The organism is Rhizobium sp. AQ_MP, assembly GCF_014237835.1.
Taxonomy (GTDB): Bacteria; Pseudomonadota; Alphaproteobacteria; order Rhizobiales; family Rhizobiaceae; genus Allorhizobium.
The window spans coordinates 1-55,211 of the sequence record NZ_JACJVI010000011.1 but is presented as its reverse complement, the minus strand read 5'-3'; the positions used below and the strand labels follow the sequence as shown (position 1 = coordinate 55,211).

56 protein-coding genes are annotated in these 55,211 nt (G+C 63.8%); 24 read left to right on the top strand and 32 right to left on the bottom strand.

From position 1 onward, the window contains the following. The first annotated feature begins 210 nt into the window (after positions 1-210). On the top strand, positions 211-1,233 hold the full coding sequence (locus tag H6M51_RS16420) for a zinc-binding alcohol dehydrogenase family protein (RefSeq protein WP_185810899.1): 1,023 nt from the start codon (positions 211-213) through the stop codon (positions 1,231-1,233). A 48-nt stretch (positions 1,234-1,281) separates the two neighbouring features. Here the strand turns inward: H6M51_RS16420 and H6M51_RS16415 are convergent, their stop codons facing one another. Together H6M51_RS16415 and H6M51_RS16410 are read right to left on the bottom strand one after the other, a co-directional pair. After that, the gene (locus tag H6M51_RS16415) at positions 1,282-1,689 is read right to left on the bottom strand and encodes a helix-turn-helix domain-containing protein (protein ID WP_185810898.1); all 408 of its coding nucleotides are present in this window, start codon (positions 1,687-1,689) and stop codon (positions 1,282-1,284) included. A gap of 311 nt (positions 1,690-2,000) precedes the next feature. After that, positions 2,001-2,615, bottom strand: a complete 615-nt coding sequence (locus H6M51_RS16410; protein ID WP_185810897.1) for a L,D-transpeptidase — start codon at positions 2,613-2,615, stop codon at positions 2,001-2,003. A 174-nt stretch (positions 2,616-2,789) separates the two neighbouring features. On the opposite strand from H6M51_RS16410, the gene H6M51_RS16405 reads away from it, so the two are divergent. Both H6M51_RS16405 and H6M51_RS16400 read left to right on the top strand, forming a co-directional pair. Then, complete coding sequence (locus tag H6M51_RS16405; RefSeq protein ID WP_185810896.1) at positions 2,790-2,996, top strand: type II toxin-antitoxin system VapB family antitoxin; 207 nt, start codon at positions 2,790-2,792, stop codon at positions 2,994-2,996. Continuing rightward, the gene (locus H6M51_RS16400; RefSeq protein WP_185810895.1) at positions 2,993-3,367 is read left to right on the top strand and encodes a type II toxin-antitoxin system VapC family toxin; all 375 of its coding nucleotides are present in this window, start codon (positions 2,993-2,995) and stop codon (positions 3,365-3,367) included. The genes H6M51_RS16405 and H6M51_RS16400 overlap by 4 nt, the downstream gene beginning before the upstream one ends. Positions 3,368-3,453: 86 nt before the next feature. Here H6M51_RS16400 and H6M51_RS16395 read toward each other — a convergent pair whose 3' ends face one another. Next, a complete protein-coding gene (locus H6M51_RS16395) occupies positions 3,454-5,118 on the bottom strand; it encodes an electron transfer flavoprotein-ubiquinone oxidoreductase (protein WP_185810894.1) in 1,665 nt (554 codons plus the stop codon). Positions 5,119-5,444: 326 nt separating this feature from the next. On the opposite strand from H6M51_RS16395, the gene H6M51_RS16390 reads away from it, so the two are divergent. From H6M51_RS16390 to H6M51_RS16350, 9 genes are all read left to right on the top strand, one after another. Then, the gene (locus tag H6M51_RS16390) at positions 5,445-6,356 is read left to right on the top strand and encodes an NAD(P)-dependent oxidoreductase (RefSeq protein WP_185810893.1); all 912 of its coding nucleotides are present in this window, start codon (positions 5,445-5,447) and stop codon (positions 6,354-6,356) included. Between the two features lie 90 nt (positions 6,357-6,446). After that, positions 6,447-7,850, top strand: coding sequence for an FAD-binding oxidoreductase (locus H6M51_RS16385; protein WP_185810892.1), 1,404 nt, complete (start codon positions 6,447-6,449; stop codon positions 7,848-7,850). Positions 7,851-7,942: 92 nt separating this feature from the next. Beyond that, a complete protein-coding gene (locus H6M51_RS16380; protein ID WP_185810891.1) occupies positions 7,943-8,728 on the top strand; it encodes an SDR family oxidoreductase in 786 nt (261 codons plus the stop codon). Positions 8,729-8,863: 135 nt separating this feature from the next. Further along, the gene (locus H6M51_RS16375; protein WP_185810890.1) at positions 8,864-9,094 is read left to right on the top strand and encodes a hypothetical protein; all 231 of its coding nucleotides are present in this window, start codon (positions 8,864-8,866) and stop codon (positions 9,092-9,094) included. Between the two features lie 109 nt (positions 9,095-9,203). Then, entirely contained in the window at positions 9,204-9,401 is a 198-nt protein-coding gene (locus H6M51_RS16370) for a hypothetical protein (RefSeq protein ID WP_185810889.1), read from the top strand. A 140-nt stretch (positions 9,402-9,541) separates the two neighbouring features. Beyond that, a complete protein-coding gene (locus H6M51_RS16365) occupies positions 9,542-10,834 on the top strand; it encodes an Hsp70 family protein (RefSeq protein ID WP_185810888.1) in 1,293 nt (430 codons plus the stop codon). A gap of 318 nt (positions 10,835-11,152) precedes the next feature. Then, the gene (locus H6M51_RS16360; protein WP_185810887.1) at positions 11,153-12,040 is read left to right on the top strand and encodes a uracil-DNA glycosylase family protein; all 888 of its coding nucleotides are present in this window, start codon (positions 11,153-11,155) and stop codon (positions 12,038-12,040) included. A 143-nt stretch (positions 12,041-12,183) separates the two neighbouring features. Continuing rightward, entirely contained in the window at positions 12,184-12,375 is a 192-nt protein-coding gene (locus H6M51_RS16355) for a hypothetical protein (protein ID WP_185810886.1), read from the top strand. Between the two features lie 145 nt (positions 12,376-12,520). Beyond that, complete coding sequence (locus tag H6M51_RS16350) at positions 12,521-12,679, top strand: hypothetical protein (protein ID WP_185810885.1); 159 nt, start codon at positions 12,521-12,523, stop codon at positions 12,677-12,679. Positions 12,680-12,733: 54 nt separating this feature from the next. Here H6M51_RS16350 and H6M51_RS16345 read toward each other — a convergent pair whose 3' ends face one another. Further along, the gene (locus H6M51_RS16345) at positions 12,734-13,630 is read right to left on the bottom strand and encodes a hypothetical protein (protein ID WP_185810884.1); all 897 of its coding nucleotides are present in this window, start codon (positions 13,628-13,630) and stop codon (positions 12,734-12,736) included. 327 nt (positions 13,631-13,957) lie between these two features. On the opposite strand from H6M51_RS16345, the gene H6M51_RS16340 reads away from it, so the two are divergent. Further along, entirely contained in the window at positions 13,958-15,193 is a 1,236-nt protein-coding gene (locus tag H6M51_RS16340; protein WP_185810883.1) for an MFS transporter, read from the top strand. Here the strand turns inward: H6M51_RS16340 and H6M51_RS16335 are convergent, their stop codons facing one another. Next, positions 15,194-16,132, bottom strand: a complete 939-nt coding sequence (locus tag H6M51_RS16335) for a DMT family transporter (RefSeq protein ID WP_185810882.1) — start codon at positions 16,130-16,132, stop codon at positions 15,194-15,196. It abuts the gene before it with no gap. A gap of 290 nt (positions 16,133-16,422) precedes the next feature. On the opposite strand from H6M51_RS16335, the gene H6M51_RS24870 reads away from it, so the two are divergent. The 3 genes from H6M51_RS24870 to H6M51_RS16320 all read left to right on the top strand — a co-directional run bounded on the left by H6M51_RS24870 (position 16,423) and on the right by H6M51_RS16320 (position 23,058). Then, positions 16,423-17,532, top strand: a complete 1,110-nt coding sequence (locus tag H6M51_RS24870; RefSeq protein WP_185810881.1) for a methyl-accepting chemotaxis protein — start codon at positions 16,423-16,425, stop codon at positions 17,530-17,532. Positions 17,533-17,778: 246 nt separating this feature from the next. Beyond that, positions 17,779-20,427 (top strand): aminopeptidase N, encoded by a 2,649-nt coding sequence (gene pepN / locus H6M51_RS16325; protein WP_185810880.1) that lies wholly within the window; start codon positions 17,779-17,781, stop codon positions 20,425-20,427. A gap of 264 nt (positions 20,428-20,691) precedes the next feature. Then, complete coding sequence (locus tag H6M51_RS16320; RefSeq protein WP_185810879.1) at positions 20,692-23,058, top strand: PAS domain-containing sensor histidine kinase; 2,367 nt, start codon at positions 20,692-20,694, stop codon at positions 23,056-23,058. A 76-nt stretch (positions 23,059-23,134) separates the two neighbouring features. On the opposite strand, the gene H6M51_RS16315 is transcribed toward H6M51_RS16320, so the two are convergent. The 5 genes from H6M51_RS16315 to H6M51_RS16295 form a co-directional block, all read right to left on the bottom strand. After that, positions 23,135-25,066, bottom strand: coding sequence for a methyl-accepting chemotaxis protein (locus tag H6M51_RS16315; RefSeq protein ID WP_185810878.1), 1,932 nt, complete (start codon positions 25,064-25,066; stop codon positions 23,135-23,137). A 120-nt stretch (positions 25,067-25,186) separates the two neighbouring features. Further along, positions 25,187-28,138 carry a bifunctional [glutamine synthetase] adenylyltransferase/[glutamine synthetase]-adenylyl-L-tyrosine phosphorylase gene (locus H6M51_RS16310; protein WP_185810877.1) on the bottom strand — a complete coding sequence of 984 codons (2,952 nt, stop codon included), beginning with the start codon at positions 28,136-28,138 and terminating at the stop codon, positions 25,187-25,189. A gap of 52 nt (positions 28,139-28,190) precedes the next feature. Further along, positions 28,191-29,606 carry a HAMP domain-containing sensor histidine kinase gene (locus tag H6M51_RS16305; protein ID WP_185810876.1) on the bottom strand — a complete coding sequence of 472 codons (1,416 nt, stop codon included), beginning with the start codon at positions 29,604-29,606 and terminating at the stop codon, positions 28,191-28,193. Position 29,607: 1 nt separating this feature from the next. Continuing rightward, a complete protein-coding gene (locus H6M51_RS16300) occupies positions 29,608-30,366 on the bottom strand; it encodes a response regulator transcription factor (protein ID WP_348644508.1) in 759 nt (252 codons plus the stop codon). Positions 30,367-30,463: 97 nt separating this feature from the next. Beyond that, positions 30,464-32,008: a Do family serine endopeptidase gene (locus tag H6M51_RS16295; protein ID WP_185810875.1), complete on the bottom strand. Its 1,545-nt coding sequence runs from the start codon at positions 32,006-32,008 to the stop codon at positions 30,464-30,466. A gap of 283 nt (positions 32,009-32,291) precedes the next feature. On the opposite strand from H6M51_RS16295, the gene H6M51_RS16290 reads away from it, so the two are divergent. From H6M51_RS16290 to H6M51_RS16280, 3 genes are read left to right on the top strand one after another with little or no spacing between them, the layout of a single operon-like run. Next, positions 32,292-32,462: a hypothetical protein gene (locus H6M51_RS16290; RefSeq protein ID WP_185810874.1), complete on the top strand. Its 171-nt coding sequence runs from the start codon at positions 32,292-32,294 to the stop codon at positions 32,460-32,462. Beyond that, positions 32,459-32,620 (top strand): hypothetical protein, encoded by a 162-nt coding sequence (locus H6M51_RS16285; protein WP_185810873.1) that lies wholly within the window; start codon positions 32,459-32,461, stop codon positions 32,618-32,620. Before H6M51_RS16290 ends, H6M51_RS16285 begins: the two co-directional genes overlap by 4 nt. A 28-nt stretch (positions 32,621-32,648) precedes the next feature. Further along, positions 32,649-32,864, top strand: coding sequence for a hypothetical protein (locus tag H6M51_RS16280; RefSeq protein WP_348644507.1), 216 nt, complete (start codon positions 32,649-32,651; stop codon positions 32,862-32,864). Positions 32,865-32,882: 18 nt separating this feature from the next. Here the strand turns inward: H6M51_RS16280 and H6M51_RS16275 are convergent, their stop codons facing one another. The 14 genes from H6M51_RS16275 to H6M51_RS16210 form a co-directional block, all read right to left on the bottom strand. Continuing rightward, positions 32,883-33,341 carry a cytochrome c-type biogenesis protein gene (locus H6M51_RS16275; protein WP_185810992.1) on the bottom strand — a complete coding sequence of 153 codons (459 nt, stop codon included), beginning with the start codon at positions 33,339-33,341 and terminating at the stop codon, positions 32,883-32,885. 140 nt (positions 33,342-33,481) lie between these two features. Next, positions 33,482-35,470, bottom strand: coding sequence for a heme lyase CcmF/NrfE family subunit (locus tag H6M51_RS16270; protein WP_185810872.1), 1,989 nt, complete (start codon positions 35,468-35,470; stop codon positions 33,482-33,484). Then, positions 35,467-35,919: a cytochrome c maturation protein CcmE gene (gene ccmE / locus H6M51_RS16265; protein WP_185810871.1), complete on the bottom strand. Its 453-nt coding sequence runs from the start codon at positions 35,917-35,919 to the stop codon at positions 35,467-35,469. The genes H6M51_RS16270 and ccmE overlap by 4 nt, the downstream gene beginning before the upstream one ends. After that, positions 35,916-37,136: a c-type cytochrome biogenesis protein CcmI gene (gene ccmI / locus H6M51_RS16260; RefSeq protein WP_185810870.1), complete on the bottom strand. Its 1,221-nt coding sequence runs from the start codon at positions 37,134-37,136 to the stop codon at positions 35,916-35,918. Before ccmI ends, ccmE begins: the two co-directional genes overlap by 4 nt. 177 nt (positions 37,137-37,313) lie before the next feature. Further along, a complete protein-coding gene (locus tag H6M51_RS16255; RefSeq protein WP_185810869.1) occupies positions 37,314-37,721 on the bottom strand; it encodes a hypothetical protein in 408 nt (135 codons plus the stop codon). A 122-nt stretch (positions 37,722-37,843) separates the two neighbouring features. Beyond that, on the bottom strand, positions 37,844-39,238 hold the full coding sequence (locus tag H6M51_RS16250) for an ATP-binding protein (RefSeq protein WP_185810868.1): 1,395 nt from the start codon (positions 39,236-39,238) through the stop codon (positions 37,844-37,846). Continuing rightward, complete coding sequence (locus H6M51_RS16245) at positions 39,235-39,900, bottom strand: response regulator transcription factor (RefSeq protein ID WP_102021540.1); 666 nt, start codon at positions 39,898-39,900, stop codon at positions 39,235-39,237. The genes H6M51_RS16250 and H6M51_RS16245 overlap by 4 nt, the downstream gene beginning before the upstream one ends. Positions 39,901-39,947: 47 nt before the next feature. Then, entirely contained in the window at positions 39,948-40,187 is a 240-nt protein-coding gene (locus tag H6M51_RS16240; protein WP_185810867.1) for a hypothetical protein, read from the bottom strand. Between the two features lie 235 nt (positions 40,188-40,422). Next, complete coding sequence (locus tag H6M51_RS16235) at positions 40,423-40,632, bottom strand: hypothetical protein (protein ID WP_185810866.1); 210 nt, start codon at positions 40,630-40,632, stop codon at positions 40,423-40,425. Positions 40,633-40,655: 23 nt separating this feature from the next. Continuing rightward, positions 40,656-44,432, bottom strand: a complete 3,777-nt coding sequence (locus tag H6M51_RS16230; protein WP_185810865.1) for a glycoside hydrolase/phage tail family protein — start codon at positions 44,430-44,432, stop codon at positions 40,656-40,658. 2 nt (positions 44,433-44,434) lie between these two features. Beyond that, positions 44,435-45,004: an NlpC/P60 family protein gene (locus H6M51_RS16225; RefSeq protein ID WP_185810864.1), complete on the bottom strand. Its 570-nt coding sequence runs from the start codon at positions 45,002-45,004 to the stop codon at positions 44,435-44,437. Positions 45,005-45,400: 396 nt separating this feature from the next. Next, the gene (locus H6M51_RS16220) at positions 45,401-46,297 is read right to left on the bottom strand and encodes a DUF2163 domain-containing protein (protein WP_185810863.1); all 897 of its coding nucleotides are present in this window, start codon (positions 46,295-46,297) and stop codon (positions 45,401-45,403) included. Continuing rightward, entirely contained in the window at positions 46,294-46,926 is a 633-nt protein-coding gene (locus tag H6M51_RS16215) for a DUF2460 domain-containing protein (RefSeq protein WP_185810862.1), read from the bottom strand. Before H6M51_RS16215 ends, H6M51_RS16220 begins: the two co-directional genes overlap by 4 nt. Before the next feature lie 302 nt (positions 46,927-47,228). Next, positions 47,229-47,813, bottom strand: coding sequence for an NUDIX hydrolase (locus tag H6M51_RS16210; RefSeq protein ID WP_185810861.1), 585 nt, complete (start codon positions 47,811-47,813; stop codon positions 47,229-47,231). 231 nt (positions 47,814-48,044) lie between these two features. Here H6M51_RS16210 and H6M51_RS16205 point away from each other — a divergent pair, with 231 nt between their 5' ends. Further along, positions 48,045-48,290: a type II toxin-antitoxin system VapB family antitoxin gene (locus tag H6M51_RS16205; RefSeq protein WP_185810860.1), complete on the top strand. Its 246-nt coding sequence runs from the start codon at positions 48,045-48,047 to the stop codon at positions 48,288-48,290. Next, on the top strand, positions 48,290-48,694 hold the full coding sequence (locus tag H6M51_RS16200; RefSeq protein WP_185810859.1) for a type II toxin-antitoxin system VapC family toxin: 405 nt from the start codon (positions 48,290-48,292) through the stop codon (positions 48,692-48,694). Before H6M51_RS16205 ends, H6M51_RS16200 begins: the two co-directional genes overlap by 1 nt. A gap of 196 nt (positions 48,695-48,890) precedes the next feature. On the opposite strand, the gene H6M51_RS16195 is transcribed toward H6M51_RS16200, so the two are convergent. Then, positions 48,891-49,511 carry a phage tail tape measure protein gene (locus H6M51_RS16195; RefSeq protein ID WP_185810858.1) on the bottom strand — a complete coding sequence of 207 codons (621 nt, stop codon included), beginning with the start codon at positions 49,509-49,511 and terminating at the stop codon, positions 48,891-48,893. Between the two features lie 123 nt (positions 49,512-49,634). Here H6M51_RS16195 and H6M51_RS16190 point away from each other — a divergent pair, with 123 nt between their 5' ends. Together H6M51_RS16190 and H6M51_RS16185 are read left to right on the top strand one after the other, a co-directional pair. Next, positions 49,635-49,964 carry a nucleotidyltransferase domain-containing protein gene (locus H6M51_RS16190; protein WP_185810857.1) on the top strand — a complete coding sequence of 110 codons (330 nt, stop codon included), beginning with the start codon at positions 49,635-49,637 and terminating at the stop codon, positions 49,962-49,964. Positions 49,965-50,063: 99 nt separating this feature from the next. Then, positions 50,064-50,432: a hypothetical protein gene (locus H6M51_RS16185; protein ID WP_348644513.1), complete on the top strand. Its 369-nt coding sequence runs from the start codon at positions 50,064-50,066 to the stop codon at positions 50,430-50,432. Positions 50,433-50,483: 51 nt separating this feature from the next. On the opposite strand, the gene H6M51_RS16180 is transcribed toward H6M51_RS16185, so the two are convergent. From H6M51_RS16180 to H6M51_RS16170, 3 genes are read right to left on the bottom strand one after another with little or no spacing between them, the layout of a single operon-like run. Beyond that, positions 50,484-50,687 (bottom strand): rcc01693 family protein, encoded by a 204-nt coding sequence (locus tag H6M51_RS16180; RefSeq protein ID WP_281418968.1) that lies wholly within the window; start codon positions 50,685-50,687, stop codon positions 50,484-50,486. Further along, complete coding sequence (locus tag H6M51_RS16175; protein ID WP_185810991.1) at positions 50,684-51,088, bottom strand: gene transfer agent family protein; 405 nt, start codon at positions 51,086-51,088, stop codon at positions 50,684-50,686. The genes H6M51_RS16180 and H6M51_RS16175 overlap by 4 nt, the downstream gene beginning before the upstream one ends. Before the next feature lie 28 nt (positions 51,089-51,116). After that, complete coding sequence (locus H6M51_RS16170) at positions 51,117-51,524, bottom strand: phage major tail protein, TP901-1 family (protein ID WP_185810854.1); 408 nt, start codon at positions 51,522-51,524, stop codon at positions 51,117-51,119. A gap of 462 nt (positions 51,525-51,986) precedes the next feature. On the opposite strand from H6M51_RS16170, the gene H6M51_RS16165 reads away from it, so the two are divergent. Further along, positions 51,987-53,213: an MFS transporter gene (locus tag H6M51_RS16165; protein WP_185810853.1), complete on the top strand. Its 1,227-nt coding sequence runs from the start codon at positions 51,987-51,989 to the stop codon at positions 53,211-53,213. Between the two features lie 118 nt (positions 53,214-53,331). Here the strand turns inward: H6M51_RS16165 and H6M51_RS16160 are convergent, their stop codons facing one another. The 4 genes from H6M51_RS16160 to H6M51_RS16145 are packed head-to-tail and all read right to left on the bottom strand — an operon-like array spanning position 53,332 to position 54,930. Next, positions 53,332-53,730 (bottom strand): DUF3168 domain-containing protein, encoded by a 399-nt coding sequence (locus tag H6M51_RS16160; protein ID WP_185810852.1) that lies wholly within the window; start codon positions 53,728-53,730, stop codon positions 53,332-53,334. Then, on the bottom strand, positions 53,727-54,026 hold the full coding sequence (locus H6M51_RS16155; RefSeq protein ID WP_185810851.1) for a hypothetical protein: 300 nt from the start codon (positions 54,024-54,026) through the stop codon (positions 53,727-53,729). The genes H6M51_RS16160 and H6M51_RS16155 overlap by 4 nt, the downstream gene beginning before the upstream one ends. Further along, a complete protein-coding gene (locus H6M51_RS16150; RefSeq protein WP_185810850.1) occupies positions 54,023-54,358 on the bottom strand; it encodes a phage head closure protein in 336 nt (111 codons plus the stop codon). The genes H6M51_RS16155 and H6M51_RS16150 overlap by 4 nt, the downstream gene beginning before the upstream one ends. Before the next feature lie 2 nt (positions 54,359-54,360). Beyond that, positions 54,361-54,930, bottom strand: a complete 570-nt coding sequence (locus H6M51_RS16145; protein ID WP_185810849.1) for a phage head-tail connector protein — start codon at positions 54,928-54,930, stop codon at positions 54,361-54,363. Positions 54,931-55,211 lie beyond the last annotated feature (281 nt).

Genomic DNA, 55,211 nt, shown 5'->3' with positions numbered 1-55,211 from the left:
TCCTTAAGGGGTCGGACAGCGCCACAGCGGAGCAACGCCGCATCCGGTGATTTGTTGCATCGCCCAAAGATCGAGAAGCAAAAGGCAAATTCAAGGCAGGGTCCCGTCATCGCATGCCAGACGATCCCGTACCGAAACCCGGAAATGCATTCTTGCGGAACACGGATCTATATCCTTAATGAATGGTGAAGAGGACAGACAGGAGTTTCGATGCGCGCGATCGGATTTTACAGCAATCAGCCCGCCACCTCTCAGGAGGCTCTCGTCGATATCGATCTTCCGATGCCGGTGGCCATGGGCCGGGACCTGCTGGTGGAGATCAAGGCGGTATCGGTCAATCCGGTCGATACCAAGGTCCGCCGCAACCAGGCCCCTCCTGCCGGTGAAGCGCGTGTTCCCGGTTACGATGCTGCTGGCGTGGTCAAAGCCGTCGGCTCAGACGTGACACTCTTCAAGCCCGGCGACGAGGTCTTTTATGCCGGTGCGGTCAACAGACCGGGGACCAATGCGGAGTACCACCTCGTCGACGAGCGCATCGTCGGACTGAAGCCGAAACGCCTCTCCTTCGCCGAAGCCGCGGCCCTGCCGCTGACTGCGATCACGGCTTACGAAGCGCTCTTCCACCGGATCAAGGTGCAGGAGCCGGTCCCCGGTGCCAAACACGCGATCCTGATCACCGGCGGCGCCGGCGGCGTCGGCTCGATTGCCATCCAGCTCGCCAAGGCGTTGACGGACCTGACCGTGATTGCCACCGCCTCGCGGCCGGAAACCGTCGACTGGGCAAAATCGCTCGGGGCCGACCACGTCATCGATCACAGCAAGCCGCTCGGCAGCGAGTATGCGGCGCTCGGCATCGGCGCGCCCGGCTTCATCTTCTCCGTCACCCATTCGAGCCAGCACCGTCTGGCGATGGCCGAGATCATCGCGCCTGCAGGGCGCATCTGCCTGATCGATGATTTTCCGGAAGGCTTCGACATTCTCGCCTTCAAGCCGAAGTCGGTTTCCCTGCATTGGGAAATGATGTTTTGCCGGCCAGTGTTTCAGACCCCCGACATGATCGAGCAGCACAGGCTGCTGACGCATGTCGCCGACCTCATCGATGCGGGGAGGATCCGCACAACTCTCGACACCGTGCTTGGTCCGATCACGGCTGAAAACCTGCGCAAGGCGCATCAGATCATCGAAAGCAATCGCGCGCGCGGGAAGATCGTGCTGGAAGGTTTTCCGGCCTGAGGCGCACCTTCCCATGAGCCGCCGTTGCGGCGGCTCTTTGCTCAGGGGTCAGGCTGCAGATCGCATGATCGCGGCAGCGCCGACGGGCCGCTCTGACGAACTGGCGGAGGCCTCTGCCACGGCGACAAGATGTTCCTGGCCCCAGCGGCCGATCGCCTGGAGAACGGGCTCGAGGCTGCGCCCGAGCGGTGTCAGGGAGTAGTCAACCCGCGGGGGCACGACCGGATAGACGGTGCGGGCCACCAGACCGGCGACCTCCATGTCGCGCAGCTGCTTCGAGAGCATGCGGTGGGTGATGGACGGCAGTCGCTTTACCAGCTCGTTGAATCGCAGCACGTCATCCTTGAGGAGATGATGGAGGATCACGCCCTTCCACTTGCCGTCGAGCAGCTGCAGGGTCGATTCGATCTGGCAGCCACCAAGGTCAGATACGCCGGCATTCATATCGCGAGCCATTCAAAATCCCTTCTCACATCTTCGACGGCGCCGGCGACCGGCGCATCCATTGCCACTTAGTCTCGTTTCGCCGGAGCGAAAAGGCTCCGGCCGGTCACGCTTGGTCGACACAGCGTCAACAGGGCATATGACGCATGACTGTGCCGGAAGGTTTCATTGCAGGGAGATTGAGGCAAAGTGTTGAAGCGGCAAGGGCTTTGCCTAAGTCGTGACCATCCGTGAAAAGAACGGGATCGTGGCCGCGATCAAACGGCAATGGCGCCCGTCTGGGCACGGGCGCCATATCAGGCAAACCAGAGTGGTGGCGGCCATCAGGCCTGGATCACGACCACCTTGGAGCCGACATCCACACGGGCGTAGAGGTCGATCACGTCGTGGTTCATCATGCGCACGCAGCCTGACGACATGGCCTGACCAATCGACCAGGGCTGGTTTGTTCCGTGAATGCGGAACATGGTGTCGTTGCCGCCGCGGTAAAGATACATGGCGCGGGCGCCGAGCGGGTTGTTCGGACCGCCGGGCAGACCACCTGCGTATTTCCGGTTCTTTTCCGGATCGCGGCGGATCATGTTGGGCGTCGGGGTCCAGGTCGGCCATTCGGCCTTGCGACCGACATAGGCGTTGCCGGAAAGAGCAAGGCCCGCCCGCCCGACACCGATGCCGTAGCGCATGGCACGGCCGCTGCCCATGACGTAGTAGAGACGGCGCGCCGGTGTATCGACAACGATGGTGCCTGCAGCATGCGTCGTCTCGTAGGCCACTTCCTGACGGCGAAGCTCGGGCTTGATCTTCTCGAGCGGCACCTTTTTCAGCGGATGCGGCTCGTCCGGCATGTCGCCATACATGGCCTGCTGATTGGGAACCGACTGGCAACCGGCGATAAAGAGCGGCAGGCCGAACAGGAGACCGCGGCGGGAAATGGTCATGATTCAGGCGTCCTCGGGATGCGATTCGATGCCGAGGAGCCTAGGAATTTATGGTTAATGACGGGTTAAATCCTGGGGCGGGCGTTAAGATCCGTGGCGAGGATGAGGCGGAAGCAGAGCCAGATTGATGCCCAGATATAGCAATGTTATGTTTCGCCCGCAGGAGACTTGAAAATGCGAGTTGAAATCGAAATCGACGACGCGCTGCTTGCCGATGCTAGGGAATACACCGGCATTGATGAAATTCCCACGCTCTTGCGCGTCGCGCTACAATCCCTCGTACAACGCGAAGCCGCGCGACGACTGGCGCGCCTTGGTGGCAGTGCTCCCGATCTGGTTGCTCCGCCGCGCCGGCGTTTTGATCCGGTCGAGCCCGAATGATCCTGGCCGACAGCTCCATCTGGATCGATCACTTCCGGTCGAACGACCCAAGGCTTCAGGAGTTATTGGAAAACGAAAAGATCGTGATTCACCCCTTTGTCATCGGCGAACTGTCGCTCGGGCATATCCCGCGCTACGACGACATCATGAAGATGCTCTCTGATCTCCCCGTCATTGCGCGCGCAGACGATGGTGAGGTTCGCCATCTCATCAGAAGCCGAAAGCTTTTTGGGACTGGCATTGGTTATGTCGACGCTCATCTACTGGCGTCCGTTATGATTTCTGGCTCTGATCGGCTTTGGACTCGCGACAGGAGGCTTTATCGCATTGCCGAGACCTTCGGGGTCACTGCGCCCGTGTTGCTGCACTAGCGCTCAGACGAGCACGCCCCACAATGCTGTCAGCTCCCTAGGTCCTTGAGATGCAAAAAGGGCGGCCTCTCGACCGCCCTTGACCCTCACATGTTCGGATAGACCGGTCCTTCGCCGCCTTGTGGCGGGACCCAGTTGATGTTCTGGTTCGGGTCCTTGATGTCGCAGGTCTTGCAGTGGACGCAGTTCTGGGCGTTGATCACGAAAGTCTGTTCGCCCTCCTTCTCCACCCATTCATAGACGCCTGCAGGACAGTAGCGGGTCGATGGCCCGGCATAGACGCCGAGTTCGGAACGCTTCTGCAGGTCCATGTCCTTGACCTTGAGGTGGACCGGCTGGTCTTCCTCGTGGTTGGTGTTGGAGAGGAAGACCGAGGACAGACGGTCGAAGGTCAGCACGCCATCGGGCTTCGGATAGGCGATCGGCTTGTGCTGGGCGGCAGGTTCCAGGGATTCCGCATCCGTCTTGCCATGCTTCAGGGTGCCGAAGAAGGAGAAGCCAAAGATCTGGTTGATCCACATGTCGATGCCGCCGAGCGCCACACCGAGCGCCGTGCCGAGCTTCGACCACAGCGGCTTGACGTTGCGCACCCGCTTCAGGTCCTTGCCGATATCGGTCGAACGCCATTCGTTCTCGATCTCGATCGGCTCGTCATTGGCGCGGCCGGCGGCGATCGCATCGGCGATCTTCTCGGCTGCCAGCATGCCCGAGAGCACGGCGTTGTGGCTGCCCTTGATGCGGGGAACGTTGACGAGACCGGCGGAACAGCCGATCAGCGCGCCGCCCGGGAAAGAGAGCTTCGGCACGGACTGGTAGCCGCCTTCGGTGATGGCACGGGCACCATAGGAGAGGCGCTTGCCGCCCTCGAAGGTCTTGGCGATCGCCGGATGGGTCTTGAAACGCTGGAATTCCTCGAAGGGGAAGAGATAGGGGTTCTTGTAGTTGAGGTGCACGACGAAGCCGACGGCGACCATGTTGTCTTCAAGGTGATAGAGGAAGGAGCCGCCGCCGGTCTTCATGCCGAGAGGCCAGCCGAAGGAGTGCTGCACGAGGCCCGGCTTGTGGTGCTCGGGCTTGACCTGCCAGAGCTCCTTGAGGCCGATGCCGTATTTCTGCACATCGCTCTCGCGGGCGAGATCGAACTTGGCGATCAGCTGCTTGGCGAGCGACCCGCGAACACCTTCCGAGATCAGCACATATTTGCCAAGCAGCGCCATGCCGCGGGTGTAGTTCGGCCCCGGCTCGCCGTTCTTCTCGATGCCCATGTCGCCTGTGGCAACACCGATCACCGCGCCTTCGTCGTTGTAGAGCACTTCGGAAGCGGCAAAGCCCGGATAGATCTCGACGCCCAGCGCTTCTGCATGGCTGCCCAGCCAGCGACAGACATTGCCGAGAGACACGATATAGTTGCCGTGGTTGTTCATCAGCGGCGGCATCAGGGCATTCGGCAGACGAACTGAACCGGCAGGGCCGAGGAAGAGGAACTGGTCGTCGGTGACCGGCGTCTTGAAGGGGTGATCGGCCTCTTCGCGCCAGCCCGGGATCAACCGGTCGATGCCGATCGGATCGACCACGGCACCGGAGAGGATATGCGCGCCGACTTCAGCACCCTTTTCCAGCACGACGACGGTCAGATCCGGATTGACCTGTTTCAGCCGGATCGCTGCCGAGAGACCGGCCGGGCCTGCGCCCACGATCACGACGTCGAATTCCATGCTTTCGCGTTCAGGCAGTTCCATATCCGTGCTCATCGTCATTTCCTCATCAGGCGGTCCCATCCGCCCTCCTCCTTGACAAAACCCAACCGGATTGTCGAGCCGAAGCGCGACGCGCCAAGGCGCAAATTCCGGCGGGGCGGTGTGAAGTGCAAGAATATCTTACGTGTACGTAAGGGTCAATGCGACGATTACGCCGCGGTCATCGCATTCTCCGCTGGCCGAACATCGCCTCCCTCCAACGAAAAGTGCCGCCCCCTGTTCCGCCTGCGCCAAATCCTGTCGCAGGCCAAAATCTGTCTTTGAACCCTTCTGCGCTTTGTCGCAGTCTCTGCCAAAACGAAAGCAGGGGACAAGACGACATGGTACTCACTTATGGTTTCATCGGGCTTGGCCATCTCGGCCGCCATCTTGCCGGCAGTCTGGTGAGGGCCGGCTTCACCGTCGTGGTCCATGACCTCGATCCCGACAATGCTAGGGAACTGGTGGCCGGCGGCGCCCGGTTTGCCGCCGATCCCCAGGCCGTGGCCGAGGCCGCCGATGCCGTCATCACCTGTCTGCCCTCTCCGAAGGTCAGCGAACGGGTGCTGACCGGCGAGCGCGGCATTCTGAAAGGCCTCAAACCCGGTGCCACCTGGATCGAGATGAGCACGCTCGACGAGCAGGAAGTCCTGCGTCTCGGCAAGATCGCGGCAGATGCCGGCGTGCGCATGCTCGAAGCGCCCGTCACCGGCGGGGTGCATCTTGCCGCCTCCGGCGAGATCACCGTCATCATTGGCGGGGACCAAGACCTCTACGACCTGCATCTCCCGGCGTTCCAGGCCATGGGCAAGCAGATTTTTCGCGCCGGACCGCTCGGCAAGGCGGCCGTGATCAAGGTGATCACCAACATGCTTGCCTTCATCCACCTGATCGCGACAGGCGAGGCATTGATGCTGGCGAAGAAGGGCGGCATCGACCTCACCGATGCCTTCCACATCATCAAGGCCTCCTCGGGCAACAGTTTCGTGCACGAGACGGAAGGCCAGGTCATCCTCAACGGCAGCTACAACATCAACTTCACCATGGACCTCGCGGTGAAGGACCTCGGCTTTGCGCTGGGCTTCGGTCGCGAATTCGGCGTGCCGCTCGACCTTGCGTCCCATGCGCTGCAGACCTTCATCCGCGCCCGGTCAGCCTATGGCGGCGACGCCTGGTCGTCGCAGGTGGTGAAGCTCCTGGAAGACGCTGTGGGCACTGATTTGCGCGCGCCCGGGTTTCCCGCAGAGCTCTAAGAGCCTGGAGAAGTCGGGAATAGCCCCGGGGCGGCTTGCGGCGACCGGATTTTCCGGCAAAAAAGCCGCAAACAGATCAGGTTTGCCCCGATGTCTTCGCTCCCGACCTTCTCGCCCCTCGACCTCGCCCAAGCGCTTGACGGGCTGCATCCGGATCTTCGCATCCTTGGCCCGGGGGCGCTTGCCGGCCGCCATCCCGGCGAAGATGCCGGCAACCTCGATGCCGGCGTGATGGCGCAGCCGGCCTCGACCGAGGCGGCCGCAGCCCTGGTGTCCTGGTGCCAGGACAATCGGGTGGCCATCGTGCCGCATGGCGGGATGAGCGGGCTTGTCGGCGGCGGCGTCAGCCATGCCGGCCAGGTGATCCTGTCCAGCGCCCGGCTCAACCGCGTGCTCGCCATCCATGCGGACGAGGAGACCGTCGAGATCGAAGCCGGCGTGACGCTCGAGGCCCTGCAGGCAGCACTCCAGCCCCATGGCCTCACCACCAGCATCGATCTCGGCTCGCGTGGCTCGGCCACGATTGGCGGCATGGTGTCGACCAATGCCGGCGGCATCCTTGCCTTTCGCAACGGCGTGATGCGCCACCAGATCCTCGGCCTCGAAGCCGTCCTGCCCTCCGGCGAGATCTTCTCCGACATGACGCGGGTGGTGAAGGTCTCCGCCGGGCCGGATCTCAAGCAGCTGCTGATCGGCGGCGAAGGCGCTTTCGGATTCGTCACCCGTGTCGTGATGAAGGTCGAGCCAATCAGGCCGCATCGCGCCGTGGCGCTTCTCGGCGTGCCGAATGCCGCCCGTGCGCTGCAGGTGGCCGCCCGGCTGCGCGGGCATCCGGTACTTCTGCTGGAAGCCGCCGAAATGATGTGGCCGCGCTACGTAAGGGATCACGCAGCCCTGAAAGGTTTCGACCTTTCGTGGCTTGAGCCGGACGCAGCGATCCTGCTTATGGAAGTTTCCGGCGAAAGCGGCGAAGCCGCAATGACGTTGCTGGAAGAGGCGCTTGGCGATCTCTGGGAGGCGACCGAGCTCAAAGGCGGGATCGTTGCCCAATCCTCCGATCAGGCGCGCCGCTTCTGGGATCTGCGCGAGGATTCGGGCTTCTATTTCGCCCGCTATCCCCATGCGCCCTCGTTTGACGTATCCATGCCTCCCTCGGCCGTCGATGATTATGTCAGCGGGCTTATGGCGCGGTTGGCGGCCATCGGCGCAGGATTCGATGCCTATGTCTATGGCCACATCGCAGATGGCAACCTGCACATCGCGGTGGCGGAACCGGGCCCCCTGCCCTCGGACCTGAAGGCGAAGGTCGAGACAGCCGTCTATGCCGGGATCACTGGCTCCGGCGGAAGCTTTTCCGCCGAGCACGGTGTCGGGCTCGAAAAGCGCTCGGCCTATCTTGCCCATGTCGATCCGGTGAAACAGTCACTCGCCCGGCAGATCAAAACCCTGCTCGACCCGAAGCACCTGTTCAATCCCGGCAAGGTGCCGTTCTGAAACCGGTTCATCGGCGTTTGGTCGGGCTATCGGTCCGGGCCAGCCGGCGATAGACTGCATCGACAGATTTCACTTCACGAAAGGATTTCCCCATGGATCTCGGCATTTCCGGCAAACGCGCCCTGGTGCTCGCTGCCTCGCGCGGGCTTGGCCTCGGCATCGCTAAGGCGCTCGCGGCCGAGGGTTGCCATGTCCTGATCTGCGGACGGACCGAGGAGAAGCTCAGGGCCAATGTCGAAGCTATCCGCGCAAAAGGCGGCAAGGCAGACTATGTCGTTGCCGACCTCGCCGACGCGCATTTCGTCGACCAGATGCTGCACGCGGTCCATCACACGCTGGGCGGCATCGACATCCTCGTCAACAATACCGGTGGTCCGACGCCCGGCACGGTCGAGGAGATGGATGCGGACAAGCTCTACACCTTCTTCCAGTCCATGGTCGTGCGCGTCATCACGCTCACCAACGCGCTAGCGCCCCTGATGAAAACGCAGGGCTTCGGCCGCATCCTCACCGTCGCCTCATCGGGCGTGTTCGAGCCGATCCCGAACCTGGCGCTCTCCAATACCCTGCGCGGCGCGCTGGTGGGCTGGAACAAGACCCTGTCGGCCGAGCTCGCCTCTTATGGCGTTACCGCCAATATGATCCTGCCCGGCCGTATCCATACGGACCGCATCGACGAGCTCGATGGCGCCAATGCCAAGCGCCAGGGCAAGTCGCTGGAAGAGGTGCGTGCGGCATCGGTCAAATCAATCCCCGCCCAGCGCCTCGGTCGCGTCGAGGAGTTCGCCGCTGCGGCCGCCTTCCTGTGTTCGGAGCCGGCGAGCTACATTACCGGCACGATGTTGCGCGTCGACGGTGGAGCGGCCAAATCGATCTGAAGTGGAGACGGAACCATCCACGCTCGCAATGCGTAAGTTCCGCTTCACTAAATTTGAAGGAAATGATTGAACGGCTTGGCAATATCCGGGGACTATTCAGTTACCAGTTTCACAGGGAGATGAAAGTTCCCCGCCATGACGGAAGCCGGACATGAAGACCGGACGATCCTCGACGTTCTTGCACCTCTCTATGTGGTGCAAGACGATCCAGAGACGCCCAGATTACCCGCGACCAAGGGGCGCTCCGCAGTCCAGGGCGCGATCATCGGACAGTTGTTGCCGCGATTTGCAGAAGACGAGGCTCCGGCTCCTCTCGACTTCGAGACGCCCCACGCCTTCCTCTCCCGCGCCTATCTGGACGTCTGAGGCGCACTCTCCGGATGGCAGGCAGACCATTGACCTTGCGCGGGGCGCTTGATCGCGGATGAAAGACGCAAGATCGTCTGCCTGCGTATGATTGTCCGGGAGAGTTCCGATGTCGCCTGTCCGTGTCGCCCTGCAAGTGCTGTTTGCATTGTGCGTTCTCACCGGCTTTATCTGGATGGGTCAGGGCTCGGGTCACTTCCCCTATCCCGCTTCCAGCTTCATGATCGACCAGACGCCGTGGATCTTCTATGGCGCAGCCCTTGCTGCAGTCGGGATCTTCGGACTTTTCCGCCTACGCCGCCGCTGACGACCCGCGCCATTTGCACCCTTGCCCTGAGGCGGCCGCTGTGGCATCAGGCGCCCTCTTTCTGTCTGCGGGCGTCCATATTCATCCGGCCCGCCGGTTCTCAGTGACATTCCAGAGATATCTACAAGGGGGCGATGGCCATGGCTGAAGCGCTTGGGCTCGATTTCGGCACGACCAACACCGTCATCGCCGTTGCGGAAAGCGGCGACGAGACCCGGTCGATTGCCTACACGTCTTCAGCGGGTACCTCCGACAGCATGCGCACGGCGCTCTCCTTCCTGAAGGATCCGCAGCTCGGTGCAGGCGCGTTGAAGGTCGAGGCCGGCCAGGCCGCCATCCGCACCTTCATCGACAATCCCGGTGATTGCCGCTTCCTGCAGTCGATCAAGACCTTCGCAGCCTCCGCCCTCTTCCAGGGCACGCTGGTGCATGCCCGCCGCTTCCAGTTCGAGGACCTGATGGAGGTGTTCCTCAAGCGCCTGCAGGCCTATGCCGGCGATGGATGGCCGGGCGAGGCAAAGCGCCTCGTTGCCGGGCGCCCGGTGCATTTCGCCGGTGCAAGCCCCGATCCGGCGCTCGCCGTCACCCGCTATAACGAGGCCCTGACACGGCTTGGCTTTCCCGAGATCCACTATGTCTATGAGCCGGTCGCAGCCGCCTTCTACTTCGCCCGTACGCTGAAGCGGGACGCGACCGTGCTGGTCGCCGACTTCGGCGGTGGTACGACCGACTTTTCGCTGATCCGCTTTTCCACCGAGGCCGGCAGGCTGAGTGCGACACCGATCGGCCATTCGGGTGTGGGCATCGCCGGCGATCAGTTCGATGCCCGCATCATCGACCAGCTTGTTGCCCCTGAAATCGGCAAGGGCAGCCAGTTCAAGAGTTTCGGCAAGCTGCTCGACGTGCCGAGCAACTACTATCTCGCCTTTTCGCGCTGGAACCAGCTCTCAGTCTTCAAGACGCTGAAGGAATTCACCGATCTCAAGTCGCTGGTGCGCCAGGCGGAAGAACCGGAAAAGCTCGAACTGTTCATCGACCTGATCGACCATGACGAGGGCTATCCGCTCTACCAGGCCGTCTCGGCGACCAAGATGGCGCTTTCGTCTCACGAGGAGGCCGATTTCCGCTTCGCGCCGCTCGGAAAGGCCGGTGAGAAGCGCGTGACGCGCCGTGATTTCGAAAGCTGGATCGCAGACGATCTGGTGAGGATGGAACAGGCGCTTAACGAGGTGCTTTCGACGAGCCACACGGAGGCCGCCAGCATCGACAAGATCTTCCTCACCGGCGGCACCTCCTTCGTGCCCGCCGTGCGCGACATCTTCCATCGCCGCTTCGAGGCCAGCCGCATCGAAACCGGCGGCGAATTGGTTTCCATCGCCCATGGACTGGCCCTGATCGGCGAGCGCGACGACATAGACCAGTGGGTGGCGTGAGGTCACCCTGCCCTTGATGCGGAGGGTCGGAGCGTGGCTCTGGGGTGGGATGATCCGACAGAGACGTCACATGCAAAGCGCCCCTCACCCTACCCTCTCCCCGCAAGCGTGGAGAGGGAGGCACGCGACGCCAGCCAGATCGGCCTTCTCCCCGCCTGCGGGGAGAAGGTGCCCGAAGGGCGGATGAGGGGCAGATGGAGCCCGCCTCCGCGCTTCTGATGTCGCGTTCGCTCCCGTTTCAGGATGAGGGCTGATCGTGGTCGGCCGCCCCGCGCTTTCCATTTGCCTTCCCCCTCACGATCGCACTAGAACGGGACCATGATCCAGGCCAGCGACATGACGCCCGCAGAGCTCGCAGCGCTTCTCGCATTTCATGCGGAAGCGGGCGTCGAATGGCTTGTGGAAGACGATCCGGTCGACCGCATCGCGGCTTTTCAGGCGGAGAAGACAGCGCGGCAGGTGGCTCGCCCTGCAGCCGATACATCGTCAGGGCAGGTGCCGGCACGCGTCGCACCCTCGCGGAGTGCCGCACCGTCAGAGCGCCAGCCAGCCCGCGCGCAGCCCGCCCAAGGCTCGACGCTGCCGGCGATCCCGGACGAGAATGCCATCGCCGAGGCCCGCTTTGCCGCTGAAAGTGCCCGCTCGCTTGCCGAGTTGAAGACGGCGATCGAGGGTTTCGCCAGTTGCAACCTGAAAACCTCGGCGCGCTCGACGATCACGGCCGAGGGCGCCGGCACGGCCGGCATCATGGTGATCGGCCCGATGCCCAACGCCGATGACGATCGCGAAGGCCAGGCATTCACGGGCCGCGCCGGCCTGCTGCTCGACCGCATGCTCGCCGCCATCGGCCAGAGCCGCGAGACCGTCACCATCACCACCATCATCCCCTGGCGGCCGCCGGGCGACCGCATGCCGTCGGGCCCGGAGACGGCCATTTGCCGACCCTTCATCGAACGGCAGATCGCGCTTGCGGAACCCCGTCTGGTGCTGGTGCTGGGCAACTTTGCCGCCCGCTTCTTCTTCGGCGAAACCGGAACGATCCACGCGCTGCGCGGCAAGTGGCGGGAGATCGGCGCCGGTGGACATAGTGTGCAGGCACTGGCGACACTGCATCCGCAGGAACTGCTTGCCGCGCCTGCCAGCAAGGCGCTGGCCTGGATGGACCTGCTTGCCTTCTCCGAGCGACTGACCGGCGAAAGCGGCTAAAAAATCGGCAACGTAAACGAATTATGAAAACTGCCATGCGAAAAATGCATGGCAGTGTCGCAGTTGCGCTGCTTGTCGAATCCATGCTGCACTGCGATATATCCTGTTGAAAGTGGGAGGGACACTTTTAAAGGAAGACCGCCGTGAGCCTTCGCACCCGTCCTATCCATTGCAAGTTCGAGACACTCCGTCTCGCAGGCGAATCCGGTCGTGGCGCAAGCCCGTACAATCGCAGTGGCAGCGCCGTTTCGGCCGAACAATTGAGCGCTCGCTTCACCGGACATGCTGGCCGAATCGCGCGTCCGGCCACCGTCTTCTCGGACTTCCGCATCTAGATCCCGCGTTTTCATACGGTTGGAAGACAGGCCATATGCGGGGAACGCATATCAGGCCTTCCGCATTGTGCGTTGCGATAATCATTGCCTGGTGCATTGATCAATCGCTCCAAGTCGATATGCATTCAGAGCAGAGGATAAGACCATGACCATGCCATTTCACCCCGTCCGCAGCCTGCGTCAGGCGATGAACGATATCGGGCACGCCGTCAGCGCGTCGGAAGCCTTTTCCGTGGCCGCACGCAAGCGCAAGCAGGCGCAGGACAGGAGCGTCGACCGCGCGCTTCAGCCGCTCGGCTTCTGATCGCCGCAAGTCCGGTGTCTGGATCGGGCCCGCCACGCGCGGGCCTGTTTCGTTTCAATGACCGCCGACCGCGCCGAGGCGCGGATCAGCCCTGTCCATCGGAACCGGTCCGCAGATCCGTTCGAAGGCAAAATCGACGATGGAGAACTTGATGGCCTGCCAGCCGCAGTATTCGTCGAGGAAGTCACGCCGCAGGATGCAGTGATTGCGATCACCGTCCGGCCAGAAAAGACATCCGCTTTCAACGGCGCGCCGGAACAGGCGCTGGAGATGGGTGCGGGAAATCATGAAATGCTCGGCCATCACGCGCGCATCGATTCGACCGATGTTATAGCCATCGGCATCCGGCGATAGCTCCATGGCACGACGGACCAGTTCGTCCATGACCAGACCACCTGCTTCCGTCCACAGGAACAGCGCCACGCGCGGCGGCGGCTCCAGCCATTTCGGCTCCAGACAGGCCCGGCGCGCAATCTGCGGCTGGATCTGCCGAAACAGGCCTGGCTGGTCGGCAAGCGTCGTCGCCCTGTCGCCACCGTCGAGGCGGTCGAGCAGCTCGAAATTCGTCATCAGCCATTGAAACATGGCCTTGGTCGGCAATTCGGTCGCCTCGTAGCGTTTCGGTCGGCGGTTCGGATCGCCGGCTATGCGGACGAACTTGTAGCTCAGCAACTGATCGAGGAAATTCAGGACCGTGTTGCGGCTTGCGGCATTGTTCGAAGTGATGATCTCCCGCAGATTGGTCGTGGTCAGACCGCTGCCTGGCTGGGCCGGATCGTATTCCAGCTGCAAGGCGAAGGCCGCCTGGCTGAGAAGCCACCGCTGGTGGGAGGCCAGCATGCGCGAGAGCCTGGGGCTCTGGTCGAACTGACCCCGCAGCTTGGAGGCATAGACGCGCAGGGCGGGAATGAAGTCGGGATGACCGGCGATGGCGTGGGAAGACAGGGTCATGGCAGTCCGCCTCGCTCGGCAAACCGGCTGAGACAGAGACGCAGGAAAGACGAAGCGCGTGGCGCGTGCTCCTCAATCCCTGCTCCTGATCTGCCCATATCCATCAACACCCTGTATCCGACGCCAGATCTTGTGTCTGGCACCTCTCCGTCACCATTTGTTGTGAAGGTAAACTAGTTACTCGCGCGGTTTCAATCTTTTATTGCCGGACAATGCGGGAGAATGCTTAACGCACCCGCAAATGCGCAAGGTGACGTCGTATTTCACCATTTGATGTGGCATGCATTGCTGGCACTATCCTGCTTCGAAATGCCCGGTAGAGGTACAATGCTGTCCAGTCTCGCATCAATCACCACCCTGATGCTCTCGACGCTCCTGATGATGGCTGGCTTCGGCCTGATGGGCTACATGCTGCCGATCCGGTCGCTGAACGAGGGCTGGTCGACCTTCATCATCTCCGTCATCGCGACCGGCTACACGTTCGGCTTCACGGTTTCCTGCATCGTGACGCCGATCTTCGTGCGGCGTGTCGGCCATGTGCGGGTGTTCGGGGCCCTGATCACCCTGCTGACCGTCTCCATCCTGCTGTGCGCACTTGTCGTTGAGTGGTGGGCCTGGATGATCTTCCGTGGGCTGTCGGGCTTTGCCATCGCCGGCGCCTACCTCCTGATCGAAAGCTGGCTCAACGAACGGGTGACCAACGCCAATCGCGGTGCACTCTTCTCGGTCTACATGGTGACCTGCCTCGTCGGTTCGATCGGCGGGCAGTACATCGTGCCGCTTGGCGATGTGAACGGGCCAAACCTGTTCATCATCTGCGCGCTGATCTTCTCGCTCGCGCTCTTTCCCGTTGCGCTGTCGACCGCCCAGTCGCCGACACCGATCGCCGAGGCGCGCTTCGACCTGAAACGGCTCTATCGCCGCTCGCCGATCGCCTTTTTCGGCTCGCTCCTGTCGGGCGCCCTCTCCGGCACCTGGGGCAGTCTCGGCGGCGTCTATTCGCAGACGATCGGCATGACGACCGCGCAGGGTGCGACATTGCTCGCCGCCTTCCTCGCGGGAGGGGCGCTCGCCCAGGTGCCGATCGGACGCATCTCCGACCGGATGGACCGACGTCTGGTGATGGTGGCCTCAGGTCTCTTCGGCGTCGGCGCCTGCGGCATGATGATCGCCTTCAGCGCGGGGAACGCCAACGCACTCTATGTCGCCGGTTTCTTCGTCGGCACCGTGCTCTATCCGGTCTATTCGCTGAATGTCGCCCATGCCAACGACCTCGCCGAGCCGGACGAGTATGTGACACTCTCCAGTGCGATCATGATCCTCTACGGCATGGGGACGGTGACAGGCCCTATCATGGCCGGCACGCTGATGCAGTGGTTCGGACCGAATGCGCTGATTTTCTTCCTCGGGCTGGCCTTCGCGCTTTATGCGGGCTACGCCGCCTGGCGCATCACACGGCGGCCAGACACGACAGGGCCTTCGGCCAAGGCCGACTTTCAGGCCGCCGTGCTACCGATGCAGGGCGCCGACAACGTGTCGCCCCTGTCGGACGGCGATCGCTGATCAGCCCTGCGGGGTGGACGCCTTGCGTGCTGCCCGTCTCTCAAGACCGAGCCGGTGTTCGCGCAAGATGATGAAGATCCCGGCGGCTACGACGATCGCCGCCCCGATCAAGGTGGTGACCGTCGGCACTTCCGAAAACAGGATGTAGGCCGCAATCGAGCCAAGGATGATCGAGCAATATTCGAATGGGGCGATCGTCGAGACATCGGCGAACCGATAGCTCTCGGTCAGGAAGATCTGCCCGAGACCACCGAAGAAGCCGGCAAGCGCCAGCAGGCCGAGCGCGGTCCAGGAGAGATCGGCCCAGCCGAAAAACCAGGTGACGGCCGAAAGCAGCGCTGCCGTCAGCGAGAAGAACAAGACGATCGTCGCCGTCTTTTCCTCGCGGACCAGCTGGCGCACCTGCAGCATGGCCCCTGCCCCGAGGATGGCCGAGACCAGCACCGCGAGAGCGCCGATGGCGGCATCGGATCCCAGCCCCTCCTCGCCGAAGAGCGACAGCTTTGGCACGGTGATGATCATCACGCCGACCAGGCCGACGACGACGGCGGTCCAGCGATAGAGCCTGACCGTCTCCTTGAGAAATACGGCGGCGAACACGACCGCAATCAGCGGCATCGCATAACCGATCGCGATCGCATCCGGCAGCGGGAGGTGAACGAGGCCGTAGAAACCCGCTCCCATGGCACAGACGCCGAGGAGGCCGCGCTTGATATGGCCGAAGGGGTTGTCCGTGTGCATGGCGCTGCGCAATTCGCCACGCCAGCTCAGATAGATGATGATCGGGACGATCGCGAAAGCGGAGCGATGAAAGCTGATCTGTCCCGGCGGGATACCGCTTCCGGCGAGCTTGATGCAGGCCTGCATGGCCACGAAGACCGTGACCGAACAGACTTTCAGCACGATGCCGCGCAGCGGGTTGGGATCGGCAAAGGCCATGGGAATGAAATCTTGAAACAGGCGGCGCAGATGCGTGCGGAATGGGAAAGCCGTCAAAGGTCCGGCTGATGAATCGTCATCTCACAGCATGCATGCCCAATCGTGCTTCGCAACCCCGGATCACGCGAGGTTTGCCCCAGAAATGGGTCAGAAACACCGCATTTCTGGCCATGCGCCGTTAACGTCTCGTTGAATCGAGGAAACTATCTTTCCTAATAATAAGTCATATTAATGGACGCCTCGGCGTCTGCTTTTTCAGTGGACCGTTTTTCAAGACCGGGGTTGGCGTCATGCCGCAGGCCGAATATCAGACCAGTTCCGTTTCAGAAATCCGCGCCACGCCCCGGTCCATGCGCCTCGTCACCGAAAGCATCGGTGTCGACCTCGAACGCTTCAGTGCCGATAACGCGCATATCGTGCGCCAGATCCGGCTGCTTGCGATCAACGCGCTGATCGAAGCCGCCCGTGCTGGAGAGACCGGCAAAGGCTTTGCCGTGGTTGCCAACGAAGTGCAACGACTTGCCCAGGGCGCCAACGAAACTGCCGAACGCTTCCAGGAAAACGTCCTTGGCCGGATCCGGCAAAGCCGCGATATGGCAGACGATCTCGTCGAGCAGATGGAAGGCGTGAGGTTGATCGACCTGGCCCAGACGCTCGTCCAGTTCATTGTCCGCAACCTTTTCGAGCGAACGGCCGACGTGCGCTGGTGGGCGACCGACAGCGCCCTCTGGGAAGCCCTGGAACAGCCTTCCGCGGAACGGGTGCAGCATGCCGCGGCGCGGCTTGGCGTCATCAACCGCTTCTATACGGTCTATCTCGATCTGGTCATGACCGATGCCAAAGGCAGGGTCATTGCGTCCGCCAATCCGCGCTACCAGCGCAACCTCGTCAACAAGGATCTCTCGAACGAGGACTGGTTCCGCGCCGCCCGGACCTGCCGCAGTGGAGACGATTATGTGGTCGACACCGTGCGGCGCTCACCACTCCACGACGATCGCGACATTTTGATCTATGCCACGGGCATTCGTGCCGGCGGCAAAACCGATGGCGCACTGCTTGGCACGCTGGGCGTCTATTTCGACTGGAAGGCCCAGGGCCAGGCCATCGTCGAGAAGGAGGCGAACCTGCCGCCGCAGGTTGCGGCAAGCACGGAAGTGCTGTTGCTGGACGGCAGCAACATGGTCATTGCATCCTCGCGGCCCGAGCGGATCTACACCCATTTCGCCTTGAACAATCCGCGGAATCTGGGAAAGGGCAGCTATTACGACCAGAGTGGCGCCATCGTGGCCTTCGCCAAGACCCTTGGCTATGAAGATTACGACGGGCTCGGCTGGTCGGGTGTGATCGTCCAGAACCTGGACAGTGACGACCTGCTGCGACAGCAGTTGCGGCTGAAATAATCGATCTCAAAAATACCAGGCTGCTCCTGCCAAGTTGAATGCGCGACTATTCTTGGGTGTCGGGCCCCAACGAAGCGTTGGAGCAAAAGAAATGCGGCAGTTTGATCAAGAGCATTGTCGAAATTAGCTCGTGTTTTAACAATCGTTCAGAAATTGCTGCAATCATCCCCGCCAACTTGACCTCATCGGCTCCGAGTGTTCCCGCTCGCGCCGTGATGGCCAACCCCGCAGCGACCAGGACACACTATGCGCACAGATACGGGCCGGATCGTTCATCTGGCAGACTACCGCCCCACCGATTTCGTTCTGGAACGGGTTGATCTGACCTTCGAACTGGACCCGACGGAAACCAAGGTGGAAGCCCGCCTGATCTTCCATCGCCGCGAAGGTGTCGATCCGGCTGCGCCGCTGGTGCTCGATGGCGACGATCTGACCATGACGAGCCTGCTCTTCGATCAGATCGAGATGGATCCGGCACGCTACACCGCAACGCCCGAGAGCCTCACCATCCGCGACTTGCCCGAATCGACGCCCTTCGAGATCACCGTTGTCACGATGATCAATCCGGAAGCCAATACCCAGCTGATGGGGCTTTACCGTTCGAACGGCATCTACTGCACCCAGTGCGAGGCCGAAGGCTTCCGCCGCATCACCTATTTCCCCGACCGTCCGGATGTGCTGGCCGTCTATACGATCAACATCATCGCCGACAAGGCGGCCAATCCGCTGCTGCTCTCCAACGGCAACTTCCTCGGCGGCGCCGGCTTCGGCCCGGACAAGCATTTCGCGGCCTGGTTCGATCCGCATCCCAAGCCGTCCTATCTGTTTGCACTGGTCGCCGGCGATCTTGGCGTGGTGGAAGACACCTTCACCACCATGTCCGGCCGTGAGGTGACGCTGAAGATCTACGTCGAACACGGCAAGGAGCCGCGCGCGGCCTATGCGATGGATGCGCTGAAGCGCTCGATGAAGTGGGACGAGGAGGTGTTCGGCCGCGAATACGATCTCGACATCTTCATGATCGTCGCCGTCTCCGACTTCAACATGGGGGCCATGGAGAACAAGGGCCTCAACATCTTCAACGACAAGTACGTGCTTGCCGATCCCGAGACCGCGACCGACCAGGACTACGCGAATATCGAGGCGATCATCGCGCACGAATACTTCCACAACTGGACCGGCAACCGGATCACCTGCCGCGACTGGTTCCAGCTCTGCCTGAAGGAAGGCCTGACCGTCTATCGCGACCACGAATTCTCCGCCGACATGCGCTCCCGTTCCGTGAAGCGCATTGCGGAAGTCCGCCATCTGCGCTCGGAACAGTTCCCTGAGGATGCAGGTCCCCTGGCCCATCCGGTCCGCCCCAATACCTATCGTGAGATCAATAACTTCTATACGACCACGGTCTATGAGAAGGGCTCCGAAGTCACCCGCATGATCGCGACCATTCTGGGCCGCGACGACTTCAAGAAGGGCATGGACCTCTATTTCGAACGCCATGACGGCGACGCCGCGACGGTCGAGGATTTCGTCAAGTGCTTCGAGGATGCGAGCGGGCGGGATCTGACCCAGTTCTCACTCTGGTATCACCAGGCCGGCACGCCGCAGATCACGGTCTCCTCGGCCTATGATGCCGGCGCCAAGACGCTGACGCTCTCGCTCGAGCAGATGATCCCGGCGACCCCCGGCCAGAGCACGAAGGAGCCGATGCACATTCCGCTTCGCTTCGCGCTCATCTCCGAAAACGGCTCGGAAGCCTCGGCCTCCGCGATATCAGGCGGCGATGTCACCGGCGATGTGCTGCATCTGACCCAGCGTGCCCAGACCTTTACCTTTTCCGGCATCGGCAGCCGCCCGGTCGTCTCGCTCAACCGTGGGTTCTCTGCTCCGGTGACGCTGCATTTCGCCCAGAGCGCCGAGGATCTCGGCCATATTGCCCGACACGACAGTGATCTCTTCGCTCGCTGGCAGGCCATCACCGATCTTGCCCTGCCGGTCCTGACCGAAGCGGCAAAGACCGCGCGCGAGGGCAGCTCCGTCCCGACCAGCCAGGCCTTCATCGATGTGCTGCTCGCGGTTGCTGCCGACGAGGCACTGGAGCCTGCTTTCCGTGCCCAGGCGCTGACGCTGCCGAGCGAAGCCGACATCGCCCGCGAACTGGGCGGCAACAACGACCCGGATGCCATCCATGCCGGCCGCCAGGCCGTGCTCGGCGCCATCGCCACGGCAGGCGCCAATGTCTTCCGCACGCTCTACGCCACCCACTCCGCTTCCGGCCCCTTCTCGCCGGACGCCGCAGGTGCAGGCAAGCGGGCGCTGAAGAACATTGCGCTGTCCTTCCTGTCGCTGGCGGAAAACACCCCGGCGCTGGCCGCCGAGGCGTTTGCCAAGGCCGACAACATGACGGACCTGTCGCAGGCCCTGACCATCCTTGCCCACCGCTTCCCGGATGCGGCCGAGACAAAGGCGGCACTCGCCGCCTTCGAGACCCGCTTTGCCTCGAATGCGCTTGTCCTCGACAAGTGGTTCACCATCCAGGCGACGATCCCGGGTGCCGCGAGCCTCGAACGGGTCAAGGCCCTCATGGCAAGCCCGCATTTCCAGCCGAGCAATCCGAACCGCGTCCGCTCGCTCGTCGGCACCTTCGCCTTCGGCAATGCGACCGGTTTCAACCGCGCGGACGGTGCGGCCTATACGTTCTTTGCCGAACAGATCCTGGCGATCGACCCGCGCAATCCGCAGCTCGCCGCCCGCCTGTTGACCGCCATGCGCTCCTGGCGCCTGCTGGAACCCGGTCGCGCTGAAAAGGCGCGCGCGGCGCTTTCGACCATCGAAGCCTCCGCAGCGCTCTCCACCGATGTGCGCGATATCGTCGAGCGGGTCCTGAAAGGCTGAAGCGACCCCTCACCTCCTTCTGAAAGGCGCCGGCAACACCGGCGCCTTTTTCGTCCACAGAACATTTTCAGAGCGTCGAGCATCGCCTGATTTCCCATCAGATTCAGCCTCTTGCCACACCGCCAATAAAAAAGCGGAGTCGGAGCAAGGGGTTAATATTTTCTTTACGCTCCCGGTCTGGACAAGGCGAATCGGCCATGATTCCTTGGCGTCAGATTCGGGCGAGCGGCGCTTCGAATCACACGAGGGACAGAGGCAGGGACGATGTTGGACGCGCGGCGGGTCACCGCAGCCGATGAGCGGCTGCGCATCAAATTTTCGGACATCTTCGAATTTTTCAAGCGGATCGGGGGGCAGGGTTTCGGGTCACCGTCGCAAGCAAATGCTCCGGTTCAGGCCCAGGCCTCGCCGCGTTCGCAGCGGATCGAGACGGTCCTGCGCCGGGCGATCCCGATCCTGATCCTCGCCTTCCTCACGGTCGTGGCGCTCGCCCGCACCATCGGCATCATGAGCGAGTACCAGCGGATGGAAGGGGCCGTCCGTCAATCGACGGCGCTCATCGCGGCCACGGTCAATGCGGCTCTGGGTGATCGTTCCGAACTCTTCGACGCCCGCGATCGTGCGGGCGCCGAGAAGCGCCTTTCGGCCTTTCTCGACAGCGAGCACTTTTCGAACGGCGCGTTTGTTCTGCTGGTCGATCCTGCTGGGCGCGTCTTCGGTTCCTCACCGGAAGCCGCCGGTCATGTCGGCTCGACGCTGGCCAGCCTGCTGCCGGATGTCATGACCATCCGCAAGTCCGGAAACCGTGCCGGGGCAATCGAAGCCGATTTCAACAAGGTCCGTCATCACGCGATCTTCACGCCCGTCGGGACCGACGGCGCGATGATTGTCGCGGCCCATTCCCTGCAGGCCGTCGAAGACTTCTGGCGCCGCGAACTGTCGCTCAACGTCACGCTCTTTACCTGCATCTCGGTGATCCTTTTCGTCATCCTCTATGCCTATTTCTACCAGGTGAAGCGGGCGCGCGAGGCAGACGACACCTTCCTCGAATCCAACCTTCGTGTCGAAACGGCGCTGGCGCGCGGACGCTGCGGCCTCTGGGATTTCGATCTGGAAAGCCGCAAGCTCGTCTGGTCGCGCTCGATGTACGACATGCTCGGCCTCCCCCCCTCGACCCAGCCGCTTGCATTCGCAGATGCCGCGCGCCTGATGCATCCTGACGATGGAAATCTCTATGCACTGGCTCGCTCGGTCGGCAGCGGCAGCTCGCGGCACATCGACCAGATCTTCCGCATGCGCCACGCCCAGGGTCACTATGTCTGGATGCGCGCCCGCGCCCAGATCATCTCGACCACCACCGGCGGATTGCATGTCATCGGCATCGCCATGGATGTGACCGAACAGCATCGCCTGGCCCAGCGCTACGCCGAAGCCGACCAGCGTCTGGCGGACGCCATCGAATGCACCTCGGAAGCCTTCGTGCTCTGGGACAAGAACGACAAGCTCGTCGCCTGGAACGGCCACTTCCAGAAGGTCTATGGCCTGCCGGACGACGTGCTGGTCCCCGGCAAGGAGCGCGCCGTGGTGCTCGCTGCCGCCGCCAAGCCGATCATCCAGCGCCGCATTGCAGATGCCGATGACGGCACCAATTCGCGTACTTCGGAGGTCCAGCTTGCCGACGAGCGCTGGCTGCAGATCAACGAACGCCGCACCCGTGACGGCGGCCTCGTCTCCGTCGGTACCGACATCACGGTTCTGAAGCGGCACCAGGAGCGGCTGCGCGATCAGGAGCGCCGGTTGATGGCGACCATCGGCGACCTCTCGGCCTCGCAGAAGATCCTGGAGCGCCAGAAGACCGAACTCTCCGATGCCAACGAGAAATATCTCGCCGAAAAGCAGCGCGCCGAAGCCGCCAACAAGGCGAAGTCCGAGTTCCTCGCCAATATGAGCCACGAGCTTAGAACCCCGCTCAACGCCATCCTCGGCTTCTCGGAAATCCTGCTGGCGCGCATGTTCGGCCCGGTCGGCTCGCCGAAATACGAGGAATATGCGAAAGACATTCACGAGAGCGGCAAGCATCTCCTCAACGTCATCAACGATATTCTCGACATGTCGAAGATCGAGGCGGGCCAGATGAAGATCCGTTGCGAGACCATCGATCTCTGCCCGCTGATCGAAGAGAGCATGCGCCTTACCGCGATCCCTGCCGAAGAGAAGAGCATCACCGTCGAGCAGCGCGTCGAGCCGGGCCTGTCGCTGATCGCTGACCGCCGTGCCGTCAAGCAGATCCTGCTCAACATCCTGTCGAACGCGGTGAAATTCACCGATGAAGGCGGGAAGATCTCGCTCAGGGCACGTCAGGTAGACGGCGCCGTCATCGTCTCGATCGCCGATACCGGCATTGGCATTCCGAAGAGTGCGCTCGGCAAGATCGGCAATCCCTTCGAACAGGTTCAGAGCCAGTATGCCAAGTCGAAGGGCGGCTCGGGCCTCGGCCTTGCCATCTCCCGCTCGCTGGTCGCGCTGCATGGCGGCTCGCTCAAGATTCGCTCCCGCGAGGGCCAGGGCACCGTCGTGTCGATGCGCATCCCTGAAACCCTCGCGCTTGCCCCGATGCGCCGGGCGGGTTGAGACGCCCCCACCTATCTCCAGAACCGCAAAGGCCGCCCGGAGGGCGGCCTTCGTTGTTTCAGGCTGCGGGCTCTCTTCAGAACTCTTCCCAGCTTTCGGCCTTGCCCGGAGTCATTCCGAGGGCGCCGGCCACCTTGTTCATCATCCGGCGTGCCGGAGAGGCGACGGGTGCGTGGGCGCTGCTGCTGGCGGCCACCGGACGCTTTGCGCCTTCGGAATTGCCAAGCTGGAACTGCGAGATCAGCTGGCGCAGGCGCTCGGCTTCCGAAGCAAGCGAGGCCGATGCGGCCGTCGCCTCTTCGACCATGGCCGCATTCTGTTGCGTCGTCTGGTCCATCTGGTTCACCGCCGTATTGACCTCCGAGAGGCCGACCGACTGTTCGCGGGCGGAGGTGGCAATCGCATCGAGCTGGCCGTTGATCGCGATGACGTGGTCGCCAATCACCTTCAGCGCCTGGCCGGTCGCCGTCACCAGTTTGACGCCGCTCTCGACTTCCTGGGCCGACTTGCCGATCAGTTCCTTGATCTCCTTGGCAGCCTGGGCGGAGCGCTGGGCAAGTTCGCGCACTTCCTGGGCCACAACGGCAAAGCCTTTGCCGGCTTCACCCGCACGCGCGGCTTCCACCCCGGCATTCAGCGCCAGCAGGTTCGTCTGGAAGGCGATTTCGTCGATCACGCCGATGATATTCGAGATCTGGCTGGAGGAGCTTTCGATCCGCTGCATGGCATCGACCGCATTGGCGACCACCTCGCCCGACGTCTTGGCGGAGGCTGTTGCCTGAGCCGCCATGTTGCGGGCCTCTTCGGTGCGCTTCGACGAGTTCTGGACATTGGTCGTGATCTGGTCGAGTGCGGCAGCGGTTTCCTCCAGCGAGGCCGCCTGCTGTTCGGTGCGCTTCGACAGGTCGGAGGCGCTCTGGCTCAGTTCGCGCGAGCCGCCATCGATGGTGCCTGCAGCCTGCGAGACGGCCGAGAGGGTCCCGCGCAGCTTGACCACGGCCGCGTTGAAGTCGGCACGCAGACCTTCGAATTCCTGGGCGAAGGGCTGCGACAGCTGGTAGCCGAGGTCACCTTCCGACAGCCGCTGCAAGCCTTCGGCGAGACCGGAGGTCGCCTCGGCCATCTCGGCCGCGCGCTTGCGGTCAGCCTCTTCCGCACGCAGGCGCTCCGCTTCGGTCTGGCTGCGGGCGGCATCGGCCTCGCTGGCCAACTGGCGAGCCTTCAGGCCAGTATCCTTGAAGATCTGAACCGAGCGGGCCATCAGCCCCACTTCGTCGCGACGGTCCGCACCATCCACGTTGACGGAGAGATCACCGCCGGCCAGCACGCCCATGGTGTCGGACAGCTTACGGATCGGACGGACCAGCCAGCTGCGGATCGCGAAGAAGCCGGCGCCGAGTACAATCGCCACGCCGGCCAGCACGCCGATGACGCTGTTTCGCGAAGTAACGATAGTTTCATCGGTGAGGCTTGCGCTACGTGCAAAAGCAGTCTCAGTCATCTTCGTGGTAACATCGGTGAACTTTGGCGCGATGATTGCAAATTGCGGCTGGCACTGCGTGAGGAACAGGTCTTGGCTGGCCAGGACAGCGGCCTGATCCGTCGCGGCGCGACCTGCTGTCAGCGTATTGGCACATGCCTCATCCACAATTTTCAACACTGCGCTCTTGAGTGCAGGGATATCGGCATTTGCAGGCATTGCCTTTGCAGCACTATCAATGAACTTTATAAAGCTTTCTTTTGCGGTATGAAACTCTTTGTCCGCTTGGTTCGTGAGTTCTGCCGTCCGGGAGAGCACTATGTCGCCAATCGCCGCTCGCATGTTCTGCATCGAGCGGTTCGAACGAGCTAGATACAAGGCAGCACTGGATTCGCCGTCTAGCAGGGCGCTATAGCCCGTGTCGATGCTTCTCATCTGCATTCCGGTGTAGAATGAAACTCCAATGGAGAAGAGGCCGAAGGCGGCCATAATGGCGATGAATTTGCCTACGATCGGGATATTCTTCATTCAGATGCTCCTCGCTGGGCGGTCGATAGGCCGCTCGTGTCACAGCAAGATCATATTCGAATATAATTAAGTCATTATTTATAACATTAAAATGAAGTGTAACGTGATGGTCGTGTTAACTTAGGCCACCACGCGTGAAAACACCTTCCTGACCGCCTTGGACAGCCGCTTCACCTCCGCCTCCACGGTCTTCACATCCGGGCTCTCTGCGGCCCGTGCCAAGCGATCCGTCAGGCCGGCCGGCACGTTGGTCGGATCGAAGGGGCCGTCGATGCACAGCCTGATGACCTGGGACAGGTCCGTGTAGAGCTTCAATGCGCTCAGGCAGGTATCGAGATCATTCGGATCGATGAGTGCGCCGAGCGCCTTCAGTGCCTCCGCCGTCGAGAGCTCGTTGGTGCGCACACGGTGCCCCTTCGATGGGGCAACGAGCGCGAGATACTGGGCGATGAATTCGATATCAACAAGGCCGCCTGGTATCAGCTTCAGATCCCAGATGTCCTTGGCCGGCTTCTCCTGTTCGATCAGCGCACGCATCTCGGCGACATCCTTGACGGTCTTTGCCTGATCCCGCGGTGCTGCCAGCACCTCTTCGATGATCCGCTCCGCCTCGGCCACAAGCCCCGCATCGCCTGAGATCATCCGTGCCCTCGAGAGTGCCATGTGCTCCCAGGTCCAGGCCTCCTCCCGCTGGTAGCGCGCAAACGATCTGAGCCGTGTTGCGACCGGCCCCTTGTTGCCGGAGGGCCGAAGCCGCATGTCGACCTCGTAGAGCACGCCCTCCGCCGTCGGGGCAGACAAGGCCGCGATCAGCCTTTGCGTCAGCCGGGTGAAGTAGCGCACGGGATCGAGCGGCTTGGCACCATCCGATTCCGCCGCATCGTCGTCATGCTCATAGAGCAGGATCAGGTCGACGTCCGAGCCTGCCGTCAACTCGTAGGAGCCGAGCTTGCCCATCCCGGCGAGCGCCACGCGGCCGCCGGGCATCCTGCCATGCGTTGCCTCCATCTCGGCAATCACCGCCTTCAGCGCCTCGTCGATGACGAGGCCGGCAAGATCGGTGAAGGCATGGCCAGCCTGGGCGCCACCGATCGAACCGGTCAGCAGGCGAATGCCGATCAGGAAGCGCTGTTCGGCGGCGAAGATGCGCAGCCGGTCGAGGATTTCCTCGTAGTGACGGGCGCTGGAGAGAAAGCTCTTCAGCCGCTTGCCGAGATAGTCGCGGGTGGGAAGTTCGACCAGGAGGCCCGGATCCAGCATGCCGTCAAAGACATGCGGACGCTCTGCGATGATCTCGGCGAGCCTTGGGGCAGCTGCCATGATGTTGACCATCAGGTCGAGAAGGGCGGGATTGTTGCCGAGCAGCGAGAAGAGCTGGATGCCGGCGGGAAGACCGGAGAGGAAGTTGTCGAAGCGCAGCAGCGCCTCGTCGGCCCGCCGGCTCTCTCCGAAGGCTTTCAACAGATCCGGCGTCATCTCGGTCAGGCGCTCGCGCGCCTCCACCGATTGCGTCGCGCGGTAGCGGCCATAATGCCAGGTCCTGATGACGCGGGAAATGTCCTCCGGCCGCTCGAAGCCGAGCCCCTTCAGCGTCTTCAGCGTATCCGGATCGTCCTTCTGGCCGGTGAAGACGAGATTGCCGGTGGCACTCGACAGGCCCTCCTCCTTCTCGAACAGCCGGGCATAGCGCTTCTCGACGGTCTTCAGCGTTGTCTCCAGCGCGCGGGAAAAGGCCGTCGTGTCGATGAAACCCAGCATGAAGGCGATCCGCTTCAGCTCGGCCTCGGTCTCCGGCAGCACATGCGTCTGCTCGTCATGCACCATCTGGATGCGGTGCTCGACATCGCGCAGGAACCAGTAGCAGTCGGTCAGTTCTTCGGCTGTCTGCGGATCGATCCAGCGGGCGGCGGCCAGTGCGTTCAGCGCCTCCTCGGTCGGGCGGCAGCGCAGATCCGGCATGCGGCCGCCAGCGATCAGCTGCTGGGTCTGGGCGAAGAATTCGATCTCGCGGATGCCGCCGCGACCGAGCTTGACGTTGTGCCCCTTCACGGCGATCGCACCATGGCCCTTGTGCACATGGATCTGCCGCTTGATCGAGTGAATATCGGCGATCGCCGCATAATCGAGATATTTGCGGAAGACGAAGGGCACGAGTTCCCGGAGGAAGCTCTCGCCCGCCTTCAGGTCGCCGGCGACCGGCCGCGCCTTGATGAAGGCGGCGCGCTCCCAGTTCTGCCCCCTGCCCTCGTAATAGATCAGTGCCGCCTCGACCGGCACGGCCAGCGGCGTCGAACCCGGATCGGGTCTGAGGCGCAGGTCCGTGCGAAAGACATAACCATCCGCCGTGCGCTCCTGCAGGATGCGCACCAGACGGCGCATCATGCGGCCATAGGTCTCCATGGCGTCGTCAGGGTCTTTCAGGATACCGGCGTCCGGATCGTAGAAGATCACGAGGTCGATGTCGGAGGAGTAGTTCAGTTCGCGGGCGCCGTGCTTGCCCATGCCGAGCACGATCAAGCCGCTACCATCAGCCGGGTTCTCCCGGTTCTTCAGGGTGAGCTTGCCGCCGTCATGGCCCGCAAGCAGCAGATGGTCGATTGCGGCTGCGACCGCAGCATCGGCAATCGCCGTCAGCCAGGCGGTGGTGTCGCGGGCCGTGAAGATGCGGGCGAGATCGGCCAGCGCGGTGAGAAAAGCGACCTTGCGCTTGGCGCGTCTCAGCCGTGCCATGACCTCCGGCTCGCCCGGTACGGAACCGGAAGCGGAGGGCGCCCAGGCGCGGCGCGCCTCGTCGATGGCATCCACGATCTGCGGCTCCAGCGGCTGGGACACCGCATCGAGCAGCAGGGAAGGCTTCAGGTTTGCAACGTCGCGCAGATAGGGAGAGAGGGTGAATGCCGAGAGGACGAAGTTGCGCAGCGGAGCATCGGCGGCGAGATGCTCGGCCAGCGCCGGCTCCTGTTTCGTCAGGTCTTTCAGCAGCGCATTGGCCGCCTTGAGCTCCGTCTGGTTCAGCGGACGGATCACGCCCTCCGCCACATCGGACAATCTGCTCGTCCTGCCGTTCCCCATCAGCCTCTCCTCTCCCGGTCGAGATCTCCCACGAATCTCAAACCAAGTCAGGTTACGGCTTCAGTCCGGGAAAAACCATCGTCGCGGTCAGGCCGGGGTGATCAGGATCACTGCGCGTATCGGACAGCACTAGGCGTCCACCATGCAGGGCCATGATGGCTTCGACCAGTGAAAGGCCAAGGCCCGTGCCCGGTTTGGACCGGCTCTTGTCGAGACGCACGAAGCGCTTGACGACTTCTGATCGCTTGTCTTCGGGAACACCGGGTCCCTGATCGGAGACAGAGATCTCAACCCCGTCACTTCCTGCCGCAACGCGCACTCGGACCTCGGAGCCCGCCTCGCCCTGGCTGCCATATTTGATCGCGTTGTCGATGAGATTGGAAATCGCCTGGCCCACCAGTTCGCGATTTCCCCGGACCGACAAGCCCGGCGCGATCTCGCAGATCATCGTCTGACCCGCCTCTTCCGCCACCGGCTCGTAAAGTTCGGCGCTGTCCGCCGCGATCGCGGAAATGTCGATATCGGTAAGTTCGGCGGCAATGGAGCCGGCTTCTACACGCGAGATCATCAGCAGCGCGTTGAAGGTGCGTATCAGCTGATCGGATTCGGCAATAATGGTTTCAAGGGCCGCCCTCTTCGCCTGCGCATCATCCTCGTTCAGCGCATCGGCCGCCTTGTTGCGCAGCCGCGTCAGCGGCGTCTTGAGGTCATGAGCGATGTTGTCGGAAACCTGCTTCAGGCCTTCGTTCAGCTGCTCGATCCGTCCCAGCATGCCGTTCAGCGAGGATGACAGGCGGTCAAACTCGTCGCCCGATCCTGACACCGGAAGGCGCTGCGAGAGATCACCCGCCATGATCTTCTGGCTCGCTGCCGATACCCGGTCGATGCGCTTCAAGGCATTGCGTCCGATGGCAAACCAGATGACGACGGCGCCGACGCCCATGATCAGCAGCGCCACCATCAGCGCCTGGCGCACGAGCAGTCTCAGCTTGCCCGGTTCGCCGAGATCACGCCCAACCAACACGCGCAGGCCATTCTCGAGGATGAAGACATGCCCTGTCGCCAGATGGCGTTTGACGCCGCCGCTATCGGTATAGCGCTGGTAGCGGAAGGGGAAATCCGTCCAGCCCTCTTCATCGAAGACGCCCGGCTGCAGCGAGGCGACGTTGCCGGCGAGGATCTCGCCATTCGGCCCGGCGATCACATAGAGGTTGGCGCCCGGCTGGCGGGCGCGACGCTCCATGGTGCGCAAAAGCTGGTTGATGCCGCCGCGTTCGAAGGCGCCCTGAATTTCGGTCACCTCCTGGCGCAGCGCATCGCGGGTCTGGTTGCTGAGGATGCGCTCGGCAAGCCCCGTCACGTAGAAGACGAGGAAGGCGGCGCAAAGGGCAAAGAGCAGGATGTAGAGGGCAGACAGCCGCACTGCCGTCGACTTGGTCAGCACACCGAGACGGGCCTTGAGCGGCATGTCAGCCTTCGTCCTTGATCATGTAGCCGGCACCGCGCACGGTCTTCAAAAGCGGCTTGTCGAAATCCTTCTCGATCTTCGAACGCAGCCGCGAGACATGTACGTCGATGACATTGGTCTGCGGATCGAAGTGATAGTCCCAGACGTTTTCGAGCAGCATGGTGCGGGTCACCACCTGGCCGGCGTTCTTCATCAAGTATTCCAGCAGGCGGAATTCGCGCGGCTGCAGCAGGATCTCCTTGCCCGCCCGTTTCACCTCGTGGGAGAGCCGGTCGAGCTCGAGATCGCCGACACGGTAGACCATGTCCTGTTCCGGCTTGCCCTTGCGGCGGCCAAGCACCTCGACACGCGCCAGGAGTTCGGAAAAGGCGTAAGGCTTCGGCAGGTAGTCGTCGCCGCCGGCGCGCAGGCCCGTGACGCGGTCGTCGACCTGACCGAGTGCGGAAAGGATGAGGACGGGCGTGTCGATGCCGCGCTTGCGCAGCTCGCTGATGACAGACAAGCCATCCCGGCGCGGCAGCATGCGGTCGACAACCATCACGTCATAGGTATTTTCCGTGCCCATGAAGAGGCCGCTTTCGCCGTCGCTCGCATGATCGGCGACAATGCCGGCCTCGCGAAAGGCCTTGGTCATGTAGGCTGCGGCTTCCAGGTCGTCTTCGATGACAAGTATCTTCATGTGCGCGACTTTAGCGTCGGTGCCCGTCAGCGTATAGCCGGTTTCGCCGGACTTCGGCTGTCCTTGTTCCGCGATCCCCATGCTTCGTCCTTTCCTGAGAGACAGCGGTTACTGACCGCCGGAAACGACAAAAGGCGCCGCCGGTCCACGACCGCCGGCGCCCTTCGTCAGATCATGATCAGCCCTGGTTGATCGGCAGCGCCACGAAGCGGCTGCCGCTCTCCGATTCGACCTGGAAGAGCGCCCGGGTACGGCCGTCCTTCTTGGCCTGGTCGAGGACCTTCTGGACGTCGGCAGCAGAGGAAACCTGCTGGTTGTTGACCGAGGTGATCGTCTCGCCGGACTTCAGGCCCTTGTCGGCGGCATCGCTGTCCGGATCGACGTCAACAATGGCCAGCCCCTTGCCGCCGTCAGCCGGACGCACGGAAAGACCGAGGCTCGACAGTTCCTGCTCGGCTTCCGGAGCCGGAGCGGCATTGTTCTCGGTTTCGGCGCTCGCAGACTGGTCGGCGGGCAGTTCGCCGAGCTTGACCTTCACTTCGGTCGCCTTTCCGTCGCGCCAAAGGGCGACATCGACGGTGGTGTTCGGCGCGAAGGCTGCGATGCGGCGGGCAAGATCGCGCGGATCCTTGACCGGATCACCGTTGACGGCGGTCACCACGTCACCCTGCCGGATGCCCGCCTCTTCACCGGGCGAGCCGGCCTGAGGAGCAACAACCAGAGCACCGGCGGCTTCAGACAGGCCGAGGCTGTCGGCGATGTCCTGGGTCACCGGCTGGATCTGCACGCCGAGCCAGCCGCGCGACACTGTACCGGTTTCCTTGAGCTTGGCGATGACGTCGGTCGCAACCGAGGCCGGGATCGCAAAGGCGATACCCACATTGCCGCCCGAGGGCGAGAAGATCGCGGTGTTGATGCCGACGACTTCGCCGTTCAGGTTGAAGCCGGGGCCACCCGAGTTACCACGGTTCACGGCCGCGTCGATCTGCAGGTAGTCGTCATAGGGGCCGGAGCCGATGTTGCGGCCACGGGCCGAGATGATGCCGGCGGTCACCGTGCCACCAAGGCCGAAGGGGTTACCGACGGCGACGACCCAGTCACCGACACGGACCTTCTCGTCGTCTGCGAACTTCACGTAGGTGAACTTTGTGTTGGGCGCGTCGACCTTGAGCAGGGCGAGATCGGTGCGGCTGTCCTTGCCGACGAGCTTGGCGTCGAATTCCTTGCCGTCGTTCATCACGATCGTGAAGGCGGAGCCGTCATCGATGACGTGGTTGTTGGTGACGATGTAGCCGTCTTCGGAGATGAAGAAGCCGGAGCCCTGAGCGGTCGGGCGCAGGCGACCAGGGCCGCGCTCGCCACGCGGGCCGCGCTCGCCGGGACCTTCCATGCCGGGGCCGCCGAACTCACGGAAGAAGCGCTTGAGCGGGTGATCGTCCGGCAGGTCTTCAAAGCTGCGGCCACCGAAGTTGAAGGAGAAGTTATTCTCGTCATTGGACGCAGGCTGGACGTTCGACTGGACGCGGACCGATACGACGGCCGGCAGGACCGCCTCTACGACGTCGCCAAAGCTCGGCACCTGTGGAGCGTTGACCTCGACGGGGGCGGCGAGCGCCGGGACGGCGGCGAAGGGAGCCGCCGTGACCAGCATCACGGCAGCAAGGCCGGCAGCGGTGGAGGTCTTCAGGATCGTCTTCAGGGAGCGACCGTTCAATTCAGACATGGGATCTACCTTCATCTGTTCTTCTGACTGGAGCCGCCGGACAACCCGGCGGTGGGAAGCGGTGGATGAGGTGAGATATAGGGGGTGTCACGTTACGGCGAACTGTACGGCAGATGAATTCTTCGTAATCTTTGACAGCGGCATGACGCATCAGGCCTGCGAGGGCTGTTTAGAGCAGGCTGGAAAGACGAATTCCGGGCGAAATACCGAGCCTCTCCAATGCCTTGTGAGCGACTGTGGAAACAACTCCCGTTCGAGGTTATATTGTCCGTGAGGTGACGTGATGGACAAACCAAGCCCAGAAAAAACTCTGTCGGAATCGACGACATCTTCGCCGGAGAAGCGTCCGGCGCGGAGGCCTGCGCATGTCGACAAGCCGCGGCCGGAAGTCGAGGACGTGGTGAGGCTTGAGCACGAACGTCACAAGCACCTGATGGATCTTCTCGCCAAGTGAGCACCGAACCCGGATGGATCGAACTGTCCGAGGTTGTGGCTCTGAACAAGGGCGCTGTTGCCATCACCCGAGAGCAGCATCTGCTGATCAATGCGGGCACGCTTGAGAGCGCGGTCATGAAGCCCGCGACACCTCTTTCAGTACGAGAACGAGGATGACATCGGTGTTCTGGCCTGCCGGCTCATCGTGGCTCTGAGCCGCGCCCATGCTTTCATCCAGGGAAACAAGCGCAACGCCTGGCTCTCAGGCGTGATGTTCCTGAACATCAATGGCTACGACATCGTGCTGCCGTCCATCGAAGCCAACCAGTTCATCGGGGAGGAAATGACAAAAGTCATCCGGCGGGAGGTCACGGAAGCCGTGTTCCTCACACATCTCGATCGCTTCATTGTGACCCTGTAACTGCTGAAGCGAACGCTATCACTCCGCGTCCAGCATCGTCCTCAGCCGCGCTTCCTCTTCCGGCGAGAGCTTCACTAAAGGCTGCGCCGCGCGCCGCCGCGTGTAGACCACGGCGACGATTAGGCCGACGATCGCAAGTGCTGCAGGAGCCCCCCAGAGCGCAATCGTGCGCATGCTGAGCCGCGGCTTCAAAAGCACGAACTCGCCGTAACGCGAGACGACATAATCGAGCACCTGCTCGTCGGTGTCGCCACCCACCAGCCGCTCGCGCACCACGACACGCAGGTCGCGGGCCAGCTCCGCATTGGAATCGTCGATCGACTGGTTCTGGCAGACCATGCAACGCAATTCCGCCGATAGCGCGCGCGCCCGCTGTTCGAGCGCGGGGTCGGCGAGCACTTCGTCGGGATTGACCGCAAAGGCATGGATGGGGGTGAGCAGAAGGGCGAGACAGAGGAAAAGGCGCTGGAGTGTCAGACGTCTTAGCCCCTCACCCTGACCCTCTCCCCGCAAGCGGGGAGAGGGGATGGTCGACGTCGGCGGGTCCGCCCTTCTCCCCGCTTGCGGGGAGAAGGTGGCGGCAGCCGGATGAGGGGCAATGTCTTTGATCCGAGCCATTACTCCGCAGCCTCCAGCACCGGCTTGGCGGAAACCTTCGCCCGCTTCGGCGCCCCGACCCGCAGGCGACGATCCGACAGCGACACCACGCCACCGATCATCATCACGATCGTGCCGTACCAGATGCAGAGGATCCAGGGTTTCCACCAGATGCGCACGACAATGCCCCCATCCGCCATCGGGTCACCGAGCGAGACATAAAGCTGGCTGAAGCCGAAGGTGACGATGCCGGCTTCCGTCGTCGGCATCTGGCGGGCCGTGTAGAGCCGCTTCGACGACCAGACGTCAGCGACCACCACGCCGCTCTCGCGAATGGTGAAATGTCCCTGGTCTTCAGTGTAGTTCGGCCCGGTTGCCGCACGGATCCCGTCGAAGGTGACAACGTAGCCGCCGGCCTCGGCCGTCATGCCGGGCTTCATCTCGACCACGGTCTCCGTCTCGAACGTGGTCACGGCGACGACGCCGAGCACGGTCACGCCCAGGCCGAAATGCGCGAGCGCCGTGCCGAAGGCCGAGCGCGGCAGGCCCTTGAGGCGGCTCCAGGCCGTCGATAGCGGATGCTTGCCGAAGCCGGCACGATACCAGAGGTCTGCAATCGCTCCGCCCATGACGAAGAAGGCGAGTGCCAGGCCGGCCACGGCCATGACAGGCCCACCGTTCTGCACATACCAGAGCCCAAGTCCGAGCACGAGCGAGGCTGCAGCCGCCACATAAAGCCGCTGCAGGGCACCCAGCACATCGCCGCGCTTCCAGGCAAGGAAGGGGCCGAAGGGCACGGCCAGCAGAAGCGGAATCATCAACAGTCCGAAGGTGATGTTGAAGAAGGGCGGACCGACCGAAATCTTCTCGCCGGTCAGCGTTTCCAAGAGCAGCGGATAGAGCGTGCCGATCAGGACGGAGGCGGTCGAGACGGTCAGGATCAGGTTGTTGAGGACGAGCGAACCCTCGCGCGAGATCGGCTGGAACAGGCCGCCGGCCTTGAGCATCGGTGCGCGCAGGGCAAAGAGCGTGAAGGCCCCGCCGATGAAGATCACGAGAATGCCGAGGATGAAGACGCCGCGCGTCGGATCGGTCGCAAAGGCATGTACCGAGGTCAGAACCCCCGAGCGCACCAGGAAGGTACCAAGCAGCGAGAGCGAGAAGGCGATGATCGCGAGCAGCACCGTCCAGATCTTGAGGGCATCGCGCTTTTCCATCACCAGCGCCGAATGCAGGAGCGCCGTGCCGGCCAGCCAGGGCATGAAGGAGGCGTTTTCGACGGGATCCCAGAACCACCAGCCACCCCAGCCGAGTTCGTAATAGGCCCAGTAGGAGCCCATGGAGATGCCGGCCGTCAGGAAGACCCAGGCCGCCAGCGTCCAGGGCCGCACCCAGCGCGCCCAGGCGGCATCGATGCGGCCGTCCATCAGGGCGGCTATCGCAAAGGAGAAGCAGACGGAGAAGCCGACATAGCCGAGGTACAGCAGCGGCGGATGGATCGCGAGACCGATGTCCTGCAGGACCGGGTTCAAGTCCTGGCCCTCCGCCGGAATGGGCGAGAGACGGATGAAGGGATTGGAGGTCAGGAGGATGAAGAGCGTGAAGGCCGTGGTGATCCAGGCCTGCACGGCCAGCACATTCGCCCTCAACCGGTCCGGCAGGTTGGTGCCGAAGAAGGCGACCATGGCGCTGAAGAAGGCGAGGATCAGCACCCAGAGGAGCATCGACCCCTCATGGTTCCCCCAAACGCCCGAGACCTTGTAGATCATCGGCTTGAGCGAATGGGAGTTCTGATAGACGTTCTGGACCGAGAAGTCGGAAACGACATAGCCGTAGGTGAGCACGGCGAAGGAAAAGGCGACGAGCAGAAAGAGCGCATAGGTTCCGGTCGTGCCGACCGCCATCATCGCCGCATCCCCGCGCCTTGCGCCGATCACCGGCAGGACGGAGATGATCAGGCTGGTCGCGAGCGCCAGCACGAGGGCATAGTGACCAAGCTCGATGATCATTGGATCTGTTCCTTGCCGCTCAGTTCCACCCCTTGTGCCTTCAGACGGTCGGCCACATCCTTCGGCATATAGGTCTCGTCATGCTTGGCAAGCACGGTATCGGCGACGAAGACCTTGTCCATGCCCTCGAAACGACCTTCGGCCACCACGCCCTGCCCCTCGCGGAAGAGATCGGGCAGAATGCCGGTATAGGTCACCGGCAGCTGGCTCAGCGTGTCGGTCACGGTGAAGGTGACCGTCGAGCCCTCGCCACGAACCACGGAGCCGGCCTCGACCAGTCCACCAAGACGGATGCGGGTGCCGGGTTGGACATCGGATTCGGCAAGATCGTTCGGCACGTAGAAATAGGCGATCGACTGGCCGAAGGCGAACATCACCAGAAGCACGGCGGTTAGGATGAAACCCATGCCACCGGCAATGACAGCGAGGCGTTTCTGTTTGCGGGTCATTGGCTCACCTCATCCACGGACAGGCCGAGTTCTCTTGCCATGGCGATCAGCTGCTGGCCTTCGGCGCCGGCAGCCGGGAAGGCTTTCAGACCGTCCTTCAGCGCTGCCTCAGCGCGGCCCATGTCTTTAAGCATGGCATAGGAGCGAACCAGCCGCATCCAGCCTTCGAAATTGTTGGGATCTTCCTTCAGCCGCGCATCCAGGCTTGCCACCATGCCGCGGATCATCTCGCCGCGATCGGCCTCGGACATCGTTTGGGCGTTGGCAATGTCTTCTGCGGTCGGATTGCCCGGCGCCGCCGGGTTGGCGGTTTGCTGCGCATCCGCCTCTGCGGAGACAGCCGGCGCATTGGCAAGCGGGACGCCGGCGCTGTTTGCAGCGATGTGCTGGTTGACCAGCGGCATCCAGGGCGCGGTCGGCGGAGAGGCCTTGGCGATCTCCTGGAAGGCGGCGAGCGCCTCGGCCCGGCGTCCGGACTGTTCCAGCGCCAGAGCCAGATAGAAATCGGCGCGCGGATTGTTCGGCTCGATCTTCAGGGCTGCCTGGAACGCCATCTGGGCATCGTCCGTCACGATCCCGTCATTGCGCATGACGATCGTCTCGCCGAGCCCGCTCATGCGTTCGGTGTCGGGCCCAAGGATGCGGATCGCGTTGCGATAGGCGAGTTCAGCGTCGTCAAACCGACCGATCCGGAAATAGACCGGCGCCAGAACGTTCCAGCCATTCCCGTCTTCCGGTGTCGTTGCCAGATGCCGTTCGACCTTGGCGACCAGGAGATCCACATCATCGCCCGGATTGGCCATGCGCGCCTCCAGCGGCGCGTCGGGCGTGCCGGGGCTTCCAATCTGCATGTAGCCCGCAAGCCCGATGACGGGAAGACAGAGCAGAATGAAGGCCTGGGACCAGGTATAGCGGCGACGGGTGACCGGCGCGGTGGCAGGCGCGACATCGTCGAGTTGCTCTCCCTCCCCGCCGGCCTTGTCGCGGTTGGCAACCGCCAGAAGCCTGCGGCCGATTTCGGCGCGGGCGTAGTCGGCGTCCTCAGCCGAAATCAGCCCCTCCGCCTTGTCCCGCTCCAGCTCTCGCAGCTGGTCGCGATAGACCGCCGCCTCGCCTTCGTCATAACGCGTCGCCCGGGCCGAGGCCCGCAGCAAGGGAGCCAGCAGAAGAACGGCAACGACGACCGTCAGCAATGCGGAGATGATCCAGAACAACATGAAACTCAATTACGTCAAGGACAGTGGCTTTCCAACTGCCAAACCTCCCCTGACGGAAAGTTGAGATGTTTGGCCGCAGGAATTCTCTAAGTCGCCATAACCCGCCCAGCCTTGACCCAAGTCAAGTGGGAGTGACACCGTTCTGCGTCAGTTTCGCTTCAAAGCCGGCCTCAGCCCTCAGCTCAGCGGCGTCCAGGTGCCGTTTTCGTTGCGGCAGGCAGCGCCGCGGGCCTGGCGTTCGCGGCCGTCACTGAAGACCTTGTGCGTGAACTGGCGACAGTTCTGCCGACCGACCTGGTAGGGGGCGGCGGCCACAACCTCGCCGCGAACTTCGCCGCTTGCCCAGGTGACGGGCTGGCCGCCCGGTGCTGCTTCGAGGGCGCGATATTCGGCTTCCAGTGCGCGCTGCGTCTCGCTGCGCGACAGCTCGACACCTGCACGGGCGACGATGCCGCCCTGGAGGGCGGAGATATAGAGGGCGGAATTGGCTGCTGCACCGCTCCCGCCGCCTGTGGTGGTGCAGCCCGCAAGGGCGAGCGACAAGAGGCCAGTGGCAGCGAGTATCCCGAAGCGTTTCATACCCATCAGACCGTTCCAAGTCCCGTCGATCGTTGCCGCCAGAAGGCGCATCTGCCGCTTTTGCACCTGACCTTAGTCGATCGCTGAAAGCTGTGCTATACACCTATGTAATTTCACAGGAAAATCAATCACGCAGTGTCCTTGGTCACAGCTGGTAGGATCAACTGTGCGCGAAGGCCGCCAATCCCGGCACGCGAAAGCCCGAAAGACCCCTGATACTCGCCGGAAATCTCCTTGACGATTGAAAGCCCGAGCCCGGTGCCCGGCTTGCTCTCGTCCAGTCTGCGGCCGCGTTTCAAGGCCTCACCGATCTGTTCGGGGGCAAGCCCCGGTCCGTCATCTTCCACCACGACTTCGATCCAGCCGCGACGGCCGTCGGTGACGTCATAGTCCCGCGTTGCCATGGTTGCCCTCGTGACCACCTTGGTGCGGGCAAAGCGCGAGGCATTCTCCAGGAGATTGCCCACGACCTCCTCGACGTCCTGTTGCTCCATGGCAAAGGTCAGATCCGGGGCAATATCAAGCTCAAAGGCAATCTCGCCATTCAACTTGCGCATGACGCGCGCCAGTCGCTCCATGACGGGCATGGCTTCGGTCCTTGCCAGCACGCTGTCACGCTGCGCCGCGATCCGGGCTCGGTTCAGATAGGAGGCCACCTGCGCCTGCATGGCCTCGGCCTGGGTGGCAATCACCTCGGCATGGGTCTTGTCGAGCGTGCGCGCCTCGTTCAGCAGAACGGCAATCGGCGTTTTCAGCGAATGCGCGAGATTGCCCACCTGCATGCGGGCCCGTTCGACGATACGCCTGTTGCTGTCGATCAGCGCATTGATCTCGTTGGCGAGCGGCTGGACCTCGCTGGGGAAATCACCTTCGATGCGTTCGGCTTCGCCACGGCGAATGCGCTCCAGCGCCCGGCGGGCGCGATCGAGCGGCTTCAGACCGTAGAGAATAGCGAGACCGTTGACGATCAGGCCGCCGATGCCGACCACCGCGAGCGCCGCATAAAGCCGACTTGTGAAGAAGGCGATTTCCTCTTCGATGACCTGCAGATTGCCCGAGACCCGGAAACGCGCCGCCCTCCCCTGGTCGTCCAGCACGACTTCCGTCTCGGCAACGCGGATGTGGTTGCCGACATCATCGACCATCTCGTAGTAGCGCTCGTAATTCTGATCGAACGGGGTGATCTCGACATCCGGCACGGCCAGATTGGCAACGCCGAGCGAGGCCGAAGCAAGCGGTGCCGTCGCGAAGTTACCGAGCGGCTCGACCAGCCAGTACCAGCCGGTCGATGGCTGGGAGAAACGCAGGTCGCCGAGCGCCGGCGAACCGGTCAGACTGTCGCCATCGCCGATCGAGACCGAGTTGACGACATTGTAGAGCTGGGCACGCAGGAGATTGTTGAAACCGCGTTCGACGCCCTGCCGGTAGAGGGCGGAAATCGCCACCGCGATCGTCACCAGACCGAGCGCCGACCAGAGGGTGGCGAGCAGCAGGACGCGCGCGGTGAGCGAGCGGATCTTCATTTCGCAGGGGCTTGGATGCGATAGCCGAGACCGCGGACCGTCTCGATCATGTCGACGCCGAGCTTCTTGCGCAGGCGGCCGACAAAGACCTCGATCGTGTTCGAATCACGATCGAAATCCTGGTCGTAGAGATGTTCGACCAGCTCGGTGCGCGAAACGACTTCACCCATGTGGTGCATCAGATAGGACAGGAGCCGGTATTCATGCGAAGTGAGCTTCAGCGTCACGCCCTCGACGGTGGCCTTGGAGCTCTTGGTGTCTAGCCGCACCGGGCCGCAGACGATTTCCGAGGAGGCATGGCCGGCCGCGCGGCGGATCAGCGCGCGGATGCGGGCGAGCACTTCCTCGACATGGAAGGGCTTGGTCACGTAGTCATCGGCACCGGCATCGATGCCGGCCACCTTGTCCGACCAGCGGTCACGGGCGGTCAGGATCAGCACCGGCATCACGCGGCTTGCAGCGCGCCATTTTTCCAGCACCGTAATTCCGTCCATTTCGGGCAGGCCGATATCAAGGATCACGGCGTCATAGGGCTCGGTATCGCCGAGAAAATGGCCTTCCTCTCCGTCGAAGGCCTTGTCGACGACGTAGCCTGCTTCCTGCAGAGCCTCGACCAGCTGGCGGTTCAAATTGACATCGTCTTCGACGACGAGAATGCGCATGCGGTTCACCCCTCGGTGCGGAGAGCTCGTTCAGTCCCGGCGGCGGCTCATTCTGCGACCCGCATCGTGACCTTGCGCGGCCGTTCGCTGCCGTTGCCGGGCACAAGAACAACGATCACGCATTCACCGCCCGATTCGTGCACGGAAAGCAACTGGCCGCCCACTTCGGCAACCACGCGTTCTGCCGCCTGTCGGCAGTCCGCCGCCACGGCATCGCCCCCGATTGCCGGCAGAGCCGCCACGGTCACGGCCAATGCCAGGCCCGCGCTTTTCATGAATGATGCCATTGCTGCTTCTTCTTGGATGACGTCCACTCTTGCAAATTATGTACCGCAAGCCTGCTGAATGGCAAATGAATGGTCTGTAATCGGGTGGGGATGTCAGCGTCGGGCCAACCTTGGCTCATCGCTCCTTGGAAGAGGACCTGGCGGTCAAATCAACGGCACCCACCGAAAACGCAAGCTTTCTAAACTTCAGATTTCGAAACTGAGGGATCGATTGTACAGGTGCAGCGCCCCACCCTCATCCGCCCACGCCTTTCGTCGCGGTCAGCCGCCCGTAGAGCGCCAGCAAGCCGCCGACCGTTCCGGCCAGCGTCGTCATGGCCTCGGCGACTTCTGCCTGTTCCGGCCCGCCCAGTTCCAATCCGGCCCGGTCGAGCAGCGGAGCCGCAATCGCGATCAGCGCGCCCCAGACGGTCTTCGACTGATACCAGGGTTTCATCTCCAGCATGTCTGTCTCCTCTTTGTTGAACATCAGGTGATGGCAATAACCGCCTCCAGCGGCATACCCGCCGCCAGCCGGCCGAGCTGGCGGACACGGATCGACAGCGCGGTCTGCGGCGCGCCGAAATCGGCCAGTTCATCGGTGGCCTGATAGAGATGCACGGCCTCGGTCACCTCGACCGAGCGAAGCACCGCGCTGCCACCCAGGATCTCCAGCCGGTAGCGCTCCTCAGCCTCGTCGAGCGGCACCTCGCCCTCCGTCCAGGCGTCGGCTTCGATGCGGCTGCGGCGGATCCAACGCATTAGAAGGTCGCCCGACGGCTGTCGCATGGCCTTCGCATGCACGGGCGAAAGCGGCGTCTCGGCTCGCAAGCCTCCGCCAAAGGCGAACGGCCCGGCAATCTCGGTCAGGAGACCCATGGGCTCCAGGATCCAGTTCTGTGTCGCCCCGCGCTCGGCACTCACCAGGCCCAGAGGCCGCACCGCCGCATCGAGCGCCACGACTTCGGCACCAACGGCAGCGCCCGCCGCCATGTCAGCCTCGGTCCCGCCCAGGCCGCGCAACAGTCCCGTCAGGCGAAACCGCCCTGCGCTCACCTCCTCGGCCTCGACGAAACCCAGCACTTCAAGCCCGCCCGTCACAGCCCGCACCGCCAGCCGGTTGGCCCCCGCCAGCACCGCGTTGCGACTGGCCGACGCCAGAGCGCCACTCGACAGATCCACCAGCAGGCTGTTGCCCCGGTCGACGCGCCCCACCGGCCCCGGGTCCAGAACTGCCGCCAGCCGCCCCATGGTCGCCGGACGGTCGAGGGTCAGCCGCAGCCGATAGCCCTCCGTCTCCGGCGAACTGGAGACTGCCAGCCGACGCCAGGGACGGCCGAAAGCTGCAACGCTCGCATCGCCGGCATGGCTCGTTCCCTCCAGCCGTGGCAGATCGAGGAAAGTGACGACAGGCTGAAAGCCCGCCGCGCCGCCGCCCTCGGGAACCCGCCCCGGCTCGACCGCTGCGGTCGGTGCTGCGACCTTGCCGGCAAAGGTGCGCAGGGTCAGCCGCCGCTCGAAACCCTCATCGATCGCCTGCACCAGGAAGCGGCCCTCCGGCCCTTCCTGAAAACGCAGCACGTCTCCTGGCTCGACGGCGATCTCGCCCGGTCCAAGCGCGAGCTGCAGCGTGCGGCGCGCCAGGCGGTTGTCTCGCAGCCAGCCCTCGGCGGCGGCCAGTGCGGTCTCCTCGGGCATTGCCGCCGGCAGGTCGCGCGCCAGTTGACGATCGGTCGCCGCCTCCACGCGCCTCGACCGCACGCTCGCCTCGACATAGGCCGCCGCCGGATCATAGAAGGTCACCAGCGCTTCGGAGGCAAAATCGCTGTCATGGCCGCGTATCTCGGTCCAGAGCGGACGGTCGGGGATGTCGGCCAGCACGGTGATCTCGCGGGCGGGAAGGCTCGCCGTCGGCCGGGTGCGGAATTTCAACCGCCCGGCATCCTCGATCACATCGATCTGGAACAACTCGATCAGCGGCTCGATCAGATCGCGCGGCGAGGTCAGATCACCCTTCACATACCCACCGAGGTCACCCGCCACTTCCGACACGTCGAAATCGAAAAAGCCGTGATCCCTCAGGATGGCCGCGATGGTGTCGGCCAGCGTCGCCGTGCCCAGCCGCCCGTTCAGCCAATGCCCCGTGCGCCAATTCGCGCCGTCGGCCCAGAGCGTCGTGTTCTGCGGAAAGGCCGGATAGGGCCGTGCATCCCAGGTCCAGGCATAGATTCTTTCGGGATCGACCATGCCGTCCGCCGTCCTCTCCTGCCAGTGCTTCAGATGCGCGTCGAGAAACCGGCGTTGCTGGCTGTCGCTGCGCAGCCCCACTGAGAAGTAGGGCCTGCCGCTTTCTGCCGATTTCGCATCGACGAAGATGTTCGGCTGGTTCGCCCCCTTGTCGACCGCCCCGCAGCCAAGTTCGGTCATCCAGACGGGTTTCATCCGCGGCATCCAGGCCGTGGGGCTCGCCTGCTCGACGCCGCCGATCCGGTTGAAATGCGGGTTTTCCCACCAGGATTTGAGATCCTTGAACCTGAAGACCCAGGGTTTGCCATAGGCGCCATCGGTAATCGGCGTCCTCACCCGGGCGCTGCGGTCCGCCCTACCGGCATAAAACCAGTCGAAGCCCTCGCCCGAGGTCAGCGCCCGGGCAAAACCCTCGGCATCGTCAGCACCGATAAGCCCGTCCGGGTTTTCCGCCTCGAGATCCTCGTCCCGCCAGTCGGCGAGCGGCATGTAGTTGTCGATGCCAACAGCCGTCACATCCGGGCTCGCCCAGAGCGGATCGAGATGGAAGAAAACATCCCCCGAGCCATCCGCCGGCTGGTGGCCGAAATACTCGGTCCAGTCGGCGCCGTAGGAGATCGCCGTTGCGCTCCCCAGAATGCCGCGCACTTCGGCCGCGAGATCAACCAGCGCCTCGACAAAGGGAAAGGCGTTTGTCCCGTCCCGCAGCGTCGTCAGGCCGCGCAGCTCCGAGCCGAGCAGGAAGGCATCGACGCCGCCCGCCTGAGCAGCGAGCGCTGCATAATGCAGCACGAGGCGGCGATAGCCCTCGCTGCGGTTGAGGAAGGTCGACACCTGCGCCCGCGCCGCCGCCATCTTGTCGGCGCCCGGCGGATAACAGGTGATCCGCCCCCGCCAGGGATAGGCGCCCTGCTCAGCCCCGCCATAGGGATCTGGCAAGCCGTTGCCGGCAGGAATATCCATCAGCACGAAGGGGTAGAGCGTCACCTTCAGGCCGCGCGCCTTCAAATCGCGGATCGCCTGGATCACGCTCTCGTCGCTGGGAGAACCGCCATAGGCCGGACCGCCGGCATGGCGGGAGACGACGTGAGCCTCGCTCCGCGACAGACCCGCGACACTCCAGGGCCGGCTTTCCTCGTTGCGAAACGCCACCTCGACGCCCGGCAGGACACGGCAGTCGCCAGCCCTCAAATCCGTGCCGAACCAGGCGACAACCAGCGCCACGCTTTCGAGGTTCGGGCAGAGCGCCTGCAACTCATCCAGCGAGGCCTGCCAGTCGGTGGCCGCAACCAGCGTGTTGCGGTTCAGCCAGCGCTTGGCGCCCTCACTTGGCACATCCGAAACCCGGATCGTCGCATAGCCATGCTCCGTCGCGCCGGGGATCATCGTCACCGCCCGGATCTTCTCCTCCAGCGCCCCAACGGGCCTGATGACTTCAAACTGGATGAGCGGAATGCGATTGCCGAAATCATCGAGCGGCAGCCGTTCGAAGACGGCATAGGCAAGGCCCCGATAGGCCGGCGCGTTGTCCGCCCCCTGCTTCGCTGCGATCAGCGGATCGACAGGCTGGCTCTCGGTGCCGCGATAGACGCGCATCTCGATTTCGGCCAGATCGAGCTCGCGCCCGTCCGCCCAGACCCGCCGCACGCCCGCAATCGGCCCTTCGCAGAGCCCGAGCGCCAGATTGGCATAGTAGCGATAGGTCGTGGTTCGCGTCCCGCCGGAGGATTTGGCGCCCGTGCGCTCGGTCACCGTCTCCTCCTCGAAGCGCGTCGCCCAGATCAGCGTGCCGCCCAGCCGCGCCGTGCCATAGAGCCTCGGGATAACTGTGCCTTCGCTCGCCCCGGAGAGCCGCGCAGACGAAAGCCGCGCCCCGTTGACCTCCCGCGTGCCGCTCAAAAGGCTGCGATCGATCATGCCGCCGGCCAGCGCGCCTGCCGCCTGGCCGATCGCGGCACCCACCGGGCCGAAGACCGAACCGAGGGCAGCGCCCGCCGCCTGCAGAAGAATGGTCGCCATCGTCAGATCCTTTCGGGAAAGCGATAGAGGCCGGCAATCTTGCGCCGCCAGCCCGGAACCAGCGCCGACATCGTCACCGCCGACTGCTCATAGGCATGGATGAAGGCATTGGGGACGACTTTGGAGGCCGCGGCATTCGCACGGTGGCCGTCCGGTTTAGGGAAAGCCGCGAGCCCCGGACCATAGCCCTGCCTGCCCCCCGCGTACCCGGAGCCATCCTTGTCAGCCTGGTCATGTTCTGCAGGCAGCAAGGCCAGGATCCCCGCATGTTTTGCCGCCAGATGCGGTCGAAAGCGAAACAGCACGAGATCGCCCGGCCGGCTCTGTTCAATGGACAGCACCGCCTCGAAATGCCGCTCGGCAGCCTCGATCAACCGCTCCTCCCCCGCCCGCTCCGCCCAGTCGGGCGCATAGGCCGGCACAGCCTCGGGCTCTGCCCCATAAAGCTCCCGCCAGATCCCGCGGATCAGCCCCAGACAATCGCAGCCCACCCCCTTCATCGCCCCCTGATGCCGATAGGGCGTGCCAATCCAGGTCCCGGCCAAGGCCAGGACGTCTGTGTTGATGGACATGGGAGGGCTCCGGGGTCTGGGGATGGGGATGGGGATGGGGATGGGGATGGGGATTTTAGGACGACGGATTTGAAAACGACGAAGGGATCGTGCGAAGGGCATCGCGGCCATGGAGGCGAGGAGCCCGCATTAGCATTGCCCCTCACCCTGAGGTGCCCTCGCGCCGCGACGGCCTCGAAGGGTCGAGGCCACGACGATTAGGTTTTCCCAAGGCCACCACATAGGTTGAATTCGAAGCTTCAGCCCCTCACCCTGCCCTCTCCCCGCAAGCGGGGAGAGGGGGCGCCAGCGCAAGCCATCTCGGCCTTCTCCCCGCCTGCGGGGAGAAGGTGCCGGCAGGCGGATGAGGGGCAAGCGCAGGCAGGGCTGCCCCTTCATGGGAAGAGCCTTGGCCCCTCACCGATACAACACCCCGCCATCATGGGTGCTGTCGCCGCTGACATAGGAATAGGCAAAATCGCTGCCCGGCATATGCGGAAAACCGCGGAAATTCAGGGAATTGCCGAAAGTTGCTCGACAGGTTGCAAAACTCTTGTCGCAGCCGACCGTCAGCGTCACGGCATCGCCTGCCGCCGGCCGCGCCTCCAGCGGCAGCCAGAGCCGGAGCGTCACCAAACCGCCTTCCGCCGCCCCGCTCTCCTCGATCGCCAGCCGCTGGCCCAAGAGCCGTCCCGCATCGAAGCCCAGATGCCCGAGCCGGAAATGTCCCGCGGCGAGATCCGGAAGCCCCGACACGGTCAGCCGATCCGCCGAGAGCACTTCGGCCACGAGCCCCGCCACCCGGCGATTGCCCAGACCCATATCCACCCGGCACCTCGCATCGCCGAGATCGGCATCACAGCGGCGGTTGTAGATCCGCCCCTCCGGCTGCTGCAGGCGGTGCGCGAAGCTCCGGAGCTCTGCCGAAAAGCCAGGCCCCGCCCGGCTCACCTCGCCGATCTCCTGCACGGTCACAAGCACATGCTGATCCTGCGGCGCCTGCCAGTTGACGAGAAACAGCTCGACCCGCGCCCCGTCATAACGCCCGGCCGCCAAATCCTCTTCCGTGATCGCCTCGCTCGAAAACCCGCCGCGCACCTCGGCACCCGGCGCCGCCAGCCCACTTGCGACGCTCGCCTCGGTCGCGGCAAAACCCGTCCCCGGCTCGAACACCGTGCCGCCAAAGACAAGCCGCTGATCATGCTCGGTCAAGCCGAGCCGAAATCCGTCACGGCAGGTCACTCGCCAGGCGCGGCACAGCGTCGTCTCAGCCGTCGCCAGGTGCGCGGCAAAGGCTTCTGGTAGCCGTTTCATGGGATGACCTCGATCAGCGGAATGGACGGAATGCGCCCGGCGCGAAAGGCTTCGAGATCGATCTCGATCCGGTCGGTGTCGAACCGCACCGGCACGTCGTAGTCGAAGCCCGCCCGGATCTCCGTGCCCTCACCCGGCACATGCCCGGCCGAAAACGTGACGATCCCGGTCGCCGCATCGCAGGCAAACCCCTCCGTCATCTCGACGCCATCGAGCGCGATCCGAACCGATCCCGCCACCGGCTTCACCACCGGCCGCCGCTCCACCGCCGCGCCGTCGCCATAGGCCTTCATGAGCTGAAACGCGGAGGTCCCGCCGTCGCCTGAGCCGATCCACTGGTCGAGCGCCGTCACCGCCTCGCCCGGCCGCGCCGATGAGCCATCGACGGGATCGCGAAAGCGAAAGCCATGCAGCTGCCCGCCGCGCGCCTCGAAGAACTCCAGCACCGCGTAGAGATCCGCGACAGACCGCACCGCCGTGCCGACATCGTAGCGACGTCTCGAAAACCGCCAGCGCCGATTGCGCGCCTCGCGCCCGTTGGACAGCGACACAATATCCGTCTGCCGCCCCGGCCCGCCGCTCGAGGTCAGCGACAGACGCAGCGGAAAACGCTGTTCATGAAAGGCCATGGCTGGCTCCGTTCGATGAATTGATGAACTGCGATGCTTCAACGCCCGCTTAAGCGGGCAGATCGACATGTGCTGTTGCGAAGGCTTCCCACCGTGCTGTGCGACGGCGCAGGCGGGTTGAGCCCTCCCCCTTGTGGGGAGGGTTGGGAGGGGTCTTTTGTCCACATGCTGCCCCCTGCCCCCGTGGGTAGAAGGGATCCCGATCGGTCGGCGGCATTAGGGACCGACAACCCGCCGCAGGCTCCCTCAACCTGAGGTGCCCGCGCTCCGCGCGGGCCTCGAAGGATCCCGTTCCTTCCGCCCTACGACCTGCGTTCCCGGTCGCGTGGCACCACTGTCAGATAACCGGCGGCAAGCAGGGCCGAATGCAACGAGGAGACATGCAGGGCCTGTCCCAGCAGCCCGTCGACGATCCCATCGAGTTCGTCGATCAGGCTCACCAGCTCAACCGTCAGGCCTTCTTCGCCCGTCTCCAACTTTGGGGTGGCACTCGGCACGGCCCCCTCGGCGAGAAAGGTGTGAAGCCTGTTGGTCTGCAGGGCCGGATTGGGGAAGCGGGTGGCGACCCTTTGGAAACGCGTCGCGGTATAACCGGTTTCCTCCAGCAATTCCCGCCGCGCAGCTGCTTCGATATCCCGGTCCAACCGGTCCACCGCACCGCCAGGCAACTCCAGGAACGTCCGCCCGGCCGCATGCCGATATTGCCGTGTCAGCACCAGATTCTGGTCTTCGGTAATGGCGACAACATTCACCCAGTCGGGATAGGAAAGCACGTAATAGGGATCGATCTCGTATCCCTCGGGGGTCTCACAGGTCTCCGCGCGCAGGTCGATCCAGCGATCCCTGACGACCTCCCGAATCCCGCGAACCGTCCACTTCCCGTCCATGCCCGTCTCCCTGCGAAACGCGCGATCGTAGACGCAAAGCCCATGCTTTCGCAAACGCTCCCCGCTACAGACGCCCTCATCCTGAGGCGCCCGCGCCCCGCGCGGGCCTCGAAGGATCAGCTTTCCTACTGCCTACTGCTCTACTCCGACCGACCGTTCCATCAACACGGCCTTGGAAAACCAGGCCCGCTGATCTACATTGGCGAGGCAAAAGATCTACATGGAGCCGCCATGGCCATCAATGTCAACAATCCGGAAGCCGATGCGCTGACGCGGCAGTTCGCGCAGATGGCCGGCGTCGGCATCACCGATGCCATCGTCATCGCCATGAAGGAAGCAATTGAAAGGCGCAGCCGTGCCGAGACGCCGCTCGAAACGGCAGCCCGCCTCAGAGCCAGATACGAGGTGGTGCCGGGCGACCTGGCGACCCATCCTTTGCCCCGGCAGGTCTTCGATGCGATGTGGGATGATGCCTGATGTTCGTCGATGCCTGCGCCATCATTGCGCTTTTGTCGGATGAACCCGAAGCGCAGCGCGTCTCCGATGCGATCGCGTCCGCCCGGCAGCCCTTCACCTCGCCGGTCGCCGTTCTTGAGACTGTCCTCGGGCTTGCCCGTCCGGAGAAATTCAATCTGGCCATTCCGGTTGCGGAAAGCCTGGTCATGGAGTTCCTTGAGACCCGAGGCATCGAAATTCGCGATCTGCCGCCCGCCGCAGAGACGGTGCGGCTGTCCCTCACCGCCGCCCATCGCTACCGCCAGGGCCGCCATGGCCTCAATCTCGGCGATTGCCTGCATTATGCCTGCGCGAAATTCCACGGCGTCCCGATCCTCGCCACAGCAGACGAGTTCCGCGCAACGGATCTGGAGGTCGTCGCCTGAGGTCATGGGCAGGTTTTTACCGGTGCCTGGCTGCGTGATCAGGCCCTGAACAAACACCCGCAACAGCTAGAGCACCACAGACGCCCTCACCCGGATGCGCATGCACTCCGCGCTGGCCTCGAAGGATCACCTTCCCTACTACCTACTGCCTACTACCTACTACCTACTACCTACTGCCCACTGCCCAATTCTGCCGTCACATCCCCCGCCGCCCGCGCCCGACAGAACGCGCCAGCATGGCCGTGATCTGCCCTTCGCTCTTAGCAAAACTCGCCGCATCGCTCGCCGTCACCTGGAAATGGATGACCGTCGTCCCGCCGCCGCCTTCGGCTGCAACACCGAGCGCCCCATCCGCCCCGCGCTTCAGCGGCAGGATCGCCTCCGCCCCCGCCTCGCCCATCAGCCCGGTCCCGCCGGCCATCGGGAAATAGGTGGGCGCCGAGACCACGCCGCCCTCGGCAAAAGGGATCACCCGCCCGGGCACGCCGCCTTGCGCAAAGGCACTCACGCCACCGCCCAACGGAGAGCCCAAACCCGCACTCAGCCCGGACGTCAGTCCGCCCACCAGATTGCCGGCGACGTCGCCGAGCAGATTTTCCAGCGGCTTCAGGCCCGCCGAAAGCGCGATGTCGGTGAGCCTCAGCCCCACCCCGCGCAACACCTCCTCCAGCCCCTTGCCGCCAGTCGCGGCCCCCTTCAGCGCCGAGGTCAGCGCCCGCCCGAAACTCGCCGAACGGCTTTCGAGCTCGTCGAGCACGGAAAGCGCCTCAGCGCCGTCGAGATCGACGGACAGCGCCAGCGTATCGTCATCGGTCATGGGATTTCCTTTTCTTCCGTAGCCCCGCTTGGGACTGGATCTCGTATCCCCTCCATTCTCGAAGGCTTTGGCCACTTCCGGTCGTGTCACACCTGCGGTACAGTCATCGAAGGAGAAAAGCCGATGAACCGCATGCAATCGTTGATCGCCGAAAGGCTTGAACCCAGGCTCGCATTGGCTCAGCGTCTCGTGGCCGCAATCGTGCAAGAGGCCGCTGGCGCAGGGATCGTCATCACGCCCATCGGTTCACTGGCGCGTGGCGATTTTCGCATTCATTCGGATATCGATCTTCTGGTTCGAGGCCCTCTATCGCCAGCGCGCCGTCTGCGGGCAGAGCAAATCGCAGCCTCTCATTTGCGCGGCACCCATCTGCCGTATGATCTCATCTTCGAGGCCGATCTTGAGGCTGACAGGGTAGACGAGCTTTTGCATGACGCCCTTCACGCTTGCTGAATTCTCGCGGCTTTCGCCAAGGCTCGACCGCTGCGATCGCGAGCTCGGCCAGCTCAGCGATTTCTTTGCGCGCCACCGAGGCGATGTCCTGGCAGGTGACTGGGCGCCGTCTCGGCTGCGTCGCTTGGCGTCCACAACGTCTATAACGGGATCGAGGACATCCTGATGAGTCTGGCGCGCGATCTTGATGGCTCGGCCCCGACAGGCCCCACACTGCACCAGGACATACTGGACCAGATGGCCTCGGAACTGGCGGGCCGCAGACCGGCACTGCTCACGCCCGATCTGCATATGCAGCTTACCGAACTCAAGGGCTTCCGCCACCTCGTCAGACACAAATATGGCTTCGATCTCAAGCCCGAGAAAGTCGTCGACAATGTCGAGCGGCTGCAGCACGTCTTCCCGACATTTGCCAAGCGCCTAAAGGACCTGCACGACCAGCTTGCCGAACGCTCCATCTCTCCCTGAGGCACCTTCGCCCCGCGAGGTCCTCGAAGCGCACAGACAGCCCCGCCGGCACTAATCCGGAAACCTTTGCATCAGAGCCTGCACGTCCTGCCGCGACAGGCGGGCAGGCTCGCCAAACGCCCCCGCCATGGCCGCCAGTTCCGGCAGGCTCAGGCCCCAGAACACGTGAGGAGACAGCCGCAGACGCGCGAGCCCGAGCGTCATCGCCGCCCCCCACGGAAACGGCAGAACATCTCGCCCGCCTGCGGCCCTCAAGGGGAGGCGCCGCCCTCGCCGGTTTTCCGCTCGCTTGGAGCCCGATCCGACGGTGCGACACCATCCTGCTCAGCCCCGAAGGTCACCGCCAGCAATTCACCGACCACCCGGGCTGCCCCCGCCACGCCGCCATCCACCGCCATCTCCGCCACGTCTGCATCCGACAATCGGTTGCCGCCGCCGCGCAGACCGCAGGCGAGAATGCGGGTGAGATCGGCACTTTTCAGCCGGCCGCTCGCAAACCGCGCTGCGAGATCGACCAGGCTCTCTGCCCCAAAGGCCGTCTCCAGTTCGGCCAGGGCCCCGAGCGTCAAACACAAGATCCGGCGCTCGCCGTCGATCACCGCCTCCACCTCGCCGCGATGGCGGTTGGCGCGGTTGACGGTCACCGGCTCGCGCATCTCGCGATCATAGCCCCGCATGGCCGCCTCACAGCGCCGCGAAGGAAACGGCACCGGCCGATTCCAGCGCGATCTCGAAGGTCACCTCGCCGTCGTGATTGCCGGCATAATCGAGTGCCGTCACCTGAAACGGCGCCGTCACCGTGCCGAAATCCGGGATCACCACCTGATAGGTCAGGATCGATCCGGCAAAGAAGGCCGCCCGCACCAGCGCATCCGAAGCCGCGTCCTTGAACAGGCCCGAGCCCGTCAGCCCCGCGCGCCTGACGCCCGCCCCCTCCAGCAGTTCCCGCCAGCGCCCGGCGCTTTCGCTGTCGGTCACATCGACCGACTGCGCATTGAACGCCAGCCGCCGAGCCCGCAAGCCCGCCACCGTCACAAACCCCGCCCCATCCTCGACCTTCAGCAACAGATCCTTGCCCTTCTGCGCACCCATGGCGTCTCTCCTTTGAAGATGTGATTGTCGAATGCGGCACTCCGCCTCCCCCTTGATGCGGGAGGTCGCTGCGAAGCGGCGGGTGGGGTTGACCCGCGCCAAGCGCTGAGAGTTCCGGGACCCGGTCACCCCACCCCGGACCTACGGTCCGACCCTCCCCCTCAAGGGGAGGGTGGAGGCAAACACGTCCGTATCCCCTCACCCTGAGGTGCCCGGCTCAGCCGGGCCTCGAAGGGTCGAGGCCACGGCGCCCCCATCTCCCCCCTTGCGGGGGAGAACGGAAAATCGAAGGGTTAGGCGAGCGCAAGCCGCCTAAACTTCAGATTTTCCAAGAGGGGGGCAGCGTGCCGTTGGCAATCACCTAACTGCGCCCCCCAAGCAAAATTTCGCCCTATCGCCCGTGGCTCGACCGGCCTAGAAGGAACACCCCGCCCGAAATTCCTTCCCCTCCGAGTCCCCCGCATGAACATGCCCCGCACCACCCTCGTCGCCGCGCTTGCGGTCTCGCAGATCCTCGGCTGGGGCACGACCTATGAAATGCCCGCCGTCTTCGGCCGCGCCATGGCCGCCGATCTCGGGCTTGCCAATGAAATGGCCTTTGCAGGGCTGACGGTCATGATGCTCATGATGGCCTTTCTCGGCCCCTTTACCGGGCGGCAGATTGCCCGGCATGGGGCGTCTCGCGTGCTTGCCATTGGCTCGGTGCTGATGGCCGCGGGTCTCATCACCCTGGCCCTCTCCACCAGCCTTGCGACCTATGCGCTGGCCTGGCTGATCCTTGGCGCCGGCGGCTCTTTTGCGCTCACCGTGCCGGCCTTTGCCGCCGTCGTCGAACGCGAGGGCCGCGAGGCCCGGCGCGCCATCGGCATCCTGATGATTTTTACCGGCCTCTCCTCGGCCGTCTGCTGGCCGCTGCTGACGCTTGCCGGTGATGCCCTCGGCTGGCGCGGTGCGCTGTTTGCGGCAGCCGGCGCCCAGCTGGTCATCGCGCTTCCCGTGCACCTGGCGCTTGGCCGCATCGCCATCACCCGCTCGGCGGAAGACCGCGCTGCCGATGCCATCGAACCGCTCGCCCTGAGCCGCGGCATGGCGACTGCCGCCTTTCTGCTGATCGCCCTGTCGAGCTCGCTGTCCAGCCTGATGACCTTTGGCCTCTCGCCGCAACTCCTGCATATCCTGGAACTCTCGGGCGCGACACCGGCGCTTGCGCTGCAGCTCGGTTCGCTGCGCGCCGTCTTCGGCATCTCCGCCCGCGCCGTCGATCTGGTGCTCGGGAAATACACCTCCCCGATCACCACGGGACTGGCCGGCGCCGCCATGCTGACCGGCTCCACGCTGCTCCTGATCTTCTGGTCCGGCACACCGTCGAGCCTTCTCATCTTCACCGCGCTCTATGGCTTCGGCTCCGGCGTCAGCGCGCTTGCGCGTGCCACCATGCCGCTCGCCTTCTTCTCGGCCAGCCGCTTCGCCCGCCAGTCGGCACGGCTGTCCCTGCCGCAAAACCTCGCCAATGCCACCGCCCCCGTGCTGATGACCGCCGTCATCGATCGCGCCGGCATCTCCACCGGCCTCGTCCTCGCCACCCTGCTCGCCGCCACGGGTTTCGCGGCGATCGTAGCGCTGGCGTTGATTGCGCGGCGGGGACGGGTGGAAGGCGACGGCTTGACCATCATCAGCCCCTTATCCTGAGGTGCCGGGCGAAGCCCGGCCTCGAAGGATCAAGGCCACCCGATAAACCACGACTGGATCCTTCGAGGCCCGCGCGTCGCGCGGGCACCTCAGGATGAGGTCTCAACGGGTGGAGATCTCACTCCACCACCGCCCGAAACCCCGCCTCCGTGACAAACAGCCCGGCCTTCACCTCCCGCCGGCTTGCTGTCCGGCGATGGCGAAAATTCACCAGGCGAAACCCGCCCATCATCTCCGGCAAGCCGTCGGCCACCCGCCTCACCTCCGCCACCAGCCCTTCGGCCTCGCGGCGCGACACCGCACTCCAGGCCTCCAGCGTCAGCAGGATTTCCGCCCCTTCCGCCTCACCGGTGGAAAAATCCCGCGCCTCGACCGTTGCGACCACCAGCGCCGGAAAACGCTGCGGCCGGACCGTCCGGTCGGAGAGCCCTTGGACCCCGAGGGATGCCATCAGCGCCGCATCCGCCTTCACCGTCTGTTGAAGTGCCGCCAGCAAGGCATTGACCGCATTCGTCATCTGAGCTCCCCCCGATTGCGGGCAGGTCGCGCCCCACCCGGAAGCGGCAGGGCCGCGAGGTCGGTTCCGCCTATCGAATCCCGCTTGTTGTCGGACCGCGCCTGTCCGGCCTCGCCGCCATCCCTGTCGCCAACGCCCTGCCCGACCGAAGCCCAGGCGGGGGCCGACTGCGCATGTCCGTCGGTCGAAACCCCATCCCTCCGCCGCGCCAGCCGATCCCGCAGCGCCCGTCGCAGCAACTGGCCGAGCCGCGCGCCCGTTTCCTCCAGCGCTGTCCTTTCCCGCCCGCCGCTCATCCCGTCACCTCGCGGCAGAGCGCCAGCCGAAACCGCCCGGTCTCATCCGGATCGCGCAGGGCCAGGATCTCGAACACCCGCGCCCCTTTCCGAAACTGCTGTCCGGCCGCCAGATCACTTCGCGCCCTGACCGTCACATGATGCGTCACCGTCGCCGAGAGCCCCGGCCCCTTCTCCTCCTCGGCAAAGGATCGCGGCTCGATCAGCGCCCAGACACGCGCAACCTCGACGAACCCCGTCACCGCCCCGCCCTGCCCGTCGTCCACCGGCTCCGGCCGCTCCAGCACAAGCCGCGCCGTCAGCCTACCGGCATCGATATCCAGCAAGACCATGCTCAGAGCCCCCGCCGGCAGAAAGGCGCGATCAGCCGCTCGTAACCCGGCGGCAGCAATGCCGGCTGGGCATCGACAGAGACCACGCCCCGGCAGGCAAACATCGCCGCCACATGCAAAAGCATCGCCCGCTTCAGCGTTTCCGGCACATCCGGACCGCTCTCGCCAAAACCAGCCGAGAACTCCACCTCAATCCCGTTCATCGCCCGCCCCGGCTCCGGCACCGCGCGCAGCCAAAGCCGCGCCGGCCGCGCCTCGCCATCCAGCAGATGCCCGGCGAGATCCACCGCCTGCGGCTCCCCCTCGCCATCATAGACCGTCACCGAAGACACGGCCCGGACCGGCCCGCGCGCAATCGTGACGATCCCATCCGCCGGCCAGTCGTCGAGGCACAGCCTGAAATTCCTGGCTGCCAGCACCATCCCCGTCTCCCGCTCCAGATGTTCGCGGGCGACGACGGCGAGTGCTGCAAGCAACCCATCCTCCTCCTCGGTATCAAGCCTCAGATGCGCCCTGATCTCGCCAAGCGTCAGCGGCTCCACCACGGGTGAAGTGAGTTCGATGATGGTCATGGGGGGGTTCCTTTGAGTCTGGGAAATGTAGATACCTGCGGCAGGCCCGCGCCCCTCATCCGCCCTTCGGGCACCTTCTCCCCGTGAACGGGGAGAAGGAGTCTCCGCCGCCAGCCGAGTTCGGCCTTCTCCCCGCCTGCGGGGAGAAGGTGGCGGCAGCCGGATGAGGGGCAACATGGCAAAGCAAGGGCCGCACCACCCCACCTTGTAACTTCCCGAAAGCCGCGTTTGAGGCTGTAATGGCAGGCGCGGTGGCGGATGGGAGACCGACACACCTCAGG

What these genes read in the sequence shown, in the direction of transcription:
- H6M51_RS16295 (WP_185810875.1), bottom strand. Translation starts at nt 32,008, where the DNA reads ATGTCTGAATTGAACGGTCGCTCCCTGAAGACGATCCTGAAGACCTCC.
- H6M51_RS16150 (WP_185810850.1), bottom strand. Translation starts at nt 54,358, where the DNA reads ATGGTCTTGCTGGATATCGATGCCGGTAGGCTGACGGCGCGGCTTGTG.
- H6M51_RS16360 (WP_185810887.1), top strand. Translation starts at nt 11,153, where the DNA reads ATGATCCAGGCCAGCGACATGACGCCCGCAGAGCTCGCAGCGCTTCTC.
- H6M51_RS16270 (WP_185810872.1), bottom strand. Translation starts at nt 35,470, where the DNA reads ATGATCATCGAGCTTGGTCACTATGCCCTCGTGCTGGCGCTCGCGACC.
- H6M51_RS16320 (WP_185810879.1), top strand. Translation starts at nt 20,692, where the DNA reads ATGTTGGACGCGCGGCGGGTCACCGCAGCCGATGAGCGGCTGCGCATC.
- H6M51_RS16255 (WP_185810869.1), bottom strand. Translation starts at nt 37,721, where the DNA reads ATGGGTATGAAACGCTTCGGGATACTCGCTGCCACTGGCCTCTTGTCG.
- H6M51_RS16230 (WP_185810865.1), bottom strand. Translation starts at nt 44,432, where the DNA reads ATGGCGACCATTCTTCTGCAGGCGGCGGGCGCTGCCCTCGGTTCGGTC.
- H6M51_RS16400 (WP_185810895.1), top strand. Translation starts at nt 2,993, where the DNA reads ATGATCCTGGCCGACAGCTCCATCTGGATCGATCACTTCCGGTCGAAC.
- H6M51_RS16165 (WP_185810853.1), top strand. Translation starts at nt 51,987, where the DNA reads ATGAACATGCCCCGCACCACCCTCGTCGCCGCGCTTGCGGTCTCGCAG.
- ccmE (WP_185810871.1), bottom strand. Translation starts at nt 35,919, where the DNA reads ATGACCCGCAAACAGAAACGCCTCGCTGTCATTGCCGGTGGCATGGGT.
- H6M51_RS16385 (WP_185810892.1), top strand. Translation starts at nt 6,447, where the DNA reads ATGTCTTCGCTCCCGACCTTCTCGCCCCTCGACCTCGCCCAAGCGCTT.
- H6M51_RS16225 (WP_185810864.1), bottom strand. Translation starts at nt 45,004, where the DNA reads ATGTCCATCAACACAGACGTCCTGGCCTTGGCCGGGACCTGGATTGGC.
- H6M51_RS16365 (WP_185810888.1), top strand. Translation starts at nt 9,542, where the DNA reads ATGGCTGAAGCGCTTGGGCTCGATTTCGGCACGACCAACACCGTCATC.
- H6M51_RS16370 (WP_185810889.1), top strand. Translation starts at nt 9,204, where the DNA reads ATGTCGCCTGTCCGTGTCGCCCTGCAAGTGCTGTTTGCATTGTGCGTT.
- ccmI (WP_185810870.1), bottom strand. Translation starts at nt 37,136, where the DNA reads ATGTTGTTCTGGATCATCTCCGCATTGCTGACGGTCGTCGTTGCCGTT.
- H6M51_RS16190 (WP_185810857.1), top strand. Translation starts at nt 49,635, where the DNA reads ATGAACCGCATGCAATCGTTGATCGCCGAAAGGCTTGAACCCAGGCTC.
- H6M51_RS16240 (WP_185810867.1), bottom strand. Translation starts at nt 40,187, where the DNA reads ATGGCATCATTCATGAAAAGCGCGGGCCTGGCATTGGCCGTGACCGTG.
- H6M51_RS16420 (WP_185810899.1), top strand. Translation starts at nt 211, where the DNA reads ATGCGCGCGATCGGATTTTACAGCAATCAGCCCGCCACCTCTCAGGAG.
- H6M51_RS16245 (WP_102021540.1), bottom strand. Translation starts at nt 39,900, where the DNA reads ATGCGCATTCTCGTCGTCGAAGACGATGTCAATTTGAACCGCCAGCTG.
- H6M51_RS16175 (WP_185810991.1), bottom strand. Translation starts at nt 51,088, where the DNA reads ATGCGCGAGCCGGTGACCGTCAACCGCGCCAACCGCCATCGCGGCGAG.
- H6M51_RS16375 (WP_185810890.1), top strand. Translation starts at nt 8,864, where the DNA reads ATGACGGAAGCCGGACATGAAGACCGGACGATCCTCGACGTTCTTGCA.
- H6M51_RS16205 (WP_185810860.1), top strand. Translation starts at nt 48,045, where the DNA reads ATGGCCATCAATGTCAACAATCCGGAAGCCGATGCGCTGACGCGGCAG.
- H6M51_RS16195 (WP_185810858.1), bottom strand. Translation starts at nt 49,511, where the DNA reads ATGACCGATGACGATACGCTGGCGCTGTCCGTCGATCTCGACGGCGCT.
- H6M51_RS16215 (WP_185810862.1), bottom strand. Translation starts at nt 46,926, where the DNA reads ATGGCCTTTCATGAACAGCGTTTTCCGCTGCGTCTGTCGCTGACCTCG.
- H6M51_RS16390 (WP_185810893.1), top strand. Translation starts at nt 5,445, where the DNA reads ATGGTACTCACTTATGGTTTCATCGGGCTTGGCCATCTCGGCCGCCAT.
- H6M51_RS16380 (WP_185810891.1), top strand. Translation starts at nt 7,943, where the DNA reads ATGGATCTCGGCATTTCCGGCAAACGCGCCCTGGTGCTCGCTGCCTCG.
- H6M51_RS16235 (WP_185810866.1), bottom strand. Translation starts at nt 40,632, where the DNA reads ATGCTGGAGATGAAACCCTGGTATCAGTCGAAGACCGTCTGGGGCGCG.
- H6M51_RS16345 (WP_185810884.1), bottom strand. Translation starts at nt 13,630, where the DNA reads ATGACCCTGTCTTCCCACGCCATCGCCGGTCATCCCGACTTCATTCCC.
- H6M51_RS16405 (WP_185810896.1), top strand. Translation starts at nt 2,790, where the DNA reads ATGCGAGTTGAAATCGAAATCGACGACGCGCTGCTTGCCGATGCTAGG.
- H6M51_RS16315 (WP_185810878.1), bottom strand. Translation starts at nt 25,066, where the DNA reads ATGAAGAATATCCCGATCGTAGGCAAATTCATCGCCATTATGGCCGCC.
- H6M51_RS16170 (WP_185810854.1), bottom strand. Translation starts at nt 51,524, where the DNA reads ATGGGTGCGCAGAAGGGCAAGGATCTGTTGCTGAAGGTCGAGGATGGG.
- H6M51_RS16415 (WP_185810898.1), bottom strand. Translation starts at nt 1,689, where the DNA reads ATGGCTCGCGATATGAATGCCGGCGTATCTGACCTTGGTGGCTGCCAG.
- H6M51_RS16350 (WP_185810885.1), top strand. Translation starts at nt 12,521, where the DNA reads ATGACCATGCCATTTCACCCCGTCCGCAGCCTGCGTCAGGCGATGAAC.
- H6M51_RS16200 (WP_185810859.1), top strand. Translation starts at nt 48,290, where the DNA reads ATGTTCGTCGATGCCTGCGCCATCATTGCGCTTTTGTCGGATGAACCC.
- H6M51_RS16410 (WP_185810897.1), bottom strand. Translation starts at nt 2,615, where the DNA reads ATGACCATTTCCCGCCGCGGTCTCCTGTTCGGCCTGCCGCTCTTTATC.
- H6M51_RS16250 (WP_185810868.1), bottom strand. Translation starts at nt 39,238, where the DNA reads ATGAAGATCCGCTCGCTCACCGCGCGCGTCCTGCTGCTCGCCACCCTC.
- H6M51_RS16290 (WP_185810874.1), top strand. Translation starts at nt 32,292, where the DNA reads ATGGACAAACCAAGCCCAGAAAAAACTCTGTCGGAATCGACGACATCT.
- H6M51_RS16310 (WP_185810877.1), bottom strand. Translation starts at nt 28,138, where the DNA reads ATGGGGAACGGCAGGACGAGCAGATTGTCCGATGTGGCGGAGGGCGTG.
- H6M51_RS24870 (WP_185810881.1), top strand. Translation starts at nt 16,423, where the DNA reads ATGCCGCAGGCCGAATATCAGACCAGTTCCGTTTCAGAAATCCGCGCC.
- H6M51_RS16210 (WP_185810861.1), bottom strand. Translation starts at nt 47,813, where the DNA reads ATGGACGGGAAGTGGACGGTTCGCGGGATTCGGGAGGTCGTCAGGGAT.
- H6M51_RS16300 (WP_348644508.1), bottom strand. Translation starts at nt 30,366, where the DNA reads ATGGGGATCGCGGAACAAGGACAGCCGAAGTCCGGCGAAACCGGCTAT.
- H6M51_RS16160 (WP_185810852.1), bottom strand. Translation starts at nt 53,730, where the DNA reads ATGACGAATGCGGTCAATGCCTTGCTGGCGGCACTTCAACAGACGGTG.
- H6M51_RS16155 (WP_185810851.1), bottom strand. Translation starts at nt 54,026, where the DNA reads ATGAGCGGCGGGCGGGAAAGGACAGCGCTGGAGGAAACGGGCGCGCGG.
- pepN (WP_185810880.1), top strand. Translation starts at nt 17,779, where the DNA reads ATGCGCACAGATACGGGCCGGATCGTTCATCTGGCAGACTACCGCCCC.
- H6M51_RS16340 (WP_185810883.1), top strand. Translation starts at nt 13,958, where the DNA reads ATGCTGTCCAGTCTCGCATCAATCACCACCCTGATGCTCTCGACGCTC.
- H6M51_RS16220 (WP_185810863.1), bottom strand. Translation starts at nt 46,297, where the DNA reads ATGAAACGGCTACCAGAAGCCTTTGCCGCGCACCTGGCGACGGCTGAG.
- H6M51_RS16305 (WP_185810876.1), bottom strand. Translation starts at nt 29,606, where the DNA reads ATGCCGCTCAAGGCCCGTCTCGGTGTGCTGACCAAGTCGACGGCAGTG.
- H6M51_RS16335 (WP_185810882.1), bottom strand. Translation starts at nt 16,132, where the DNA reads ATGGCCTTTGCCGATCCCAACCCGCTGCGCGGCATCGTGCTGAAAGTC.
- H6M51_RS16145 (WP_185810849.1), bottom strand. Translation starts at nt 54,930, where the DNA reads ATGACCATCATCGAACTCACTTCACCCGTGGTGGAGCCGCTGACGCTT.
- H6M51_RS16395 (WP_185810894.1), bottom strand. Translation starts at nt 5,118, where the DNA reads ATGAGCACGGATATGGAACTGCCTGAACGCGAAAGCATGGAATTCGAC.